Genomic DNA, 42,667 nt, shown 5'->3' with positions numbered 1-42,667 from the left:
GTCGAATCGCGGCTGGAGGCAGGGGAGGGGGGGCGCCGGAAGGTGTCGCTCCACATCACCCCGTCCCGCCCGGACGCGGCCTTCGTGGACGTGCAGGTGTTGCCCGGGGACGCGGTGCTTTCAGCGCGGCTCGCGGGCCAGCAGACCCCGGGCGACACGCTGCGGACTCGCAACGCGGCCCAGGGCGTGCTGTTTCGCTACTGGGTTCCGTCCGCCGACGGCTTCGACCTGGAGCTGGAGATGACGGCCAGCGGCAGCCCCACCGTGAGGGTGGGCGAGCACACCTACGCGGTGCCTGCGTCGGTGACGCAGGGGCTGCCCGCGCGCCCGGAGGACAGCATGCCGGTGCCCTTTGGAGAGGGCCTGGACGAGGGCACGCGGGTGACGCGGACGCTGCGGTTGGATGCCGCGGCAGCGGAGGTCGCTCCCGGCCCCAAGCCCTGACCGGCAGCCAATCCCGGATGCCTGTCATTGAACTGGTGTCCCGCCGACCAGGGTTACTGACGACGTCTCACCCGGAGGCCGGGCATCCGCGCAGGGCGGATGCCCGTCTCACTCAGCTCAGGGCACGGTCACCGTCACCGCGTTGCTGCGCCGGCTGTTGCCCGCGCGGTCAGAGGCAATGGCGACAATCGTGTGCGTACCGGACAGGCCCGCGGTGTTCCAGGTCCGGGTGTACGGGCTGGCCCCGACGAAGTACGTCGCCACGCCGTCGATCTCGAAGATGACCTGGAGCATCGCCTGGGTGTCGCTCGCGTTGGCCGTCAGCGTGACATTGCCGCTGACCACCGCCCCGTTGGCGGGCGAGGTGAGGGTGGACGTGGGCAGCTGGTTGTCGACGATGAGGCTGCGGGTGCTCGTCTGGACGTTGCCCGCGTTGTCCGTGGCGCGAAGCGCCAACGAGTAGGAGCGGTTGCCCAGCACCCGCGTGTCCGCCAGCGTTGGCCACGTTTCGAGCAGCCGCGCTACGAGCGTCCGCGTGGTGGCGTCCTGTCCCGCCCACCGCGGAAGGTTGTCGCGCACGAAGTCGGAGGGCGCCACCGGGCCGCCGGAGAATCTCAATGGCAGTAACACTCCGTGCGGGTGCACCAGCCAGAGCTGAAGCCCATTTCGATGCACTGCTCGATGCAGGCGGAACATTCATACGGCGCGGGAGCATCGGGAGGCGTGGCAAGGGCTTGCGTGGCGCTGAATGACAAGACAGCGCCCGTGGCAACGGCGAGCAAGGTCTTTCCCGCCTTCTTCACGAAGTCAATCATAGACACCTCTGGGAGTGGTGTGGCACCGCTGTGGACAGCCACGGCACGCTACCCCACCGCGAGTCCCCGAGGCACCGTGGACTCGAGCGCGGCGAGGAGGCGGAGCGCGGAGTCTCCGACCTCCTTCCTCCAGGCCATCCGCCAGGGCCGCCGCAAGGGCCCGGACGCGAGCCGCTTCACGACCAGGTCGCCCTTGCCCAGGTGCGGGGTGGAGATCCACTCGGAGAGCACGGCGACGCCCAGGCCCGCGCGGGCCACGTCGAGGATGGCCTCCGTGAGTGGCAGCCGCTCCACGCGGAGCCGGGGCCGCTCGCGGCCGAAGACCTGCGTCATGAACCAGTGCGACTCCGCCGCGGGCGTCTGCCCCGTGAGAACGGTGTGCTCGCGGAGGTCCTCCCGGGTGAGCGCACGGCGGGACGCCAACGGGTGCGACGCGGACACCACGAAGATGATCTCATCGGAGAAGAGCGGCCGGCTCTCCAGCCCGGCGCGAGGGACGGTCGACGTCGTCAGGAGCGCCATGTCCAGCTCTCCGGCCACCAGGGCGGGGACGGGGTCCTGGGTGTGCTCCACCGCCAGGGACAGGTGGAGGCCCGGCAGGCTCTTGCGCAGCGTTACCAGCGCGGACGGCAGCCAGTGATAGGCGGTGTAGCACTCGCACACGAGGCGCAGGCGGATGGACGGGGCCACCGGCGCGCGCACCCGGTGCTCCAGGTCGCCCAGCTCCACGAGGATCCGCGTGGCGCCCGCGACGAGCTCCTGCCCCGCTGGCGTGGGCACGAGCCCGCGCGGGGTCCGGTCGAAGAGTCGCGCGCCCAGCCGCTCCTCCGCCGCGAGCAGCGCGCGGCTCACCGCCGGCTGCGTGAGGTGCAGCGCGGCCGCGGCCCTGGCCGTCGTTCCGGCGGCGGCCAGGGCCAGCACCACGCGCAGGTCGCGCACGTCGAGGCGGGGGGAGGGCGGGGTAATGTCTTCCATGCATCGAGTCTATGCCAACGATGCGTTGGACGCATCCCATCCGGAGGCGGAGAGTGGCCCTCGCTTCTTGCCGCGAAGGCCCCCGCTCGACGTCCTGGAGGACATCCCATGCAGCTCTACTTCTCTCCCCTGTCCTGCTCCGCCGCCACCCGCATCTGCTTCTACGAGGCTGGCACGGAGGCGACGTACATCGAGGTCGACTCGAAGACGAAGCGCACGCTCGATGGGAGCAACTACCTGGAGGTGCATCCGCTCGGGCTCGTCCCCGCGCTCCGCACCGACGAAGGGGACGTGCTCACGGAGAATGCCGCCATCCTGCAATACCTGGCCGGGGCGCTGCCCCAGGCGGACCTCGCGCCGGCCGACAGCCGGGGGCGTGTGCGGCTCCAGCAGTGGCTGTCCTTCATCGGGACCGAGCTGCACAAGGCGACGTTCTCCCCGCTCCTCGACGCGTCGTCGACCGAAGGCGCCCGGAGTTATGCGCTGGAGAAGGGGACCGGCCGGCTCGCCTACCTGGAGAAGCACCTCACCGGACGTGAGTTCCTCATGGAGCGCTTCAGCGTCGCGGACGCGTACCTGGCGACGGTGCTCGGCTGGAGCGTGGCGACGCCCATCGACCTGAAGAAGTGGCCCGCGCTCAGCGCGTACTTCGCGCGCATGCTGGAGCGGCCCAGCGTCGCGAAGGCCTTCTCCGAGGAGCGGAAGCTCTACATGGCCCAGCTCGAAAAGCGCCAGCCGCGTCCGTGACGGCGGTGGCGCGGTCCTCGGACGGCAACTCCCTCCACCTCCTCCTGAAGCGATGGAGGAGGGGAGGGAGCTTTCAATCCAGGGCGAGGTGCCCGTCAGGAGGCCAGGGGCTGGTTGCCGCCGGGGCCGTTCTTCAGCTCCTTGCGCACCGCCTCGGCGACGCGGTCGCGGACCATGTTCGCCATGCGCTCGCGGAGGTCCTCACCCACGCGCTCGCGGATGGCGGACACGAGGCTCTCCGTGTCCACCGGGCCCGGGCCCTGCGCCTGGTAGCCGCCCATGTGCTGCTCCCCGAACCCGCCCCGCATGGTGTGACCCATCCCGCCCACGGCGCCCAGCGACTCGCGGAGGGCGTCACCCAGCCGGTCGCGCAGCGCCTCCTGCAGGTGCTCGCGGAGGTTGCTGGACAGCCGCTCGTGGAGCGCGTCGACCAGGCGCCCGCGGAGCGCCTCGGCGATGCGCTCGGGGTCCATCATCCCCACGCCCTGCGGCTGGAAGCCCATCACGCCCTGGGTGCGCTCGCTCATCCGGGCGCGCAGCTCGTCGCCCAGCCGCTCGCGCAGCGCGTCGCGCACGCGCTCACGCAGGCCGCTCTGCACGCGCTCGCGGAGGGTGTCCGCGAGGCGGTCGCGGAGGGTGTCCGCGAGGCGCTCCGGGTCGATCTGGCCCATCTGCACCCGGCGCTCGGACAGCGCGGAGCGCAGCATGTCCGTCAGCCGCTCCTTCAGCGCCTCACGGATGCGCTCGCGCACGACGGTGTGGATGCGCTCGGACACGTTGTCGGCGAGCCGGGTGCGGAGGGTGTCGGCGATGCGCTCGGGGTCCATCCCGAAGCCCTCCATGCCCATCCTCCGCTCCGACATCGCGGAGCGCAGCGCCTCGCCCAGCCGCTCGCGGATGGCGTCGCGGACGCGCTCGCGCACGACGGTGCCCAGCCGGTCGCGCAGGGCGTCCTCCAGCTTGATGCGCACGCGCTCGGCGATGCGCTGCGGGTCGAAGTGCCCGTGCCCCTGCTGCATGCTCATCCAGTTCTCGGCCAGGGCGCTGCGCAGCGCCTCGCCGAGCCGCTCCCGGAGCACCTCGCGGGCGCGCTCGTGCACGCCGCTCACGACGCGCTCATGGATGACGTCGGTGAGGCGGTTGTGGATGGCCTCGGCGATCTGCTCCGTGTCGAACTGCGTCCCGGCCCCCTCCCCCTGCGGCATGTTCATCATGCGCTCACGCACCGCACCGCGAATCGCGTCGCCGACGCGCTCGCGGATCTCCGAGCCGATCCGCTCCTCCAGGCCGGACACGACGCGCTCGTGCACGGCGTCGACGATCCGAGCCTTGAGGGCTTCGGCGAACATCTGCTGCCCCTGCATGGAGAACTGTTCCTGATTCATTCAGCTGCCTCGTGGGTACCGCGGGTAGGACGGCGGGCGCGGAAGGTTTCGGCCTGCCACGCGAGGCGAAGAGATAGAGGCAGTGGGCCAGCGCGAATACGGGGCCCGGGTCTCGCGCGAGAGTTGGCGCGCGCATTCCAGGCCGTGCTCGCGGGGAGGGTAGGCGTGCGCACCAGCCAATGGTGAACTGTGTCCCCTCCCGAGCATGCAGGCATTGGCCTCATCCCCATGGAAGTCTTGGGGGTTGCGCGGCGTTCGTTGCCGGAATGAGTCAGTCCTTGCGATGCGAAAAAGCACGCCCGGCCGTCTGGCTGGGGGCGCTCCTGATGCTCGGTTTCCTGACCGGGTGCCCCATCATGGCGAGTTATTCCGACGCGGAGGGCCCGCGCTACAGCGGAGACTTCCGGCCCGTGCAACCCGTCGCCGTGGAGGACCCCTCCTCGGTCACCGTGGTGACGTACAACCTCGCCTTCGCCGAGCAGGTCACCGAGGCGGTTGCGTCCCTGTCGAGCCCTCCGCTCTCGGAGGCGGACGTCATCGCGATGCAGGAGATGGACGCTCCCGCCGTGGAGAGAATCGCTCGGGAGCTGGGGATGTCCTACGTGTACTACCCCGCCTCCGTGGCCAAGGACGGTGATGACTTCGGCAACGCGGTGTTGAGCCGGTGGCCCATCACCGCGGACCAGAAGATCAACCTTCCCCACGACGACCCGTATCACCAGCAACACCGCATCGGGGTGGCCGCGACGGTGGACATCCGGGGGACTCCCTTCCAGGTGGTCTCCGTGCACGGTGCGACCCCCATCGTCGGGCTGGGCGCGCGGCTGGATCAGGCGGAGACCGTCATCCAGGCGGTCGACGGCGCGGCGCAGTCGCAGGTCATCGCCGGCGACTTCAACACCTCCGACCCGGGGAGCCTGACGCAGACCGTGAAGCTGTTCTCGCAGTGGGGCTTCCAGTGGGCCTCCGAAGGGGTGGGGGACACCGTGGACTCCGTCATCGGCGGACTGCCGCTCGACTCGGTCTTCGCCCGGGGGCTCACTCCGGTGGCGCGCGGCGTGGACAAGCGTCCCTCCGGGAGCGACCACCAACCGGTCTGGGTGCGCTTCGCATGGCCGCAATGACGCCGAGGCCTTTCATGCGGGCCCTGTGGATGGGTGCGCTGCTCCTCTGCGCTCCCGGCTGTCTGAGCGGCGCGCGGAACCTGGGCGCGGCGACGACGCCGGTGGGGACGACCGAAGTGGGCGTCTCCGTGAACACGATTGCCTTCGAGCGCGGCCGGGAGCGGGCGTATCTGCCCAACCCCGAGCTCACGTTCCGCAAGGGCGCTGGCGAGAACTGGGATTGGGGCGGACGCCTCACCCTGCTGGGCCTGGAGCTCGGGACCCGGCATCGGCTCATGGAGCGCTCACCCTGGACCGTGTCGGTCGCCCCGAGCGCGGGCGTCTGGTACGTGCCCGTCACCAACAACGGCACGGAGCCCGTCAACTTCCGTCTGGGAGGCCAGACGCTGGTCGACTATCGGCTCAATGCCAGGTGGACCCTGACCGGGGGCGCTTCACTGATGGGGGCCTTCGCGGGCCCGCTCACCGTCTTCCAGGGCAAGCTCGGCGGCTCGCACCTGATGGTCGCGCCGGGTGGTTCGCTGGGCGTGGCGTACCGGCTGAATCCCTCGCTCGAGCTGCGAGCGGAGGGCGGCATCGAGCTCCCGTTCGACGTGAGGGACGGCCGCCGTCAGCCGACGGGTCATGCCGGACTGACGCTCCGCTGGGGGCGCACCTCCCGTCGCTGACGTGGGAGGCCGCGAGCGCTCGGCCCTCTTCGGCTGGGGTGGCGAGCGTAAGGTGACAGCGGTCCATGGCCCCGGGACGGATGGCGGGAAGGAGTGGAGGCACCAGCTTGCGCCCACTCTTTTCGCACCCGTTGGAGGGGGCCCATGTCCTTGCCGCGCCGCTGGCCGGATCCATTCGCCGTCTGTCTTTGCCTCGGGCTGGGCTGGGTGTTGCTGGCGGGGGCCAGGGCTCCAGGGCCCGCCGCGCGGGCGCTGCCGGGAGGCTTCTCGTCCGAACTCGTGGTGGGAGGCCTGCACTACCCCACGACGTTCGCGCACCTGCCGGATGGGCGCATCCTCGTCGCGGAGAAGGCGGGGGTGGTCCGGCTGGTCAAGGACGGCGCCCTGGTGGCCACGCCCTTCCTCGACGTCAGCGCGCGGGTGAACAACCACCATGACCGGGGCCTGCTGGGGCTCGCGGTGGACCCCGCCTTCGCGCAGAACGGCTACGTCTACCTGCTCTATACCTACGACGACGACGCCACGGACGACGACGGGCCCAAGACGGGGCGCCTGGCGCGGTACACGGCGGTAGGGGACACGGCCTCGCCTGACAGCGAGTCGGTGCTGCTGGGCACCGCGGTGGCCGGCTCCTGCAAGGACCTTCCTCCCGGCTCGGACTGCATCCCCTCGGACAGCGCGTCGCACTCCGTGGGCAACGTCCGGTTCGCGCCGGATGGCACCCTCTTCGTGTCGCTGGGGGACGGGGCCCGCTTTGACGCGGTGGATGACGACGCGCTGCGGGCGCAGGACCTGGACTCGCTGGCGGGCAAGGTCCTGCGCGTCTCGCGCACCGGCGCGGGTGTGCCGTCGAATCCGTTCTGGAGTGGGAATGGCCAGGACAACCGTTCGAAGGTGTGGGCGCTGGGGCTGCGCAATCCCTACCGCTTCAACCTGCGGCCCGGCACCGCCACGCCCTACGTGGGAGACGTCGGCTGGGGCGACCACGAGGAGATCAACGTCGCGACGCCCGGCGCGAACTTCGGCTGGCCCTGCTACGAGGGGCCGGGGCGCCAGCGCGGCTATGAGCCCAAGCCCGTGTGCCAGGCGCTGTATGCCAAGGGGCCGGACGCGGTGCGGCCGCCGCTGTATTCCTGGACGCATGCCGAGGGCCAGACATCCACGGGCGGCGCCTTCATCCAGGACCCGGCGTTCCCGGCGCAGTGGCGGGGTGCCTACTTCTTCGCGGACTACACCCAGCAATGGATCCGGATGCTGCGGGTGGATGCCAATGATCAGCTCGTGCCGGACAGCGTGGCGCCCTTCGCCACCGAGGCGGGCGGCGTCGTCGACCTGAGCAGCGGGCCGGGCTCCCAGCTTCACTTCGTGGACATCCTCGCGGGGGAGCTGCGCCGCATCCGCTACCCGGCCAACAACACGCCGCCGGTCGCGGTGGCCTCGGCGACGCCGCGCGAAGGCGGGCCGCCCCTGCGGGTGTACTTCTCCAGCGCCGGCTCCCGCGACATGGACGGCGACACGCTCCAGTACGTGTGGGACTTCGGTGACGGCAACTCCGTGTCAGGCGTGGCGAACCCGGAGCACCTGTACGAGATGGCCGGCCTCCATGTGGCCCGGCTGACCGTCAGCGACGGACATGGCGGCAGCCACACGGCCTCCGTGCGCATCTCCGTGGGGAACCTGGCGCCGGTGGTGTCCATCCACGCGCCGTCGGAGACGTTCCGCTTCAAGGTGGGGGACGTGGTGACGTTCGCGGGCTCGGCGAGCGACGCGGAGGACGGCGCCATCCCGGGTGACCGGATGGCGTGGACCCTCACGCTGGTGCACTGCACGCCGGGCGCGTGCCATTCCCATCCCTATGAAGAAGGCCAGGGGCCTGGCGGGACCTTCACCATCCCGGACCATGGCGACGACGTGCGCTTCCAACTGACGCTGACCGCGACGGACTCCGCGGGGCTGACGGGCAGCCGGATGGTGACGCTGTTGCCCCTGAAGGTGCAGGTGACGCTGGAGACGTCGCCTCCCGGGCTGGAGGTGGTGTTCGACGGGACTGCCAGCCCGTCACCGCTGGTGCGCTCCGTGGTCGCGGGCTCCTCGCACGCGCTCTTCGCGCCGTCGCCCCAGGGCAACCAGGGCTTCGTCGGCTGGTCCAACGGCGGGGCCGCGGAGCACACCCTCCTGGTGGGCACGGAGGACGTGAGCGTCACGGCCTCCTTCGAATCCGTCGCTCCCGCGGAGTGCCCGGCCGGGCAGTACCGCGCGGAGTACTTCGCCAACCGGGAGCTGGCGGGCGTCCCGGGGATCGTGCGCTGCGAGGGGGCACCGCTCTCGAACTACTGGTGGGCGGGCAGCCCCGTGGAGGGCGTGGGCCCGGATGACTTCTCCGTGCGCTGGACGGGGCGGTTCTACTTCGCGACGGGCCTGTACTTCTTCCTGGCCCAGGCGGATGACGGCATCCGGGTCTTCGTGGATGGCAGCCGCATCATCAATGGCTGGAAGGACCAATCTTCCACCAACTACATGCAGGCGCGCTGGATGCGCGCCGGTGAGCACACCGTCGTCGTCGAGTACTACGAGCACGACGGTGACGCGGTGGCCGGGCTCGGGTGGTTCCGGTAGCCCCCTCAACCCAGATACGCGGCGATCTCGAACCATCCGTCGTCGATCACCTCGACGGAGATCGTCCGCGTGGCCGGAGCCACCAGCATGCGCACGAAGTCCGCGCCGTCCGGCCGCTTCAGGTTGGCGTAGAACGTGAGGCCCCGCGCATCCCGTCGCGGTGCCTCCCAGGCCGCCAGCCCGCGCTCGCCAAGGGTCCCGCTGTGGATCACCTCCGGCCCCGGCTGATCCAACGTGAGGAATTGCAGGGACTCCTCCGTGCGAATCACCTTGGCCCCGGTCGTGAGCTCCACGAGCTCCAGCAACTCCTCGAAGCCCGCCTCCGAATCCAGCTCCACCCGGGAGGCGCGCAGCGCTTCGTTGAGGTCGCGCTCGACTGTCACGGTGCATCCTCCCGACGGGCCTGGCGGCGCCATGTCCACCTCACTCCGGCGCCGGGAGGTGTAGCGCGCTGGCGGCACAGTCGGGCGACGAGCGCCTCATAGCCGGCGTAGGACAGCGGCAGGAGCAGGGCGAAGAGGAGGGTGAGCGAGGGCAGGGCGGGATGGGCCAGGGGATCCCTCACGTGTGAGGCCATGGCGCGCAAGAGGCGGCCCGGCTCCGAGAGCACGTCCCAGCTGTTCCAGCGCTCCACGCGGCCCAGATAGATGCCATAGCCACACAGGCCGGAGGTGATGGCGACGAAGGCCCATGCCGCCGTGCGGCCCCAGCGCTCTTCCAGCCACCGCTTCCAGATGTCCAGGGACAGCAGGCCCAGCAGCCACCCGGTGGCGGCGAACAGGGCCAGGAGCGCGGCGTCGAACCAGAGCGGGACCACGGGCCGCTGACGCAGGTGGATGAAGTCGGTGACGAGGTAGGGCGCGTTGGGAAACAGCGCGAGCCAGCCAAGCGCCAGCGGGGCCAGGAGCCACGGACGGCCCAGGCCTCGCACCATCAGCCCCCGTGCGATGAGGGCCAGGGTGTACGGCGCCCAGGCCAGGAACAGGTTCCACGACAGGAAGGCGAAGCTGGCGCGCTCGCTCCAGTCGAGCCGCAGGGCCAGCAGGTCCACCGCGAGGATGCTGCACAGGATCGCGGGCAGCAGTCCGTGACGGCTCGGGATGGATGCGAAGGGGGAGTGCGGTCGGGACATGGTGGCGTGTGGCGCCACAGCCGCGCACCGTGTCGGAATGGCCACGGTGCAACGGCTCCGGGAAGGGCGTGGACCCGGAGCGCCGTCATGGGAGCCCTCGGGTCTGCCCTTCAGCAATGCGCGGGCCAGCTGCCCCGCCCCGTGCTCAACAGTCCAGGTCGTACGTCTTGACGTCATCGTTCGGCGCGACGACCTTGACGGTGTTGGAGCCGTCGAACGTCGCGGTGAACGTCCCTTCGCTCGTATCCACCTGCACCATCCCCGCCGTGGGGCACTGGTGGTCGCAGCGCTGGTAGCCGGACACGGTCGTCGTCGAGCTGAGGCCGCCCTTCGTGGCCTGCGACGTACTGTCCACGGTGATGCACCCGCTGCCCGCCACCCAGGTGACCGTGCTCGTGGACGTTCGCGAATCGAAGCGATTCGGCGAGAAGCTGTTGGAGGTGACGGTCACCTTGCGCTGGTCGCCTTGCGGCGGGGACCCGGCGATCTGCAGCGAGAGGTTGTACGGCTCCCCATTGATGGTGAGGTCGGTGGAGTTGGCCGTGGCGGCGAGCTGCCCCTGGTTGTCGGCGAGCACCACCTCCACGCTGCCGGAGATCTGCGTGAGCGAGATCGCCGCCTGGCAGTTGTTGAACGTGTAGTTCACCGTCGCGCCCGTCGCGGTCGCGGTGGCGCAGCCGGAGGGAGTGAAGGCGGTGGAGGCATTCGCCGCGAGCTGGGTGGCCGCCGTGGCCGGGTCGACAGCCATGGCCTGCACCTTGCCGATGGCGTAGTACCAATAGCTGTAGACAGGGTCGACCCATGCATAGGACCAGGCCGCGTCATACGCTCCGTAGTACGGATCGTAGTAGGCGTCGTCGTAGTAGTACGGGTCGTAGGTGCTGGTGCAGGCCATGCCCGCGCCCAGCGACAGGAACAACAGCGCCGCTTTCATCTGTTTCATCCACCGCCCCCTTGAGTGGTTTTTCCGAACGGGCCCAAGGTGGGTCCCGGTGGTGGGCGGGAGTACTGACCCGCGGAACAGCCCGACTGCGGGATGTTGGTCCGCGGGCTCACCTGTCAGTCCGGGCTCCGGAGCGCACTTCCCGCCTTGCGCAGGACGTTGAAGAGCCTTTCGCGGTCCAGTCGCGCTCGGTCGAAAGCCTTTGGCACGAAGAGCTTCTTGAGTGATGCGTCCGTGGCGTCGAAGTCCCCCGCGGCGAAGTGATGCCTTGCCTTCACCTGGGCCTGCACGTCGTGGTCATCCGCGATGACCGCCTCGGCCTTCAGCACGCCGCCGACCCGGAGCGTCGCGTCGTTGCCGTGCCCCCAGACGACCTGCGCCTCCAGGTCCTGGCCCACGACCAGCTCCCCATCCGTGTCCACGCCGCTGGCGCGCAGCGAGCCGCCCACCACGAGCAGGCCTTCAGGCCCTGCGTTGCTCAGCACGCCCTCCACCGTGAGGTTCCCTGTCACCAGCAAGGGACCGTTCACATGCACGTCCCCCTTCACCACCAGGTCCCCTCGAACGAAGCGTGGGAGCTTGGAGGGGGAGGGCGCCTTCGCTTCGGCAGGGAGCACTTCCCGGGCGAGCACCACCAGGGCCATGGCCGTCCAGGGAGGCAGGCCTTGCACCGCCGCCGCGAGCGCGTCCCACGACGTGGCGCCTTCCAGCGCGAGCCGACTCAGGACCTGCTCGACGGAGTCCACATCCTTGTCCTCGTAGTACCAGGCCTTGAGCAACGCCTTCCGCTCGCGGGCCAGCGCGTCCAGCATCGGCTGCACGTCCAGCGCGCCCTTCTTCCCCGAGGGCGCCCTGGCACCCATGAGCTGGGCGAGGTGCGCGTTGCCGTGCTCCAGCGCCTCCTGCACGGGCGTCTGTCCCGCCGAGTTCTTGCCATTCACATCCGCCCCGGCCTGGAGCAGGACCTCGATGACGGGCCCCCGCTCCTTGACGCGCGCGTGCTGGTGCAGCGGCGTCCAGCCCTTGCCCGCGTTGGGGTTGGCGCCCGCGTCGATGAGCGCTTGCGCCACGTCCGCCCGCCGCGCGTTGAAGAGTGCCGTGCGCCCCGCGTTGTCGAGCGCGTCCACGGGAACGCCGCCCTTCGCCAGCAGGGCGATGCAGGCCGTGCAGCCGTGTTCCGCCGCCGCGTGGAGGGGCGTGGCCTTCGCTGAATCGGTCGTGTCGGCGGGAGCCCCCAGCCGCAGGAGCTCCTTCACCAGCGATGCGTCCTCCACCCGCGCGGCCAGGTGGAGAACGCCGCCCTGGGTCTTGTCCCGGGCCTCCAGGTCGGCCCCCAGCGCAATCAGGGCCAGCACCCGGCCCGTGCGCCATTCCCCTTCGAAGCCAGGGCCGAAGAAGGGGGCCGCGTCGAGCCCCGCCGCCTGCAGGAGTCCGTTGTCCAGGGCCTTGGCCTTCTTTGCTGGGGGACGCGCCGCGGGCCTCTGCTTCCGGAGCCATGCGTGGAAGCCTTCGTCGGAGAAGGCACCTTCCAGGCCCTGGAAGGCGAACGGATCCTCGTTGCCCTCGTCGTCGTGGGCGCGCGGGACGGGAGCCGCCTCCACCAGGGCGAGCAGCTTCCGGTAGCCCGGCTCCGGAGGGCCCCGCCGCAGCGCGTGCCACGCTTCCAGCCCCCGCCGAGCGCGGGCGTGGTCCGTGAGGTCACGCAGGCCTTCGGCCTCCACCAGCGCGGCCTCCGCCTGCTGCATCTGCGCGTCCGTCGGCTTGCGGCGCAACACGTCGTCGGCCCACTGGCTCAGCGCCAGCGCGCGCGCCTTCTGCCCGGTCGACAGCTTTCCGCCGGGCTTCGTCCCTCGGGTCAACTCAAGGACGCGGTCGCGAACGCGCCAGTGCTCGGCCTTCACCTCGCGCTCCCAGCGGTGGGGCTCCACGCGACGAGTCGGATCCAGGGCCCAGTTGAGCGAGTGCAGCGCCAGCAGGTGCTCCGGCTCAGCCTCCACGATTTCGCGCAGGAGCAGGATGGCCGGGTCCAACTGGGGCGGCATCTCATCCAGCAACGCGTCCGCCTTCTTCATCAGCGCGGCGGTGTCGGGCTTCTTGGGCATGGCAAGGGACCTTGCCAGGAGGCGCCTTGTGTTGCCTGGGCAAACAGCGGCGTCACACGACAAGGCCCCGGATGCTCACAGGCAATCCGGGGCCTTCGTTCTTCAGCCGCGACGTGTGGCTACTTCACCGTCACGCGCCAGGTGCGGCTCTCCGTGGTGCCACCCCGGCCGTCCTCGGCGAGGACCTTCCAGAAGTAGTCCCGGCCGCCCTCCAGCTTCACCGTCCTGGACTGCTCGGGCACGCCCTTCGTGCAGGCCGCGTAGGTGAAGCGGGTGTTCACACTCCAGACGCAGTGCCGGTAGACGACGGCGTCCCCGTCCTTGTCGTACGCGTCCTTCCACTCGAAGGTCACGCTCGACGAGGTGATGGCGTTCTCCTTCGGAGTCACCAGCTCCAGCGTCTCTGGTGCGAGGTTGCGGCCCAGCTTCTCCGTCGTGACGAACGTCTTGGCGAAGACCGGATCGCCGGTCGCGGCCACGTCCTGCGCGCAGTCGCGCAGACGCTCCTTCGAGACGCCCTTGCACAGCGCCTCCGCCTGCTCCAGCGGAATGGCCTTCAGCGGCTCCACCACCGGGATGCCGGGCGGCGCCTTCTCGATGCGGCAGCTGTCCGCCTTGTACCCGGGCCATTCGCGCAGCGTGTACGACTCGGGGGAGTAGCCGGAGGCATAGTCGAAGAGGGACGTGTCCTTCGTCACCCGCCAGGACTCGCCGAACTTCTCGTACAGGCCGACGTAGCGGTCCCCCAGGTCCGAGGGACGCGCCCCCAGCTGTGAGCCGTCCGGCAGCACGGGCAGCCAGTTGCCCGGGGCGATGGGGCCCAGCAGGCCCTCCCTGGCGCGCGCCTGCCGCACGTCGATGTTCATGTACCAGAGGCCGTAGTGCGCCCACCAATCCGTGGTGACGGTGATGCGCGTGCCGCCCGCGGATTCAATGCGGATGCCGCCGGTCGTCCCAGTGGACGTGATGCGTCCTCCGGCGGGGAGCAGCAGCTCCTTGTCCAGAGACACCGGCTTGCCGTCGACGCGCAGCACCAGCAGCTCCGGCTTCTCCGCGTTCATCTGGTAGCTGACGCGATGCGGGCCGACGCGCACCGCCACCGCCGTCGTGATGCTCGCGCAGGCCGTCAGGCCGGTGTGCGGATCCGGCCCCACGGGCTGCTCGGTCTGCACGGGCGTGTGGCGCGCCTGGAGCTCCAGCCCCGGGTCGCGCAGGAGCACGTACTCACCGGCGCCCTGGAAGTCGTAGCGCACGCCGTCCATCGTCGTCAGGTGCGGGTCGCCCCAGAGGGAGGGATTGCCGCCGATGATCCACCGCCTGATGGTTTCGACGTCCGTCTGGCTCAGCGGCGGTCCGCCACACGGCATCATCCCGTTCGGGCAGTCCTCGGACGTGCGGGTGATGCGGTCGAACAACGGCCCCGTCTGGCTGGTGGCCATGGGCGCGGCAATGGCATACGACGCCGTGAGCGGATTCACGCCGGGGGCGCTCTGGTCCTCGGCCAGGTTCAGGTAGGTGCCGAAGTTCTTGTACGGCGGGTAGTCCAGGCCGCCGTGGCACTCGATGCAGGCCTTGTTGAAGATGCGCTGCACGTCCGTGTACGTCGGGTAGTCGCCCACGGGCGGCAGCGAGGCCAGCGTCGTGTTCACCGCTGGAATCAGGCTGGCGCAGGAGAAGGGCGCCGCCAGACCGGGGATGGGGTCCGCCATCAGGTTGGCCTCCAGCCCCGTCTGGAGCGCGCCGGTGTACGTGCTGAACACGTCGGCGAAGCCATAGGCGCGCGAGCGTCCGCGCACGCCCAGGGACCACTTGTCCACCGACACGCCGAGCGGCTCCAGGAAGTACCGGTACAGGGCCATCAGGTTCGTGTTGGGGCTGTAGTTCTCCCGGTCCACGAGGATGCCGCCCATGACCGTCGAGTCCGGGGCCGGGTTGTCGATGGGCCGGCGGAACACCTCCTGCCTCAGCCGGGTCAGCGACACGTCCGTCGACGCGCTGGTCGCGGCGCCGTACTGCGGAATGAGGCCGTTCACCGTCGTCCCGGTCATCAGATAGGGGTCGCCCGCGCGGCTCAGGTTGAGCTTCTCGATGTCGGCCTTGCGGCGCGGGATGCTCTGCGTGCGCGCCAGGGTGTCGTCGCGCAGGGCGTTGATGCCCATGCCGTTGCGCGACGTGAAGAAGGGCAGGTTCACCGCCAGACCCGAGGGGCTGCTCTGAACCGTATTCAGCGAGCTGTTGATGGTGAGGCAGCCCTTGGTGATGGCCAGGGCCACCGGACGCGGATCGACGAACACGCTGCCAGTCGCCCAGCGGTGGCTGGCGAGCTCGTCCGCGATGCGCCGCTGATTGAGGCTGCCATCGAAGCCGCCCAGCAGGTCGAACAGCTGGACGCCGCGCCCCTCGTCCCCGGAGATGAGCGAGTCATGGAACAGCGTGACGGACGGGCCGCCCCGGGTGACGGAGGTGAGCGCGCCCGAGCCAGGCTGGGCGTTGAAGGCATACGCCGTCGCGATGGTGGCGGTCCCCGAAGGAACGGGCTCCGTCGTCACCGGGGGCGTCAGGTCGAAGCTGAAGCGCGGCGTCCCGTCGTTGGGGCCGCCCCGGTAGCGCGTGATGAGGTGGGGGCTCCCCGCCGGCAGCCGTCCGGGCGGTTGCAGCCGGAGCTGTTCGATGAGCCGGCGGACCTCGGGCTGCGTCCGCCACGTCCAGGGGTTGAAGAGCTTGCGGAACGCGGCGGTGTCCACCGAGCCCTGGTAGAGGCGATCCCGGTTGAAGGGGAGCATCCCGCCCCAGCTGTCGTAGGGGTCCCAGTTGGGCTTGTTCTTCGTCTTGATGACGCCCACCGGGAAGCCAGTCGTGCCGGGGATGCCCGTGAGGTTCAGCACGTTCCGCGTCGAATGGCAGGCCGCGCACTTCCCATCATCCTTCTCGATGTGGCGCGAGCGCGGAGGGATGGAGCCCATCTGGGGGATGGTCGTGAGGATGATTTCGTGGAAGCGGAAGTTCTTCGTCGCCTCGTCCCACTGCATGTATTCGATGACGTCCGGATGCGAGCCTGGATAGGACGCATGCGGCGCGGGCCCGATGGAGAAGACGGACCGGGCGGTCTGGCTGGAGAGCAGCAGGCGCGGGTGCTCCGCGGTGCCCGTCTGGAGGCTCTCTGAGCGCGCCATCAGGATGGGGCTGGCCCTGTACTCAGCCGGCAGCGCGCTGATGAAGCGGGCCACGGTGTTCGTGGCCGCGTTGGCGGGATTGTTGAGATACGCCTCGATCTCCTCGGGCGTGATGGCGCTCGTGTTGACGACGGGGATGGGATTGACGGTGCCCGCCGCGAGCCGGAAGACAGGCTTCACGGACCGCGCCACGCCCATGGTCAGGGTGCAGCTGGGCGTCGTCCCCGTGCAGTCCGGCGTGGACGACAGGTCCGCGTCCAGGTCGACGTTCCAGCCCTGGAATGAAGAACCCGCTGACGGCGTGGCGGTGAGGGTCACGGACGCGCTGGCGCTATAGGTTTCATCGCAGTCGCTGCCGACGATGTTGGTGCAGTTGATGCCCGTGCCCGTGACGGTGCCGGAGCCAAGCCCCAGGGGCATGACCCGGAGGGCCGCGGCTTCGGCGGTCGCCGTGCACAGCGACGCCGCGAGAACCAGTGTGCCCAGTGCGGGGCGGAGATGGGGAAGGCGGAACGAAGCAATGAGTCCGTTGCGTCTCATGCGTGGACCTCCGTGGGAGTGCCCGGGAGCGCTGCAAGGAAATGGCCGCGTTCAACCGCGCGGAATCACACCCTGGCGTCCACCTCTCACGTGGCCCGAGAGGCTACGAAGCCCGCGTGGATGTTGCTTCGCTGGCAACGCCTGGCCTCGGGGGCTCGTGTGCGCTCCCAGTGAGAACTCATCAAGAGTCCTCAGCTGATCAACGACCTCATCGCCAGCGCCGCGCCGCGCTGAGCTCGGTTCCCGGGAGGGACGGCGGTGCTCAGGGGCTCCAGCGAGCCCGGCGCACCACCCATGAGCTGCCGCCGCGCCCGTCCCGCACCACGGCCCAGAACGTCACCTCCTGGGCCGCCGCGCCTTCCGCCGGCTCCCACTCCACGCGGTGGCGTCCCTGCTGGCCACCGAAGTCCGCGCCGCCCGTCTCCGACAGGTTGAACTCGCCCAGCGTGGTGTACCAGGCGATCTCCCACGCCTCCTTGAGGTTCACGGCCTGCAGGCGCAGGCCCGGGACGATGTAGTTCTCCTCGCGGTCCGACACGTCCTCGGACGTCATCACGAAGGGCCCGGGGCCGCTCAGCTCCAGCGGCTCACCTTCCGGCCAGGCCACGTCGTCCACCCGCAGGCCCGGAAGCACGGGCTGCTCGTTGGCCTTCATGCCCTCCACCACCGGGCACCAGAAGACCATCAGCTTCTGCGCGTAGATCTCCTCGTCGCCCGCCGACACCCTCAGGACGAGCGGCATGCGGATGCCTCCCAGCCCCTTGTAGGCGTCCTCCGCCAGCACGCGCTCCAGCAGGAGTTTGTCCTGAGAGACGCGGGCCGCGCCGGGACGGATGGGGAGCGTCAGCTCGCCCGCGGTCGTGGTGCCCTCCGCGAGCAGGGCGCGGTCCGCCTCCGTCGCGCACGTGCGGTCGTCCTGATCCGCGCAGGCCCACAGCTGGTACTGGATGGGGCGTCCCGCGCCGACGGGGTCCACCACCAGCGCGCGGTACGTCACCTCCTCCGCCAACTCGTCGAAGGCCTCCGGCGTCTGTTCGCAGGTGGAGGCGATAAGCTCGGGCCGTTCCGTGGACACGCCGAGCACGCGGAGGTCGTGCACGCTCGACGGCTTGTCCTCGGGTTCGACGCACGCGAGGGCGGCCAGCGCCAGCAGCAGCAGGCTTCCGGTGTTGAGCAGGGCTTTCATGTCAGAAGCTTCCTTTCACGCCCACCACGGGGAGGATGGGGATGCCGGGTACCTCGTACTCCCGGCGCTGCCGGTAGTCGTTGAAGGTGAACTCGACGTTCTCCGCGTTGTAGAGGTTCTGCACGTCCAGGTAGACCCCCAGCGTCCAGCTCTGGAATTGCCAGCTCTTGTCCAGCCGCATGTCGAGCTGGTGGAACCCGGACGTACGCGCCGAGGCGTAGGGGCCGTACGTGCCGTTGAAGCGGTTTCTGTCCACCTGGTACTGGTCGAACGTGTGGTTGAGCGGCGTCGTCGGGCGGCCGGTGGTGTAGCGGAAGCGCCCGCCCAGCTCCCAGCCGTTGCCCAGCACGTAGGTGCTCACCAGCGTGAGGATGTGCGTCTGGTCAAAGGGGCTGAGGCCATACGTCTCGTCGCCGCTGCCACCGAAGCCCCCGCCGAAGTCTCCACCATTCCCTTCGGGGGCGCGGCCCGTGCGCCCGTCGAGTGACTGGCTGAAGGTGTACGACAGCCATCCGGACCACTTGTCCGTCGCGGACGCGCGCTGCTTCTTCACCATCACCTCCAGGCCCAGGGCGCGGCCGATGCCCTGGTTGGAGTACGGCAGCTGGACCACGCCTCCACCCGGGAGCGAGAGGATGTCGCCGGGCGCCGCGATGTTGTCGAAGCGGCGGTTGAAGAAGCCCGTGACGTCCACGTTGAGCACGTCGGTCAGCCGGTGATCCACGCCCAGGCTGCTCTGGAACGCGCGCTGGTAGGCCAGGTCCGGGTTGCCGTACGGCAGGGAGATGAAGCGGAACGTCTCCGCCGGCTGGCTGTAGAGGCCGAGCGAGCCCTTGAGCTGGGTGCGCTCGGTGGCCGCGAAGCTGACCCACAGCCGGGGATCCAACGCCACGTTCCGCGCGTCGCCCGCGCGCTGGAAGTTGCCGCGCACGCCGGGGGTGAAGGTGAACTTCCCCACCTTCAGGTCCGCCTCCACGAAGAGCGCGCCGTCGAAGGAGCCCAGGCCAATCTTCTCCACCAGCAGCTCGCCCACGGACTCGGCGCCGGGGAAGGCCACGTACTCGAAGTTCTCCGGGGCGGGGAACTCCACGTCGAAGGACTGGTGCTCGTAGACGAGGTCCAGGCCGGTGCGCACGGTGAGGCTGGAGGACAGCTCCAGGCCCAGCACCTCGCGCGCGCCCACCGTGTAGCCCACGCCATCCTGCTTCGCGGCGCCGAACTTGAAGCTGGTGCCGTCGTAGCCCACGTACGGCGTGAAGACGGACGTGAGCGCGCCTTTGCGGTACGTCCAGTCACCCTTGATGCGGTGGAAGAGGGTGTGCGTGTCGACCGTCAGGTCGCGCTCCGTCTCCGGACCGCCGGTCACCAGGCGGAGCTGGTCGTCACTGCCGAAGGCCATGACGTAGCCGGTGCTGCGCGCGCTGCCCGCCAGGGCCTGGGCCTCCTCTTCGGAACGGGCGTCCCGCTTCGCGCCGAAGTCCACGCGCAGCTGGTAGTCCCAGTATTTGGGGACCACGGACAGGGTGCTGCCCTCGCTCTTGGGGAGGACGGCGGGGAGGATGGTGTCGATGTACGAGCGGCGCGCGGCGGCGGCCACGCTGATGCCGTCCGTCACGGGGGCTTCCAGGAAGAAGCCCGCGTCCAGCAGGTCCACCTTCACCGAGCCATGGAACGTGTCGGCGGCGCCCTTGCGCGTGCCGACCTCCACGATGCCGCCCACCGCGCGGCCGTACTGGCTGCCGTAGCCGCCCGGGAAGAAGTCGAGCTGGTCGATGAACTCCGCGTTCACCACCGAGGGCCCGCCGAGCAGGTGGAAGAGGAGGGGGATGCCGACCCCGTCCATCATCGTCGCCGTCTGGCCGGGGTTGGAGCCGCGCACCAGCAGCTGGCCGGAGATGAAGGGCGCACGCGCCACGCCCGGCAGGGTCTGGATGACGCGGATGGGGTCGCCGAAGGTGCCCGGCGTCCGCTGCGCCTCCTGGCGCGTGATGGTCCGGCGCACGACCTCCTTCTTCGGCCGGTCGGAGCGCACGACGGTCTCCAGCGCGCCGCCGGTGGGGGCGAGGAAGAAGTTCACCTCCGTCGTCTCGTCCTCCTGGAGCTGCTCCTTCGTCTGGTAGAGCTGGTAGCCGGACGCCACCACGCGCACCGCGCACTCACCAGGGGGCACGTCGAGGCTGAAGCGGCCGTCCGCGTCGGAGAGGGCCTCGGGCGCCTCCGGGTCGTCACCGCAGCGCACCGTGGCGCCGGCCACGCGCGAGCGGCTGCCGCGCGAAATCAGCTGGCCCTTGATCGTGGCCTTCCGCGCCACCGGGGCCTGGTCCGGTCCGGGGGCCTCCTCCGGAGGGGCGTTGAGGGTGAAGTGGTAGATGTATTCCACCTGCACCGGCGCGGGCACACCGTCCACCTCCGCGGGTGAGAAGCGGAACTGGCGCACCGCCGCGATGGCCGCCTCGTCGAAGCCATGGCCCGCGGGCTCCGTGGGCAACACCTCCGACACGGAGCCATCCGCGGCGATGGTGATGATGAGGCGCACGGAGGCGGTGCCCCCCTCCGCGAGCGCTTCGGGAGGGTAGGTGGCCTCCACCTGCTGCAGCAGCTCCGGAGGCTTGGTGATGACGGGCTGGGCCTGCGCGGGCGGGGCCGCTTCCGCGGGCGGCGCGCCGGCCTGCGGTGCCTGTGCCAGCGCCGGGGGCGTCAGCAGGAGCGAGGCCGCGGCGAGCGCGCTTCGGGCGTTCAGGGACGGGGACATGGGGCGCGGAGCATACGGGATGAGGCCCCGGGTTCCGCATGCCTGAAGCAGTCACGGGACTGAATGTCACCGGCCCGTGCGCGCCGCGATGCCCGGCTGCTCCTACCGGAGGTGCTTGCCCGGGGCCAGACGCCGCCGGGGCCCTCAGCCGCCTCGCTTCGCCCTCGCGGCCTTCTTCGCCACGGTCTTCTTCACGGCGGTCTTCTTCACCTTCGCGGCCTTCTTCGCCGGGCTTTTCGCCTTCGCTGCCTTCTTCGCTCCTGCGCCCACGGCCTTCGGAGTCCGTTCACCCGGTGAGCGCGGGACGGTCGCCTGCTCCATCGCGGGCACCCGAGGTTCGGCGGGCAGGCCCGGGCCGACGTCGTGGGCGGTCGTCCGCCAGGCCATCCGCGGGCGCAGGTGCTCCCCCCACGCCGGGTGCGTCAGCTGGATGTCCAGGAAGGGGCCGGACCGCGTCACCTTCGACACGAAGGCCCGCGCGTTCGCGTTCATCCACTCGCTGGTGAAGACCTTGCGCCCCCCCACCTCCCGCACGAGCGCCGCGTCCTTCAGGTGTCGGTAGTTGCTGAACTCGGCGTCCTCCGCCTTCTCGATGGGGTCGTAGATCAACATCAATGCGAACACGGCGTGAGGCGCGGGCTTCCCGGCGTCAGGGTGAACGCGCGCCACCGACAGGCGGACGGCATGCCGGGACACACCGAGGACTCGGACCGCGTAGAGATCAGACATCCCACGAGGATACCGCGCGCACCGCGGGCCGGCTCAGCTCCCTGGAGCGGTCGAGACGTGGGCCATCATGGGCAGGACGTTCCGCGGCCCGGGCACGTTCGAGCCCAGGCGCAGGAAGCGCAGCCAGGCGCCCCGGGGGTAGCGGTAGGGGGCGCACGCGGCCGTCGTCGACGCGGTGGAACTGCGTCTCCAGCCCCGCCGCCAGCTCCACCACCGCGCCCCCGGGGTGGGCCGCCGGGCGGCACTCACCTATCCTCGGGGCCTCGCACCGGAGTCAGCGAGCCGAGGGATCGCACACCATGTCACGGTCGCAGCCACGTCCCGCGCAGCCTTCCCTCGAAGCGATGACGGACGTGGTGCGCTCACCCGACGCGACCCGGGCGGACACCGACCTGCTCATCGCGGCGCTGCGACGGGCCCCCACGGAAGAGGAGACGCCCCGGGCACGGGCGGATCTGCTGCTGGAGTTGCTGGCGCCGGACCACCCGATGGGGGACCGCGCGGGCCGCGAAGGGGTGACGGTGCGGCAGGCGGCGAAGGACGCCCTGTTGGATCTGGGCCATCCCTACGCGCTGGAGTTGCCGCCGGAGGTGCTGGCTCGGGAAGCGCGGCGCCGGACGCGACTCGGAGGGTTCGGGGTCGCCGTCGCGACGGCCTCCATGCTCTACCAGTCGGGCCTCTTCTACGCGTTCCTGCTGCACGACGGCGTGGTGCACAACCAGTACTCCAGCCACCGCCCGCCCGAGCAGCTCACGCGAGACCGCGTGGTGCCGTGGGCGCTGTTCACCCTGAGCGGCTTGTTGCCGGCCCTGGTTTCATTGGGCGGCCATGCCTTGAAGCGCAGGTGGCTCCAGAACACCGGCTGGTCGCTCATCCTGGCGCAGGCGCTGCTTTGGACGGGGGTTGTCTGCCTTTCAATGGCCCGGATTGGCCCGTCCGGATTCACCGCGCTGGCGCCCTGGCACGTGGCGTGGTTGTGCGCCTGGACAATGCGTCCGATTATCTTGTTTAAATAGTAAAGTCATCTCTCCCAATCAGCGCATGCCTGTCAGCAACAGTGGCAACGGCTGGTTCAACGCCAACACGTTGATGGCGCTGCTGGAGGACGCGAAGAAGAACTACCGGGTGGACGCGGACCGCGTCTATTTCACGGGCCTGAGCGGCGGTGCCAACACCAGCATCGAGCTGGGCATGACGCAGGCGGCCCAACTGGCGGCGATCGTCCCCATTGCGTTGACCTCCACTCCGACGAACGACCCGAATGTCTGCGTGCTGAAGCCGCTGCCCATCTGGGCCTTCCACGGGGCCCTGGACACGCCCGGGCGCTCCACCAACCTCAAGGTCTGGCTGGACACGAAGTGCGGCGCGGGCGCGAGCGCGATGCGGCCTGTCACCGTCTATCCCAACGGCGGCCACAACGGAGCGACCTGGGACACGGCCTACGCGGACCTGTCCCTCTACGACTGGCTATTGCAGCAGCGGATCAGCGACCGGCAGTAGGCGTCCCGGGTTCTCGCCGGCAAAGACTTGCATTTCAGTTGGCCAGCGGCGCAAAGTGAGTGCTTCACCCCGATGGGAGGAATCAGATGCGCAAGCTTTTGCGGGTCCTGCTGGCCACCTCCGCCGTCCTTACACTCGCCCCAATCGCCTCAGCTCGTGCGGAGTCGTGTGAGACCGCATGTACCTGCGCGACTGCCTGCGGCACGCCCTGTACCCATGATCTGGGCGGGTGGATCACGTGTGGTCGGTGGGGAGGAGATTGCATCGGCAACTGCCTCCAAGCCGAACCCACGCCTTCGGTAGCCACCCGCGACGAGGACCCGCGGGACGAGGCGTCCGGCCAGGTCTGCAGTGAGGAGCATCCGGAGCAGGAAGGCTCCGCTTCCGTCGAGAGCTGAGTCAGGCCCTCCGAGCCTCGCCCTGACGCAATCAGGGGGAGGCGCGAGGCGCGGCTCAGCGGTGCAAGCCGTAGTACGTCTTTCGCGTCATCAGGTCCTGGATGCCGGCATCGGCTCCTGTGAGTTCGGCAGGCCACACGCAATCCGCGTCGGCACCATTGTGTGTTCGAATCGGGCCTTAATGCCTACAGTGTGCGCCGCTTCTTCTGTGCTGCACATGCGTGCGGTGTTCTCTCGCTGCTCTGCGGCGAGCTGCTGGGCCTGCATTCGCTCAAAATGTTGGATGCGGCGAATTCTCGATGGGACTTAGAATCAGAGGATGGCGTTAGGCAACTTTTGTGATGTTCTTGTTCTCACGGTAATCCCAGTAGAACTCGGAGCTCTCCAGCGGGCACTGCGGTGCGACAGTGGGCGCCCACGAGAGCTGGAGAATCAGACTCTCGTTTGGAACGCCTCAGTTGAGTCACCTGCAGGTGGGCGTACCTATTCCGTGTGCCTGGCCGCTATCGGAAGCCCTGGCCCAGAAGATGCCGCGGCTGTAACGGCAGACCTGCTGGTACGACTCAAGCCTCGCTTTGCCATCCTGGCTGGGATTGCGGCCGGTATGCGCGGCCAGAACAAGATCGGAAACGTACTTGTAGCTGAGAACGTCTACGCCTATGAGCGCGGTGCTCTCGACGTAGATGGATTTGTCGCGCGCCCGCGCGTCTTTGAACATTTCGAGCAGGATTTTTCTGTCCGCCAACGAATGACGGCGTATTGGGCTCAAGGTGCACAGCCTCAACCGGACGCGAACCTTGGGAACTTCATTCGCCCGACCCCTCCTCCTGGGAAGGAAGAAGAATTTGCCGTTCACGTGGCGGAAACTCTCCGCTTCAAGCCAGCAACAATCGCTTCGGGCAACAAGCTATTTCGAGATGGCAAGACTCTTGCTGAGATCCGAAAGAAAAATCATGGGCAAGTGGAAGCTGGGGAGATGGAGGGCGCCGGTTTCTGCCAAGCATGCCGAAACGGCGGGATCCCATGGGTAGTCGTAAGAGGAATCTCCGACTTTGGTGATTCTTTCAAGAGTGATGATTTTCATTTGCTGGCGGCGAATGCAGCTGCGGCATGTACAGTCGACTTGTTGCAAAAGGTCGTAGCCCTCAGCAACTCCGGGCCGGGCTGGGACGTTCTCGAGACCCATGGTGAATATCTGCGCTCCCGTACGCGCAGTGTTCTGACTGATAATTCAGCATCAAAACCTGTTGAATTTTCGCTCGCTCGCACGAGCCAGCAGCAACACCTTGCCGCTCGCCTGAGAGACGCAGGCCGGAATGCGGAGATGATTGTTGTCACCGGGGAGCCGGACGTCGGAAAGTCGGCTCTCACCGCTGCATCTGTGGAAATGCTTCGCGCAGAGTCTGCATGTGTGGTTGCACTGAGCTTGCGAGATCTTCCGAATACTCCCAGTGAGTTCGACCAGCAACTCGGAGCATCGCTTTCCACTGTTCTGGGTAGAGCTTCAGTGGCATCAACGCGAACTGTTGTTGTTGACGGTGCTGAAGCAGCGCTTGAGGGGAAGCGAGAGGTTCTCACGCATGTTGTAAGGGCGGCAGTGCGGAACGGCTTTGGTGTTGTCGCAGTCACCAGGGACGATGGCCGAACAGTTGTCAAGGAGACCCTTGCTGGTGCTGGTGCGTCTTCTAAAGAGTCGCCCGCCGAAGTCATCATTCCATCTCTGACCGAGGGCGAAGTTGCCGAGATCGTGCGCAATTTCGCGGTGTTCGAGCGTGTTGCGAAAGAACCGCGTGCACGCTGGCTACTCGGTAGACTTGGGCTGGTGGATGCTCTTCTGCGCAGTGGTGCTTACGCTGCCCTGCCGAACGGCGCGTTGTCTGAAGCGGATGTATTCGCGGCAGTGTGGGGGCGGCTTGTCAGAAGGGGGGAAACCCACTCGCGAGGCGACGCAACGCCTGATGGCAGAGAGGCAGCGCTAGTCTCTCTTGCGCGGCGGTCCCTCAGCCCCCAAGCGGCACCCATGCTGATGGAGCCTCTCGCTCTGGCATCGCTCCGTTCTGATGGACTACTTCTGTCACTGGGGCCGACTGCTGCTTGGCGGAATGGCGACGAGTTTGCGAATGATCTCATACGTGACTTTGCAATAACTCGGCTTCTTGTGACTTCGCCGCAGGAACGTCTGCTTGAAAATGCGAAGGCACCCAGGTGGGCGATCCGAGCGGCGCGTCTCGCCTGCCAAGCGATGCTCCTGCAAGCCGGGAGCGACACGGAGAGGGCGCGAACTGCGTCCCAAGCCTACTTCGATGCGTTATCCAGAGAGCACGGGGAGCGTTGGGCTGATGTTCCATGGGAAGCTCTGCTCACACTTGGGGCTTCGGCGCACGGACTCAAAGCCGCAGAAGGGGTGCTCATTAGCAATAAAGGCGTCGAGTTAGCCCGTCTCCTACGTATTGTTCAACAGCGCTTCTCTCCTGACGGTTTGGCTGACGAGTTGGTTGTAGCCCCAGTTATTGAGTTCCTCTGTGAGCACTGGAATGCTGTGAGAGGATTGCCTAAGAAGCTCACTGAGTCTTCGAACCAAGTGCTTGCTGCTTGGCTGACTGGGCTGGCTTCTCGCAGAGAACAGGATGTTCCAAATGCGCTTCGGGCCCGCGTTAGAGACGAGTTGTTGGTTGGCAGCCTGAGTTCTCGCGATAAGCACCTCATTAATTGCCTCGGTCTGCTTGGGCCTGACTTGGACTCGCGCGTTGAAGCACAACTCCGAGGCTTGGCCGCACGCGCCCCACACGAGCTGTATCCGTGTCTGGAAAATTCAGTCGCACCGCTGTCGCTCGCTGTACACCATCCTGCTCTCCTGATCTCATTAACTGAGGCCTATTATATTGAGAGGCGAGAGCCGGATGATGACCCATGGTCATACCACGAGATGTTCAGCATGGGCATTCGGGGTCATCAAAATCATGGCTTGTTGGCATCGCTAGCTGCGTACTACTATGGGCCGTTTTGGAGTCTCTTGTGTGCTCACCCGCGCGAGGGCATATCATTGGTCAACAGGATGCTTGATCATGCGGCGCGCCATCGCGTTGTGCATGGTGCCAAAGATCCGACGATCATTCCAATAGTGAATCTCCCTGGCATTTTGGTGGACTTGCCAAGCCAGGGGGTTCGCCATTTTGTAGGTGATGAGAATGTCTGGGTTTGGTATCGAGGTACGGGAGTGGGGCCCTATCCTTGTGTTAGTGCATTGCTTGCGGTTGAGCGTCTGGCGGATCGGCTGATTGCCAGCAACATCCCAGTTGCCAGGGTGGTCGAACTGCTTCTCGCCGACTGTCACAATCTCGCGATGCTCGGTCTTGTTGTGGGCCTGCTGATTCGCCATGTCCACCTGGTCAAAGATGAACTGGATGTATGGTTCGCCAACCCCCTTGTCTGGCAGATGGAATTCAAAAGGGTTACACACGACAAGGTCGGTTTTCATGTTCAGGGCAAGGATGATGGTGATGTTCCTGGAAAGGAGCGCCGTCAATGGCTTCCTCAGGAGCTCTCAGCTTATCTGGTGTCGCGTGCACTCATTGCTGATGATCAGGCGACCTTGGCCAGGTTGTCGAAGGTCGCTGATAAGCTGAGCGAGCGAGCGGAAACGATGGTCGGGCCCGCAGGAGCGGGTTCTCAGCTTGACGGGGGAACCGGGGAAGTCCCGAGTCAAGGCCCAGATTTCCTAGGTGGTGCGAATGATGCCGCAATGGAGGCTCACGATTATCTGCTGACGGTTCAAGGCTGGGCGAGCACGTTGCGAGGTTCGCATTACCGCATTGATCGTCTCGGAGGAGTCAGTGCCTTTGTGCACGAGCTGCCTGACCTGGTTGCCAACAGGACCGCTGTTGCCAGAGCCGAGCAGGAGCGAGGCAATGCTGCATGGCGGATGATGGATATTTATGGCACGACCCTGCCACAGTCCCCGAGTGACTCCCTTGTTGGAGACATCGCACTCGCGCGCAGCTTTCAGGCAAATCCGCCAAGCTCCGGCCCGCCCGAACCGCGCAGCGCGTCGGTTGCAGTAGCCGCAGCCGCGGTTCAGTTTCATGCGGCCAAACAGATTGCGCTTGGTAGGGATGACTTGAAGTGGGCGATCACTACGCTCACCTCGGCTATACATGGGCCCAACGACGACACGCTCATCTCAGAAGCCAGCGTATATCCCATGGGGATGGATCGCATTGCTGCTCGAGGACTTCCAGTCATTCTCTCGATAGCCGATGCAGAGGTAGACTTCGGCCAGCACTCTGCGGTTATAGATGCGATGCGTTTCTTGATGAAGAGCCCGTTAGACGAGGTTCGTCGGACTCTTGCAACTGCGTTCTCGTTTCTATGGCACGCCCCATGTCGCTTGATTGGAAATGATAAGCCCACCTGTATTCATGGAGAGGCGCTTGCTTGCGTTCGCGATGGAGCTCGATACGTCCGGATGGGAGCACTTGAAGGGGGGATGCGAACGATTGCAGTGCTTGGTGAGAACGTTGAGAAAGCACTGAGCGCCGTAGCTGTCGAGGATCTTCTGCTGTCTCGACTTGTGGGGCCTATTGTTGCTACGACTGCATGTGCAATGTCGAAATGTTGTGTCGCGGGTGAGGCAGTGCGGTTGCGCGACGCGCTGTTCGAAGCCCACCAGCGCGTTAGGCCTCATCACATTGAAAAGAGGTTCCGCGTCGATGCCCTTGATGATCTCGCTATCGTATCTGCGCTGCTCGACTGCCTGCCGCCAAAACCACTCATAGGTCATGTGAAGCAGTTTGTGAGCGCGCCTTCCGCGTTGAATTGGCTACTTCGGGAACTTGCCACAGTCGCTACAGAGAGCCCCCAGCGTCGGCAGGCATTTCGGCGGGTATGGCCGGTGGTGATGGATATTGTTCTTGATGCAGTCCTTCAAGAGGAGGATGGGAGCTGGGATCATCCTTTGACGGCGATTGGCGTCGATCGGCTCATACCGAGCCCTTGGCCAAGTGTTAACGCAAGGAATTTGGAAGCCACGATGCGCGAGGCCGCTGACGGTTGGCCTGTGGTCGCCGAACTCGCCACGCGAATTGATCGCTGGCTGCCGCTCGCTGTCGGTAATGCGAGTTGTGTGGACGCGCTTGTAGGCTTTTTAGGTACGGCGCCGATGCATGAACAGGCCACTCGCGGGTTGTCGTGGGTGGCTGCGTTGCTTGATGGGAGTTTTGGCGAGATCGCGAGCCGCTCATGGCTCATTGTCGACTGGCTTGAGCGTGTGCGGACATCCGGCCTACTCGGTGAGCAGGACATGCGGCGCTACCAGCACATCGTTGATGGGCTTGTTGGAGCTGGCGATGCCCGTGCAGTACGACTTCAGATGGCGATTGAGCAATAGGTAGTGAGGTGGCGCGACTACACCTTTCGAGGTATTGCCCCTCCCCTGAGCGGCGTGCGTGACTTCCCGTGGACTGATGCCATAAATCAAGGCATCGGCGTCCGGAGGCGAGCGCGCATGGGATTTCGGTTTCGCCGAAGTGTGAAGCTGTTGCCAAGTGTCCGACTCAACGTGGGCCTGGGACGTTCCTCTGTGAGCGTGGGAGGGCGTGGGGCACGGGTCAACTTCTCCTCGAAAGGGGTTCGTACGACCGTTGGCATCCCAGGAACAGGGATGTCCTGGACGTCGAGTTCGCGAAGCTCCAACCCCCGAGGCTCTCGGGCCCCCTCCGGACGCGAGTTGGCCGCGCGGCAACGCAGGGCTGAACGTGAAACGCTCAAGGCCCAGGCGGAGCAGGAGGTCATGGAGGAGGCGCGGGAGCATGAGGACCTCATCAACTGCTGGCGCCAGATGCCCGCGCTTCCCACGGACGCTGAGTACCGTGCCTCTTTGAATGAGCGGCCTTTCGCGTGGCCCGTCCCCCAGGCGCCTGACGAGGCCCAGGAGCGACGCCAATTCCGCGAGGAGATCCAACGGCGTGTCCTGCGCGATCGGAGCGACGGCGGGCGTTTCATCCTCTTGGGGGTCCTGGCCATCCTGATCTTCAAAGGCGTGGACAATCAGTTGCAGGAAGCGATGGGGTCGGGCGCCGCGGTCCTGGGCCTGTCGCTGGGCCTGGGACCCGTGATCGCCTTCGGGCTCAAGCGCTCTCTAGAAATTCAGCGCTTCTGCTCCGAGCGCTTCGAGGAACATTGGCCAAAGCATTGGCAGGCTGCGCAGAGGGCCTTTGCGGCGAAGCAACAGGCTCTGCTGGACTGGCCCCTGGAGGAGCGGGAACGGATCGAATTCGCGCGGCGTATCCTGGATGGCGAGGTGGAAGCCGTTGAAGAGGCTGTTTCAACCTGCCTTGAGGAACTTGACTTTCCTTTCGAGACACAGGCCCGCGTCGGTGTCGACGACAGCCTCCGGGCCTATATCCTGCTCGACCTTCCGGAGATTGAGGACGTCATTCCCGAAGTCAAATCGAGGGCGCTCGCGAACGGCACGGTCAAGGAGGTGCGGCGAACCCGGCAGGATCGCAACGCTGACTACCTGACGCTGGTGAGCGGGCTCGCACTTCAGCTTGGACGCTCCGCGTTTTGTGCCGGCCCGACCCTTCAAACCATCCATGTCGCTGCATACACACAGCGAAGGCCGCGGGGGACCGGCGCCGTCCGGGATGAATACGTCTACGAGGTGGCCTTGGAGAGGAAGGAGTCGGCGCGGTGGGCAGCAGCCACCGTGGACCCACTTGAGGTCTTCAACGTCGCAAAGGGGCGGTACGACCTGCGTGACAACCAGGAACTGAAAGCCATCAGCCCTCCAGACTGGACGGCCGAAGTGACTGGCGGATCTGAAGTTGCGGGGTAGGGCGTGAGCCACGCACCGCCTCAACGCCCGGCCCGGCGCAACGCAAGGCGCCGGGCCGCGAGCATTCCGACCAGCCACCCCACCCAGGCGGTGGAGGGCTCTGAGGTAGGGGAGGCACTGGCGCAGCCCCCGCCCCCCACGTTCGGATCCGGATCCGGGTCGGGATCCGTCGTCGGGTCCTCGGGCTTGACCCGGATCTCCAGCGTGTCCGTGTCAACGAGCAGCGGACCGACGCTCACGGTCAGCTCGAAGTGCATCGGCGTTTCGCTCGAAACGATGGGCGCCAGGAACCATGCGGACGCGGTGCCTCCGCCCGTCAGCTCCACGGGCGGACCATCGAGCTGCCGCCACGTGTACGTCATCACGGTCCCCGACGCGGTCGAGTGTCCCGAGCCCTGGAGCGTGACCGCCGCGCCACTTTCGACGAGCTGATCCTCACCGGCGTTGGCGCTCGGCATACAGGTGCCCGCGTTGGGGATGACGGCCTTGAACGGCTTGCCGACCACGCCCGACAGCACGACGTTGTCCACCTCCCAGCCATGGGACTCCACGTACCAGGGGGAGCCGAACCGGAACCGCAGCTGGACCGTCTTCCCGGCGAACCGCGAGCCGAAATCCAACTTCGTGCCCTGGTTCATCCGTGGCCAGAGGCTGCTCTGCGCGACGTATGCCTGCTGTCCGCCCAGGGGGTTGCTCGTGGTCGAGTCGAGCTTCCCCCCGTACCCCGGTTCGGCATGCTTGCTCACGTCCTCCCAGGTCTGGCCACCGTCCTGGGTGAGCTCGATCACGCCGCCCGTCCAGAAGGTCTTCTGGCCCGTCCAGGAGTCCACGTCGAAGGCGAAGCGATGCCGGTGGTCGAACGTCACCGTGAAGGGCACGGAGCCCGACACCGTGAGGCGGGGCGACACCAGCGCCGTGTCCGCGAGGTCCGGGCCGTCCGCGATGAACCAGACATGGTTGGCCGCATCCACCGTGCTGTCCGGGGCCAGCACCCGCTGCCACGCCTGGTCCGCGGCCCCCTTCAGCACCACCGTGCTCCACGCCGTCGAGGGGCTCTCGAAGGTGTCCGTCGTGGCAGCCTCCTCGTCGTGGTCCACCTTGAGGACGTGCCGGAGCGGAACCGGGGCCTGACAGAAACCGGAGCCGCTCGGAGTGAGCGTCAGCTCCAGGTCCCGGGGGCGCGTGGGAGCGACGGCCAACTCGATGGGGATGGCCATGGAGATGGAACCGAAGGGCGGCACCGAGGGGACCCACAACTCGCCCGTGGGGAGGATCACCTCGCCGGGCCGGTTGCTGACGACGGTCACGGGGGTCCCCTCGGATTTGACGGGCCCCAGGTTCGTGATCTTGAGGTGCAGTGAACCCGCCTCCCCGGCATCGAGGATGCCATCCGGCACCGCGTCGCACGTGCGGCGGGCATCATCCACCTTCACGAACTCGAATCTCAGGTCCGCCTGGACCGTATAGGCCTCGTGGATCTCCGTGAAGTTCAGGGACCTGCGTGGAGGGGAACGGGCGCAGGTGCCCGCGCCCCGCCCCGCGAAGGCCTGGGCCAGGAGGTCCATGTCGCGCGGTTCCTGGCTGCCAGCCGCCATGAGCAACGCGTCGCGCTGCTCCGTGAGCGTGGGGTCCACGGGCGCCGCCACCATCCCGGCGACGACGTAGTCCGCCATGCGCCGCTTCGCCTCCGCGAAGGACGAGCCCGTCTTCTCGGCCTCGTCGAGCAGCGCCAGGTAGCCATCGAAGAGCATCGAGGCCCAGACCTCGCCCGCGTTGTGCGATTCGGAGTTGAACCCGCCGTTGTCGCGGAGCGGGGGCTCCACGGGAAGGGTTTCGTCGTCGCTGAGGTGGCGCAGGCGGAGCGCGTTCTTCGTGGGGTCGCGGGAGTAGGGGACCCGGCGGATGCCGTAATAGAGGCTGTCGCCAAGGACATGCGCGGCATATCCGCCAATCCCATACGTGCCGTTGTATGCGAAGGCGTCTTTCTCCCGGACCATCAGGTGGAGCGCGATGAAGTCCCCCCAGCCCTCGCTCTGCGCGAGGCACACGGGCAGGTGGCAATCCACCAGCCGCAGGTGGAGCAGGTGTCCCCACTCGTGCGACACGATGGTGTTGTCAATCGTCCCGTCCCGTTCAGGGTCTGACATGATGCTCATCGTCCCCGCCACCGGCCCATTGGCGAGCAGGCCCTTCAAGGTCTGCCCCGTCTCATACGAAACGGACATCAGCGGAAGGGTGGGATCGAGCAGCGGATCCGACTCGAACATGTTGGGGGGAGGGGCGCCCTCGGTGTGGTTGAGGACGATGAGGCCGGCCGCTCCCGCGGCCTGGGCATTCACCGCCTTGAGCTCGTAGGAGCAGTTGCCGCCCCGGTCGGCCAGGACGATGGCGCCCGAGACATCATTCGTCAGCGCCTGGCACGCGGTGGTCACCGACGCGGAGCCGCTCTGCGCCAGGACGAGCCGGAGCGAGTCCAGGTGGAAGGTGCGTGGGCCGAAGTTGGCCCGGCCCGTGGCGTAGTCCACCTCCGCGACCTGGAACGACCGGGTCTCTGGCATCTCAAAGAGGTACATCTCCATGCGGGGAGGCAGCCCGTCATCCGGCACGTAGATGGCCGCGTTGTTGCGGACCTGTGGGTTGGGCCCCTGATTCTGGGCCTCGGCGAGCAGCGCGTCGCCCTCCAGTCCGCCCCGGCCGTGGTTGTTCCGCTGCGCGTTGCCCTTGGCTTCATTGAAGCCAGACGCGTAGTAGTAATCGTGCAGCCAGTTGGTCGTGTAGAAGAGGCTGGTGATGGCGGCCTGCGTCTGCGACGGCCGGGCCAGGGGGCCCAGCGTGGGCTCGTAGTCGTAATGGAAGTCCCGGGTGGCGGGATTCACGAAGGCCCAGGTGTCGGAGCCCTCGGTATAGCCATCCGGGTCGGAGTGGTCCGCATAGGCGGACACGTTGTTGCCGGAGGTGGTGGTCGCGCCCGGAGGCAGCCACGAATCCACTCCGCCCGCATGGGCGCGTCCGTCCACGGTGATGTTTCGCGGGGACTCGAACGTCTCGTTGGGAATTTCATTGGGATACGGCGTGAAGTCCCGCAGGGGACCGTCCTGGGGCGTTCCGTCCGCGTCCGCCCAGACGCGGTAGGAATAGCTGTCATGGAAGATGCGATTGCTGCGCTGGAGCGTGCCACCCTGGTCGGCATCCACCAGGTACTCGTAGCCGCGCCGGCCTTCCTGCCCGGTTCGCTCCGCGAGCACATCCACGGACCAGGCGGGCACGAGCCGGTCCGCCTGGGGGAAGTACACCTGCCGGACCTCGGCGGGGACGACCAATGAGACGCCCGCGCGCTTCACGCCCCGGCCGGAAGCGAGGTCGAACCGCTGGCGGCCCGACGTCGTTGCCTCCGCCCGGGCCACCACGGCCGTGTCCTCCAGCGTGATGCCGTAGAGGTCTCCCAGCGTGGCGGCCACCGCCTGGGCTGCGGACGTCCGGAAGGCGCTCCGGGCTGTCGCCCGTGCACCCTCCACGCCGTCATGCAGGTTGCCGGTGATGGCGACGAGCGACAGGTCGCGCGTCATCAACACCTTCAGCTCGTTGCGGACCACGTCGATGCCGCCCACGCGCTGGCGGAAGGCCACGATGATGCCGCCGCGGCCCGTGTCGTGGACCCGGTGCACGAAGGCGGCTTGCAGCGCGGTGGGGGACAGCCGGTACAGGGACGCGTGCTGCTCCAGGTACCGCCGCGCGGCGGCTTCAGGCGTTTTCTGCCCAGGGCGGGCGGCAGGTGCTCCCAGCGGTGCCCACGCCATCGTCGGGACGCCGCGCTCCGCGTCCCTGGCGACGACGGTGAGAGGCTGTGATGCGTCCGTGACGTCCCCGGCCTGCGTTCCCAGGCCGGGGACCTTGTCAGCGGGGGCTTCCGCCGCGCAGCCCATCCAGAAGGCGAGCAACATTCCTCCCGTGGCTGTGCGGCTCCTCAGATTTTTGAGCACCTTGGGCCCCCCATGTCGCGGTTCTTCGCGGACGCGTGAATCCTGCCATCAATCGCAGATGTCGGTATCCCGCAGCCGGCTGAGCTGTCCGACGGCATTGCCTTTCAGTGAGCGTGCGTAGATTCCACCCACCCAGCTCCCGCCGGAGAAGTTGACGTTGGCATTCGGGGCAAGAACCGTGCCGTAGAAGCCATAGTCATAGGCAGTGAGGCTGGTGGCATCCGGGAAGTTGAAGAGGACGCCGTGCTCGTCGATGCCGCCGCTGAAGGCGTGTCCGAAGTTGGTGAAGGTCGCGGACGTGCCCCGGACGTTGATGACCACCAGGCTGTTGGCGGGCGCGTTGATGGACAGCAGCGTGGCGCCGGTGAAGTACGAGGCCTTGACGTCGAAGACATTCACCTGCTTGTCCGTGCCGGTGAGCATGACGCCACCCCAGGACTCGCGCGTGGCGGTGCCGTTGGCGGGCCGGGCGCCCAGTTCAGCGGAGAGTGCCCGCAGGGCGCTGCCCTGGTTGGTGAAGTTGATGGGCGTCGCCCGGGCCACGTTCCCACGGGGATAGAAGACGTTGGGTTCCTGGGCGAGCTTCCCGCCGTACCGGGCATCCCCCCAGACATAGCCATTGGACAGGGAGAGGGTCCCGCCCGCGACCAGGACGTTGGCCGTGTCGGTCGAAGGCAGCTTCTCTCCCACGGAGAAGTTCAGGAGGGAGATGTTGCGGCCCGCGGCCAGCTTGCCCTGGACCTCGTTGCCCTGCTGGTAGTCCTCCAGCACGAAGAGGTTGTACTCGCCCAGCCGGATCGGGATGCAGGACGCGGAGCTTTCGTCCCCCACCGTGACGGTGATGCTGGTGAGCACCGTGCCGTTGCGGATCATGACGGTGGCCATGCCCTTGGAGACGCCCGTCAGCGTGCCGTCAGGGGTGATGGTGGCGATGCTCGTGTTGGAGACCGAGTAGAGCGTGCCTCTCGAGGGCGAGGAGATATCCCTCACCACGCCGTCCGTGTACTGGCCGTTCGCCACCAGCTTCAGCTTCGCGCCGGGGCCTCTCAGGACGGCATCCCCGTTGAGAATCTGGATGGAGCTCAGCTGGGCGGAGCTGCTGACGGTCAGGGGGAGGCTGGCGGAGCGCACCATCCGACCCTGGCTGTCGATGCCGAACGCGACGAGCGTCAACGCGCCGAGCGCCTGCGCCGGAATCCGGAACTGGGTCGTGAACGGCCCCGACTCGAGGACGGAGGCCGCGCCCTCGGTCAGGATGAGGACGGTCTCTGGCTGGAAGCCCACCGCCCCGGCGACGCTCACCGTCACCGTGCCGCCCGGCGAGACCACGGTGCCGGGCTGGGGGGACGTGATGACCACGGTGCCCGTGGCGGCGGTGGCGATGGCCTCACGGGCGCGCTGCGGGGTTGGCAGCGCGGTGAAGCCCGCGCAGCCATTCACCGTGGGAACCGTGCTCGGCCTGGGGATGGAGGTGGCGAAGAGCGGTCCTCCCACAGGGCTGTTGAGCAGTTGGAGGATCCGATCCCGGTGGCCCGCGTTGATCTGGACCTTGAAGTGCTCCGTGTTCCGGTTCGCCAGCGTCACGGTGAAGGGGGTGATGGCCGTGCTGCCCGTCACGGCGCCGCCCTGCTGTTCCGCGGTCCCGGCGAAGATGTCGTGCGGGTCGTTGCAGAACAGCGTGCTGTCGGGACCCAGGATGAGCTTCTGCCGCAGCTGCAGGGACTGGCCGCGGGAGTCCGGATGGTAGGTCTCCATCTGCTGGTAGAGCACCTTGATGCCGTCCGGAAGGAGGCCCAACGTAGCGGTCCGTTGCAGCGGCTGTGCTCCCTGGCCGGTGATGAAGTGCGTGGGGACGTCCGTCTGCCGGAGGTTGTTGATGAGCGCGCTGCCCACCTTGAGGTCGTCAATGGCCGAGCCGCCATCGACGTCGAGCGAGATCTTGTGGGGTATCGCGAGGGCGTCCCGAACCAATCCCCAGGGGCCGGAGGGCTCGGCCTTGAGGATGTCGCGCATGCGGACGAGCTCGGTGGCCATGCGCGTCCCCTCATGGGGCGTGTTCAGGCTGATGAGCCGGTTGATGTCCCCCTCCTTGAAGGTCGCGACGCTCCGGTAGTTGGCCGAGTCGACGTACTTGCGGGTCAGCAGGCCGCCCGCGCCGTGGGCGACGACGTCCACCTGGGTGACGGCGTTCTGGCCCTGACGCATCTTGGTCAGCGCCGAGTAGATGGCGTTGGGGACCGCGAGCTCGTTGGCCTCCAGGGTCAAGCTGGCCGAACTCGTCGCGGAGTAGTCCGCGCACGTCGTCTGGAAGAGGCTGCTCGCGGCGAGGCCATCCGTCGCCTGCCAGGCGGCGCACGAGGACCAGAGGTCGTGGACGAGCACCAGCGGCGGCCGGACGATGGAGAGCTCGACCGTCGACGTGTAGCTCGCTCCCGACGCGGGTGTGTAGATGCCGGAGAGCGTCACCAGGCGCGAGGTGGCGGTCTCGAAGCCCCCGCTGTTGAAGTCCGGGGGGCTGGTGTAGAGCGCGAACGCGTAGTGCACGCCGCCCACGGGAACGGTGGGGACGGTGACGGAGGCCGCCCGGGTGGTGGTCCCGACCGCGCCCAGGCCGCCGTTGGCCGGGCTGGTCCCGCTGAGTGAGAAGGTCATGGACCCGGCGGAGGGCATCTTGGCGCGCACCAGGACCTGCGTCACGCCGTCCGCGGCCACGCCCTGGACCGGGGGAATCGCCGCGGAAGACGGCGCGGACAGCTGCGTGACGTCCGTCACCACGGCGCCCGTATACGGGTGGATGAGGGCCGGGTTCGGGTTGACCACCTCCATGCTGGAGAAGGTGATGTTGTCGATGACCACCGCGGAGTCGAGGACGCCGTCGCCCAGGTCGCTGATCTCGAACTCGATGGTGACCTGCCCGCCGCGCAGGACCTCGAAGTTGACGGTGCGGAAGTCAGTGATGCCCGCATCGGGGAACAGCATGATTTCAGGCGGGTAGGTGGCCGGGAAGAAGTCCACCCCGGACGGGTCGTCAGAGAACAGCGTGTCGTAGCCGGTGCCCGCCGCGCGCGTGGAGGAGACGTCGAAGAACTGCGCGCTGTTCACCGACGAGTCCGCGACGGTGCGCGTGCCCAGCCCGTCGATGACGCGCGCGGTGAACGTGTCGTTGTACTGCGTCCCGACATACTCGGGGGACTCGGCGCTGAGGAACCGGAAGTCGAAGGTCACCCGGTTGCTGCTGGCCGGCACGTTGAGCGTGACGCGGTAGAGGACCTTGTCGCCCTCGACGCCCTCGGGCGGGTAGTCCGTGCCCGGCTCCGGCAGGTTGGCGACGTTGATGTTGCCCGTGCTCATGATGAACAGCGAGCTGCCCCTGCGCGGCGTGATGTTGCCGTACGACGGCGCCACCATGGCCGCCTGCGGATTGGGGCTGGTGAGCGACGCGCTCGCTACCACCCCCGCCGGCAGGTCCAGCGCGGAGTTGACCTCCGCGACGGTGGCGAGCGAGGCCTTGACGGTGCCGGGCTTCGCCAGGGCCTTCTTCGCGATGCGCTGGCGCTCGGCCAGGGCCTCCGCGCTCAAGACCCGGAGGGGCTTCTCGGGAGTGGCGGGCTCGGGAGGATCTCCGCACGCCGCCAGGGCGACGAACAGCGGGAGCAGGTAGGTCTTGAACGGCTGCATCGGGTTCACTCCGTGACGTTGAACGCGTGGGTGCTTCGCGAAAAGGGAAGGGCGTCCCCACGGCGGCAACGGCACGGCCACCCCACGCTCGAAAGCCGTGGGGTGGCCGCATCAGCCATGCCGTGGGGGCTGGGGTTACTTGCGCTGGAGCGACAGCTGGTAGTCGCGGTGCCAGCGGCTGGGGAGCCGGGCCAGCATGTCGCCCGTCTTGGGCTGCTGCGCGATGGCCTCGTACTTCTTCTGGATCTGCCCGTCGCCCACCAGGAAGCCGTTGGCGTACACCGCCGTCTGGTCTTCACCGAGCAGGGCCTTCTCCGTCTTGGAGCCGACCTTGACGTTGTAGACCTTGCCGGTGAACGCCTCGCGGGTCACCGCGGTGAGCTTGCTGGGACCCGTGCGGGTCATCACCAGGTCCCCCGTGCGCAGGTCGCGGGCCTGCACCATGCCGCGCGCCACGGCCTGGATGGGGTGCATCTCCGTCATCAGCAGGCTGCGGCCCGCCTCGTCGTGGATGCGCACCATGGGGGTCGTCTCGATGCCGACGGCCGTGTCCATGATGGTGAGGGACGGGTTGTAGGGGTTGGTGACGTGGTCACCGGCCTTCAGGGACTCGATGGCGGCCGGCTTGCCCTCGGCCATGGCGATTTCGGTGCCCTCGGCCAGGCAGCTGTTGGTGACGGTGATCTTCTTGAAGACGTAGTCCGGGCGGACGGCGGCCGGATCATTGCTCAGGGTGATGGAGGAGCGGTACTTCGTACCCGCGGAGATGAGCGGCAGGGAGATGAGCGCGGTCAGCTTCGCGGAGTCCTGCATCTGGCGGCAGCCGTCATCGAAGAAGGCGGCGTTGGTGCCCGTGAGGTCCCAGGAGAAGGTCTTCTTGTCCGTGCTCAGGGTGACGCGGTTCCAGAACTGGTTCATCTTGCCCACGAGCGTGTTGCCGTCGGTGACGTCGCAGCCGCCGCCCGTGTTGGTGAGGATGAGCTTGAGGTGGCCGGCGTCCGGGCGGGCCACGCCCGAGTTCAGGTCCGCCTTGAGCTGGGTGATGACGGCGTCGTCGAAGACGTGGCTGCTGGTGACGGAGATGGAGCCCTGCAGCGGCAGCTTGACGGAGTTCAGGTTGCCCGTCAGGTCGTAGTCGCAGTCCTGGGTCCAGGTGCGGTTGAGGCACACGGAGATGAGGTTGTCGTTGAACGCGACGTCGAGCGGCGCGAGCACCGTGAGGCCGCCCAGGCGGGGCGCCTCGTTGACGACGGGGCCGCCTTCGACGCCCATCTCCGTGAAGATGTACGAGTCCGTGACGTTCTGGCCGGCGGACTCCTCGACCTTGTAGGAGGACACGCGGTAGCGCTTGAGGGTCGTCAGCGCCAGGTTGCCCGTGGCGTTGATGGTGACGTTGTAGCCACCGTCGAACTCCTCGCGCCACGCCAGGTCGCCCAGCGCGTTGCCGCTGGAGTCCGAGTAGCTGGTGTCGACGTAGGTGTAGATGGCGCCGCCCGGGAAGGTGGAGCTGGCGGTGCCCAGGCCATCATTGGCCACCGCGGTCGTCTCACCCGTGCTGGCCTCCTCGATGAGGTGCATCTCCTGGCGGTCCGCGGTCCCCACCAGGCTGTTGGCCTCCGGGGGCAGCAGGCCGGGCGCGTAGCCACGGGCCACCTGGTCCTGGCGCCGCTGCTCCAGGGCCTTGAACAGGTAGGGCGAGTTCTCCGGCGTCTTGCCCGCGAGCTTGAGGCGGGACAGGGCGAAGCGGTGCTGCGCGGGGTCCGCCAGGTTCAGGCGGATCCGCACGTCCGGCTTCGCGATGGAGTGCAGGTACTTCTGGTCGGAGAGGTAGGTGGTCCACTCGGCCCGGCTCAGCCGGCCCGGTTCACCCAGGCCCTGCTGGTTGCGGCCGTGGAACTCCGGCGTGGACTCCTGGGGGTTCGACGTGCAGCCGGACAGCAGGCTCAAGCCGGTGCCCGCGAGCACCAGATAACGACGCATGCGCATCATGTTGCATCCTCCTTGCTTCAGACGATGGGGTAGGGACGCGAGAGACGAGACGGCTTGAAGGTCACTGGCAGGCGTCGGCGTAGTCCGGGCAGCAGTCGCCGTACTGGACGCAGCTCTCTTCGCAGAAGCAGCCGTAGCCGGGGCCACCGCACAGGCCCCTGCAGCTGGCGACCGTGTTGCTGCAGGTGTAGTTGCCCTGGTTCAGGTCGCTGAAGAGGAAGGTGTTGGGGGAGCCGCGCGTGTCCGTGACGCACTCCAGGCTCGCGGAGCCCTTGACGTTGGCCTCCACCTGGGTGGTGCGGGCGTTGAGGTGGTCCGTCAGGTATTGCGCGGCGACGCCCGCGACGTGGGGACTGGCCATGGACGTGCCGTCGATGACGTTGGTGGCGGTGGTGCTCCCAATCCAGGCGCCGAGGATGGTGACGCCCGGCGCGAAGATGTCCACGCAATTGCCGAAGTTGGAGAACCACGCGCGCCGATCACTGTCGTCCGTGGCGGCCACGGTGATGGCCCCGGGCGTGCTCGCCGGAGAGCGGGTGCACGCGTCCGTGGACTCATTGCCCGCGGCGACGACGAAGGTCACGCCCGCGTTGATGGCGTTGGTGACGGCGGCGTTGACGGTGGGGGACATCCCGCCGCCCAGGCTCATGTTGGCGACGCAGGGGCCGTTCTGGGTGGCGCAGTTGGAGCGGACGAAGTCCACACCGGCGATGACGCCTTCCCACGTTCCGCCGCCGCCACAGTTCAGCACGCGGACGGGGTGGATGCGGGCCTTCTTGGCCATGCCGTACTGGGTGCCCGCGGCCGTGCTGCTCACATGCGTGCCGTGGCCGTGGCAGTCCTCCACGCCGCGCCCGTCGTTGATGGCGCTGAAGCCGTTGCCGATGCGGCCGGTGAACTCGGTGTGGGTCGAGTTGATGCCGGTGTCGACGACGTAGAGGTGCACGCCGAAGCCGGTGCGGCCGTGGTCGTTGTAGATGCCGTCGCGGCCCAGCCGCTGATCCACGCGGTCGGTGCCGTCCGCGGGGCTGGGGAAGGGGGTGTTGATGCTGACGGCCGCGTTCTCTTCGATATAGGCGACGGCCGGGTTGGCGCGGAGCCTGGCGAGCTCCGTGGCGTCCAGCTTCGCGGAGAACCCGGGCACGATGGAGTACTGGTGCATCAGCGCGTTGGCGCCGCCCGCCTGGACGACCTCCGCCACCGCGGTGTCGATGGCGGACGTGTTCACCTCCGACTCGAAGACCACGATGTACTCACCGGAGATGGCCAGGCCCGGAGGCGCCGCGTTCAGGGGCGCCACGCGGCTCATGAGCTTCGCCGGCGGCGGCGTGCCGACGTCCTGGGCGCCCGGGTCGCTGCATCCGCCCAGCGCCAGCGTGAGCATGCCCATCCAGGGCAGGAGTTGGCTTCTCATGGCGGTGGCGCGGCTGGGGCGTGTCTGGTTTGTCGACATGTGGCCTCCTGTGCTGCAGGTGTGGATGTGCCTCCGGCGTCGTGGCCGTGGGGGCCGAACGCGCTCGGGCGGAAGGTGGGTGATGGGTGATGGGTGCGGTGGGGCAGGGGCGGGTGCCGTGCTCCACCAGGGCGATGCTGTGTGCTGTCCGGCACAGACCGGGTGTTCGCGTCTTAAAGACGCGACCCGGAATCAAGCTATGCAATCTTTATCAGAATTCACGAGGAGTGAATTGTTATTGCGTGGCTGTGCGGCGCCGCATCGTGGAAAACCGCATCAGGCCTCCGTGAGGATGCGGCTGAGGCTCAAATCGAGCTGGCTCTCCACGGAGCGCAGGACGCTGGTGAAATCCTGGGAGGAGAGGTCCAGGCGTTCCTTCAACAGGCGCCGCGTCTCGTCATGGACGTCCTGCTGGGCGCTCTGGAGCCACCGGGACGCGGTGGATTGGTTGACGTTGAACAGGGCGCCAATCTTGGTGGTGGACAGCCGGTCCACGAAGTGGAGGCGCAGCAGGTACCGGGGCTTGCTGGACAGGGCGGCGAAGGCGTCCTCCATGGCCTGGCGGAACTCGCCCTCGTAGCGCCGCTGGATGGCCTCCGTCTCTGGGTCTCCCACGGAGGCGGGCAGCGACTCGAGGATGGCCTCGTCGCCCGTCGCGTCCTCCTCTCGCGCCGTGCGCAGCAGGCTGAGGGCGGTGCGCACGGACACGACGCGCAGCCAGTTGGCGAGCGGGCTGCGGCCGGAGTACTCCGAAATCCGAGGAGGCCTGTTGGTGCGCACCAACAGGTGTTCACGCACCTGTTGCCGGACGTCATCGAGCACGGACTCCGTCAGCTTCATGTGCCCCAGCGTCGCGGGGATGCTCGCGATGTAGCGCCGCTCGAACGCGGCCAGCGCCACGGGGATGCCCTCGGCACAGGCGCAGGCCAGGTAGAGGTCGCCGGGAGTGAGCTGAGCGAAGATCCCTGCGATGCCGGTTCGGACTGACGGACTGGGAGTGTGTGTTGCCAGGGAGGCAACGAAGGCGTCCTGGGAGAGGGGAATGTCCGGCCAGGGCCGACATCCCTCCGCCCAGACCTGTCGCAGCAGGCCCTCCAGGGCTTCGAGTTGCACTGCCTCTTCGACGTGCCAGCTCGCGCGCGACAGGAACGCTGGTGCGAGTTTCATGTTCCCCCCCTTCACACGACGACCTGATTATGCCTTGAGTTCTCGTTTTAAGGCTAGTCGTATGCTCATGGCCCTCTGGAACCACGAAACATCGCAATGGATCCGGGTAAGCGTTCACGGGGTGGTGCTCGACTGAGGGGGTAGTGAGGCAGCGAACGGTGGGCCTCACCACGCTCGACGTGGGCCGGGGGCGGCTTAGAAATAATGGAACGTGGCCACTCCCGACCCAAGAGATGCGCGTATCGCGGAGTTGGAGCGACTGCTGAGCGCGGCGCTCGCGCGAATCGAGCAGCAGGAGGCTCGCATTGCGCAGCAGGAGGCTCGCATCGCGGAGCT

25 protein-coding genes and 1 pseudogene are annotated in these 42,667 nt (G+C 67.7%); 10 read left to right on the top strand and 16 right to left on the bottom strand.

Annotation, left to right across the window (positions count from 1 at the left end):
- On the top strand, window positions 1-444 hold a 444-nt coding region (locus D7Y11_RS16790), incomplete at its 5' end, for a hypothetical protein (RefSeq protein WP_233607313.1).
- A gap of 117 nt (window positions 445-561) precedes the next feature.
- On the opposite strand, the gene D7Y11_RS43320 is transcribed toward D7Y11_RS16790, so the two are convergent.
- Together D7Y11_RS43320 and D7Y11_RS16780 are read right to left on the bottom strand one after the other, a co-directional pair.
- Window positions 562-1,062 carry an Ig-like domain-containing protein gene (locus D7Y11_RS43320; RefSeq protein WP_233607312.1) on the bottom strand — a complete coding sequence of 167 codons (501 nt, stop codon included), beginning with the start codon at window positions 1,060-1,062 and terminating at the stop codon, window positions 562-564.
- A gap of 245 nt (window positions 1,063-1,307) precedes the next feature.
- On the bottom strand, window positions 1,308-2,234 hold the full coding sequence (locus D7Y11_RS16780) for a LysR family transcriptional regulator (protein ID WP_126934193.1): 927 nt from the start codon (window positions 2,232-2,234) through the stop codon (window positions 1,308-1,310).
- A 108-nt stretch (window positions 2,235-2,342) separates the two neighbouring features.
- On the opposite strand from D7Y11_RS16780, the gene D7Y11_RS16775 reads away from it, so the two are divergent.
- Complete coding sequence (locus tag D7Y11_RS16775; RefSeq protein ID WP_121754941.1) at window positions 2,343-2,981, top strand: glutathione binding-like protein; 639 nt, start codon at window positions 2,343-2,345, stop codon at window positions 2,979-2,981.
- 95 nt (window positions 2,982-3,076) lie between these two features.
- On the opposite strand, the gene D7Y11_RS16770 is transcribed toward D7Y11_RS16775, so the two are convergent.
- Window positions 3,077-4,366: a hypothetical protein gene (locus tag D7Y11_RS16770; protein WP_120579059.1), complete on the bottom strand. Its 1,290-nt coding sequence runs from the start codon at window positions 4,364-4,366 to the stop codon at window positions 3,077-3,079.
- A gap of 356 nt (window positions 4,367-4,722) precedes the next feature.
- On the opposite strand from D7Y11_RS16770, the gene D7Y11_RS16765 reads away from it, so the two are divergent.
- The 3 genes from D7Y11_RS16765 to D7Y11_RS16755 all read left to right on the top strand — a co-directional run bounded on the left by D7Y11_RS16765 (window position 4,723) and on the right by D7Y11_RS16755 (window position 8,774).
- Window positions 4,723-5,490, top strand: a complete 768-nt coding sequence (locus D7Y11_RS16765; protein WP_233607311.1) for an endonuclease/exonuclease/phosphatase family protein — start codon at window positions 4,723-4,725, stop codon at window positions 5,488-5,490.
- Window positions 5,491-5,504: 14 nt separating this feature from the next.
- Window positions 5,505-6,158, top strand: a complete 654-nt coding sequence (locus D7Y11_RS16760; RefSeq protein WP_233597243.1) for a hypothetical protein — start codon at window positions 5,505-5,507, stop codon at window positions 6,156-6,158.
- A 144-nt stretch (window positions 6,159-6,302) separates the two neighbouring features.
- A complete protein-coding gene (locus tag D7Y11_RS16755) occupies window positions 6,303-8,774 on the top strand; it encodes a PQQ-dependent sugar dehydrogenase (RefSeq protein ID WP_126934191.1) in 2,472 nt (823 codons plus the stop codon).
- Between the two features lie 5 nt (window positions 8,775-8,779).
- Here D7Y11_RS16755 and D7Y11_RS16750 read toward each other — a convergent pair whose 3' ends face one another.
- The 8 genes from D7Y11_RS16750 to D7Y11_RS43830 all read right to left on the bottom strand — a co-directional run bounded on the left by D7Y11_RS16750 (window position 8,780) and on the right by D7Y11_RS43830 (window position 21,226).
- Window positions 8,780-9,157: a hypothetical protein gene (locus tag D7Y11_RS16750; RefSeq protein WP_233607310.1), complete on the bottom strand. Its 378-nt coding sequence runs from the start codon at window positions 9,155-9,157 to the stop codon at window positions 8,780-8,782.
- The gene (locus D7Y11_RS16745) at window positions 9,154-9,906 is read right to left on the bottom strand and encodes a DUF1361 domain-containing protein (RefSeq protein WP_233607309.1); all 753 of its coding nucleotides are present in this window, start codon (window positions 9,904-9,906) and stop codon (window positions 9,154-9,156) included. Before D7Y11_RS16745 ends, D7Y11_RS16750 begins: the two co-directional genes overlap by 4 nt.
- A 145-nt stretch (window positions 9,907-10,051) precedes the next feature.
- A complete protein-coding gene (locus D7Y11_RS16740; RefSeq protein WP_126934189.1) occupies window positions 10,052-10,849 on the bottom strand; it encodes a hypothetical protein in 798 nt (265 codons plus the stop codon).
- Window positions 10,850-10,965: 116 nt separating this feature from the next.
- Window positions 10,966-12,951, bottom strand: coding sequence for an ankyrin repeat domain-containing protein (locus D7Y11_RS16735; protein ID WP_126934188.1), 1,986 nt, complete (start codon window positions 12,949-12,951; stop codon window positions 10,966-10,968).
- 119 nt (window positions 12,952-13,070) lie between these two features.
- A complete protein-coding gene (locus tag D7Y11_RS16730; RefSeq protein ID WP_126934187.1) occupies window positions 13,071-16,664 on the bottom strand; it encodes a VWD domain-containing protein in 3,594 nt (1,197 codons plus the stop codon).
- Window positions 16,665-16,926: 262 nt separating this feature from the next.
- Window positions 16,927-17,850, bottom strand: a complete 924-nt coding sequence (locus tag D7Y11_RS16725; protein ID WP_126934186.1) for a hypothetical protein — start codon at window positions 17,848-17,850, stop codon at window positions 16,927-16,929.
- 1 nt (window position 17,851) lies between these two features.
- Window positions 17,852-20,602, bottom strand: a complete 2,751-nt coding sequence (locus D7Y11_RS16720; protein WP_126934185.1) for a TonB family protein — start codon at window positions 20,600-20,602, stop codon at window positions 17,852-17,854.
- Window positions 20,603-20,746: 144 nt separating this feature from the next.
- Window positions 20,747-21,226 (bottom strand): hypothetical protein, encoded by a 480-nt coding sequence (locus tag D7Y11_RS43830; RefSeq protein WP_199733853.1) that lies wholly within the window; start codon window positions 21,224-21,226, stop codon window positions 20,747-20,749.
- Window positions 21,227-21,630: 404 nt separating this feature from the next.
- Between D7Y11_RS43830 and D7Y11_RS16705 the strand changes: the two genes are divergently transcribed.
- From D7Y11_RS16705 to D7Y11_RS16690, 5 genes and pseudogenes are all read left to right on the top strand, one after another.
- Complete coding sequence (locus tag D7Y11_RS16705; RefSeq protein WP_126934184.1) at window positions 21,631-22,347, top strand: hypothetical protein; 717 nt, start codon at window positions 21,631-21,633, stop codon at window positions 22,345-22,347.
- Window positions 22,348-22,372: 25 nt separating this feature from the next.
- On the top strand, window positions 22,373-22,831 hold the full coding sequence (locus tag D7Y11_RS16700; RefSeq protein ID WP_126934183.1) for a hypothetical protein: 459 nt from the start codon (window positions 22,373-22,375) through the stop codon (window positions 22,829-22,831).
- Between the two features lie 717 nt (window positions 22,832-23,548).
- On the top strand, window positions 23,549-28,615 hold the full coding sequence (locus tag D7Y11_RS16695) for a hypothetical protein (protein WP_126934182.1): 5,067 nt from the start codon (window positions 23,549-23,551) through the stop codon (window positions 28,613-28,615).
- 117 nt (window positions 28,616-28,732) lie between these two features.
- A pseudogene (locus D7Y11_RS45345) lies at window positions 28,733-28,888 on the top strand (DUF4236 domain-containing protein); the annotation flags it as partial.
- A 66-nt stretch (window positions 28,889-28,954) separates the two neighbouring features.
- Window positions 28,955-30,064 carry a hypothetical protein gene (locus tag D7Y11_RS16690; protein WP_233607308.1) on the top strand — a complete coding sequence of 370 codons (1,110 nt, stop codon included), beginning with the start codon at window positions 28,955-28,957 and terminating at the stop codon, window positions 30,062-30,064.
- Between the two features lie 20 nt (window positions 30,065-30,084).
- On the opposite strand, the gene D7Y11_RS16685 is transcribed toward D7Y11_RS16690, so the two are convergent.
- The 5 genes from D7Y11_RS16685 to D7Y11_RS16665 form a co-directional block, all read right to left on the bottom strand.
- Window positions 30,085-34,005: a M36 family metallopeptidase gene (locus tag D7Y11_RS16685; RefSeq protein WP_126934180.1), complete on the bottom strand. Its 3,921-nt coding sequence runs from the start codon at window positions 34,003-34,005 to the stop codon at window positions 30,085-30,087.
- Window positions 34,006-34,092: 87 nt separating this feature from the next.
- A complete protein-coding gene (locus D7Y11_RS16680) occupies window positions 34,093-37,722 on the bottom strand; it encodes a choice-of-anchor A family protein (protein ID WP_126934179.1) in 3,630 nt (1,209 codons plus the stop codon).
- Window positions 37,723-37,857: 135 nt separating this feature from the next.
- Window positions 37,858-39,711, bottom strand: a complete 1,854-nt coding sequence (locus D7Y11_RS16675) for a Hint domain-containing protein (RefSeq protein WP_120578747.1) — start codon at window positions 39,709-39,711, stop codon at window positions 37,858-37,860.
- A gap of 61 nt (window positions 39,712-39,772) precedes the next feature.
- The gene (locus tag D7Y11_RS16670; protein WP_233604788.1) at window positions 39,773-41,164 is read right to left on the bottom strand and encodes a S8 family serine peptidase; all 1,392 of its coding nucleotides are present in this window, start codon (window positions 41,162-41,164) and stop codon (window positions 39,773-39,775) included.
- Window positions 41,165-41,440: 276 nt separating this feature from the next.
- A complete protein-coding gene (locus tag D7Y11_RS16665) occupies window positions 41,441-42,331 on the bottom strand; it encodes a sigma-70 family RNA polymerase sigma factor (RefSeq protein ID WP_120578746.1) in 891 nt (296 codons plus the stop codon).
- Window positions 42,332-42,667: the final 336 nt, after the last annotated feature.

The sequence above is a fragment of the Corallococcus sp. AB018 genome (assembly GCF_003986945.1).
Classification (GTDB): Bacteria; Myxococcota; Myxococcia; order Myxococcales; family Myxococcaceae; genus Corallococcus; species Corallococcus exiguus.
This window is presented reverse-complemented; position numbering and strand designations above follow the sequence as displayed.

Bases quoted from the DNA above. Each gene is read 5' to 3' on its own strand.
- D7Y11_RS16780 (WP_126934193.1), bottom strand. From the start codon at position 2,234: ATGGAAGACATTACCCCGCCCTCCCCCCGCCTCGACGTGCGCGACCTG.
- D7Y11_RS16775 (WP_121754941.1), top strand. From the start codon at position 2,343: ATGCAGCTCTACTTCTCTCCCCTGTCCTGCTCCGCCGCCACCCGCATC.
- D7Y11_RS16770 (WP_120579059.1), bottom strand. From the start codon at position 4,366: ATGAATCAGGAACAGTTCTCCATGCAGGGGCAGCAGATGTTCGCCGAA.
- D7Y11_RS16765 (WP_233607311.1), top strand. From the start codon at position 4,723: ATGGCGAGTTATTCCGACGCGGAGGGCCCGCGCTACAGCGGAGACTTC.
- D7Y11_RS16760 (WP_233597243.1), top strand. From the start codon at position 5,505: ATGCGGGCCCTGTGGATGGGTGCGCTGCTCCTCTGCGCTCCCGGCTGT.
- D7Y11_RS16755 (WP_126934191.1), top strand. From the start codon at position 6,303: ATGTCCTTGCCGCGCCGCTGGCCGGATCCATTCGCCGTCTGTCTTTGC.
- D7Y11_RS16745 (WP_233607309.1), bottom strand. From the start codon at position 9,906: ATGTCCCGACCGCACTCCCCCTTCGCATCCATCCCGAGCCGTCACGGA.
- D7Y11_RS16740 (WP_126934189.1), bottom strand. From the start codon at position 10,849: ATGAAACAGATGAAAGCGGCGCTGTTGTTCCTGTCGCTGGGCGCGGGC.
- D7Y11_RS16735 (WP_126934188.1), bottom strand. From the start codon at position 12,951: ATGCCCAAGAAGCCCGACACCGCCGCGCTGATGAAGAAGGCGGACGCG.
- D7Y11_RS16730 (WP_126934187.1), bottom strand. From the start codon at position 16,664: ATGAGACGCAACGGACTCATTGCTTCGTTCCGCCTTCCCCATCTCCGC.
- D7Y11_RS16725 (WP_126934186.1), bottom strand. From the start codon at position 17,850: ATGAAAGCCCTGCTCAACACCGGAAGCCTGCTGCTGCTGGCGCTGGCC.
- D7Y11_RS16720 (WP_126934185.1), bottom strand. From the start codon at position 20,602: ATGTCCCCGTCCCTGAACGCCCGAAGCGCGCTCGCCGCGGCCTCGCTC.
- D7Y11_RS16705 (WP_126934184.1), top strand. From the start codon at position 21,631: ATGTCACGGTCGCAGCCACGTCCCGCGCAGCCTTCCCTCGAAGCGATG.
- D7Y11_RS16700 (WP_126934183.1), top strand. From the start codon at position 22,373: ATGCCTGTCAGCAACAGTGGCAACGGCTGGTTCAACGCCAACACGTTG.
- D7Y11_RS16695 (WP_126934182.1), top strand. From the start codon at position 23,549: ATGGCGTTAGGCAACTTTTGTGATGTTCTTGTTCTCACGGTAATCCCA.
- D7Y11_RS16685 (WP_126934180.1), bottom strand. From the start codon at position 34,005: ATGTTGCTCGCCTTCTGGATGGGCTGCGCGGCGGAAGCCCCCGCTGAC.
- D7Y11_RS16680 (WP_126934179.1), bottom strand. From the start codon at position 37,722: ATGCAGCCGTTCAAGACCTACCTGCTCCCGCTGTTCGTCGCCCTGGCG.
- D7Y11_RS16675 (WP_120578747.1), bottom strand. From the start codon at position 39,711: ATGATGCGCATGCGTCGTTATCTGGTGCTCGCGGGCACCGGCTTGAGC.
- D7Y11_RS16670 (WP_233604788.1), bottom strand. From the start codon at position 41,164: ATGTCGACAAACCAGACACGCCCCAGCCGCGCCACCGCCATGAGAAGC.
- D7Y11_RS16665 (WP_120578746.1), bottom strand. From the start codon at position 42,331: ATGAAACTCGCACCAGCGTTCCTGTCGCGCGCGAGCTGGCACGTCGAA.